This window comes from Antarctobacter heliothermus (assembly GCF_900188425.1).
Classification (GTDB): Bacteria; Pseudomonadota; Alphaproteobacteria; order Rhodobacterales; family Rhodobacteraceae; genus Antarctobacter; species Antarctobacter heliothermus.
On sequence record NZ_FZON01000028.1, the window covers coordinates 1 to 54161 of the forward strand.

A 54161-nucleotide genomic window follows, 5' to 3' on the forward strand; every position below is an offset into this window, starting at 1 on the left:
CAGACCGGCGGCCAGCTGCTGTTCCACCTCGTCAGTCGTCTCTACGAGCGCACGTCCATCATCGTGACGACCAACCTCGACTTCGGTGAATGGCCATCGGTCTTCGGAGACGCCAAGATGACGACAGCGCTACTTGATCGCCTTACCCACCACTGCGACATCGTCGAAACCGGCAACGAGAGCTGGCGCTTCAAGACCAGGGAGTAACCCAGGCCCCGCTGGCCCGACGCGGCTGCGCTGTGTGATGGCTACACCGCATCGGGCCAGCTACCCCTGCGCAAAATAAGGGGGTCATTTTTGGGCGCCGATAGGGGGTCAGGATTGCGTGCCGATTGACACCGAACCCTTATCGCCCAAACATGCTTGGGTTTCAGGGGCCGCTTCTGGCCCACGATGCGCCCCTTGTTCCAAGCAGGGCGAAGCGCGCGAATGGCAGGTAAGTTCGGTGTTGGCGTGACTGATCCTCCGATCCGCCACGCCCTCCACATCGACAACCCGACGTTGACGGATCATCATATCATGAAATTCTGCGGCGCATCCGAGGTCCGCAGCGAGCCCAAACCGACAGATGCCGCATCGAAAACAAATGGGTGCAATCCTCTGGTTAGCCGCCATTTGGATATGCGGACATGGATGGAGGCGTACTTCGAAAGAGTCGGATTGACTGCCGCGCAGGCATGCTAGAAATGCCCGGTCCGCCAAGGGCGCCACCCAAGATCAGCATCACGACCGGCCTTCAATTCGTCATGCCGAAAATCCGGTGAGTCCTTTGACGGAAGAATATCGAAGTGGTTCAAAAAGAACCACTATTCTGCATCTCCTCACACTAACGCCGACATCCACGACAGCGACGCATCCGTATCGCCTTGCGGCTTGTATTCCGCTCCCAGTGGAGCGCTCCAGCCGAAGCCTTCAATCTCCGAGAACACAGACCGATAGTCGATCTCGCCATGATCGGGTGTGCCACGGTCCGGCACCGAGGCGAACTGAATATGCCCGATAATCGGCAACAGTTCTTGCAGTCGGGTGATCACATCTCCCTCGGTTCGGCCCACATGGTAGCAGTCAAACATCAGTTTCAGATTGGGCGCGCCGATGGTTTCGATGATGTTCGCTGCCTGGCTTGTCGTCTGAAGAAAGTATCCCGGGGCGTCGTGCTGGTTCAGCGGCTCGATCAACATCGTCAGGTCGTGCTTTGCGCCTTTTCCGCAGGCGTAGTTGAGGTTGTCGACGAATGTCTGACGGGCGGAAGCGCCTTGACCGAATCCCGCCATGACGTGGATTTTCCCCGCGCCGATCTGGACCGCATACGCGATTGCCTCGTCAATTGCGGCTCGGGCCTCAGCCTCTCGTCCGGGTATTGCTGACAGACCGTTGTCGCCATTCTCGACGTTTCCGCGCCGGGTATTGAGACCCAGCATGTCCAGCCCGGTCTCGGCCAGGGCTGCCTTCACTTCCACAGCGGGCGTGTCATAGGGCCAATGGCACTCCACCGCGTGGAACCCGGCGGCCTTTGCCGCGCGGATTGCATCCGGCAGGGGGCGGTCTGCCCATAGAAAACCAAGATTGGCGGAAAATTGCATCATGCGTCCCACTCCACATCGAATTGCGTGACAACGGCGCGGACCTGTGTCTCGGTCAAGGCCTTTGCGCCCGTGCCGCCAAGCAGCATCGCCAACCTCGCGGTTTCTTCCAGTTCTTCGATCGCATTGCAGGCGGCTTCAATGTCTTTGCCTGCGACGACCGGGCCGTGGTTCGCCAGCATGACCGCGCTGCGTTTTCCCGCCAGCCCGCGAACCGCATCGCCCATTGCCGGGTCACCCGGCAGGAAAAACGGCAGCAGTTTCACTTTGCCCAATTTCATGATCGCGTAAGGAGTCAGCGGCGGCAGGAAATTATCCGCATTCGCATTCGGCATCATTGACCATGCGACCGAGTGGCAGGAGTGCAGATGCACGACTGCCCCGGCACTGCTGCGCGTGTCGTAGAACGCCGTATGCAGCGGCATCTCTTTAGTGGGCTTATCACCCGAGGTCAGAACGCCCGCTGAATCGAACCGGCTAAGTCGCGCCGGATCGAGTCGGCCAAAGCTGGTGCCGGTTGGCGAGACCAGCAGGCCGCCGTCTTCGGTTCGCGCAGAGATGTTACCGGTGCTTCCATGGGTCAGCCCCCGGTCGAACAATGACTTTGCCAGCAGGCAAATCTGCTCGCGCAGGTCGGTCTCGGTCATGTCTCACCTTTGAGCAGGCGGTCGGCTTTCTCGAAGAAGTCCTCGGCGCCGAAATTCCCGGACTTCAGGGCAACCACCAGATCGGGGCGCGCTCTGAGCGCAGGAACGCCGGGGTCGATTTCCGGGCCGATCTCAAGTGTCCCAAGATCGAGCCCCTCGATGACGGCGCCGGAGGTTTCGCCGCCTGCGGTAATCACGCGGGTCGCGCCGCCCGCAACGCCCAGCCTCGCGACATCGGCGAAGAAACCTTCCAGCGCCTCGGACGAGGCATCGCGGCCATATTTTTCCTGTATTCGCGCGACCTCTGCCGGATCGGCGGAACTGTAGGCCAAGGGCAGGCCTTCGGCCCCAAGAAGCCAGTCGGCGATTTCCTTCGGCGCAAGACGGCTTTCGATGACATCTGCGGCCACAATCTCGCGCACCGGATGCTTTGCGGCATGCCGGGCAACCTGCGCCCGGGTCGCGACAGAGCATGATCCCGACAGCGCAATCGACTTACCGGCCTGGCCCGCCCAGGGGACCTGAGAGGCAGAGCAACCGAAATTGGCGGGCAGCCCTAGTGCCACGCCGGAGCCGCCGGTGATCAGCGGCAAACCTTTCGCGGCCATGCCGATCTCGACCAGATCCTCGTCGCGGATCGCATCCACGACGATATGGCGGTGGCCGGAGCGATGCTGTTCCTCAAGCGATTCAGCGATCCTATTGGACCCTGCAAATACGTGCTCGGCGGGCACATGGCCGACCGAGTATCTTGTCTGCGGAGCCAGCCAACGCCGGATATCCGGGTCGGTCATGGGGGTCAGGGGATGGTTCTTCATGCCGGATTCGCTGAGCAACCGGTCCTTCACGAACAGATGTCCCTGATAGATCGAGCGCCCAGTTCCCGGATACGCCGGGCAGACGATTACCTGGTGAGCGCCGAGCGCCTCGGCCAGGGCATCCGCCACCGGCCCGATGTTTCCCTCGGGCCTGGAGTCGAAGGTAGAGCAATACTTGAAGAAGAACTGCTCACACCCCTGCCGCTTCAGCCAGTCGAGCGCTTCCAGAGACTGCCGAACCGCGTCAATGGGGGCGATGGACCGGGATTTCAAGGCCACAACCCCAGCCTGAACATCCTTACCAGCAGGGGTGTCGGGGATGCTGGAATATTGCACCGTCCGCATGCCGCCCTTGGCCAGGGTGTTGGCAAGGTCGCTCGACCCTGTGAAATCGTCGCCGATACATCCCAGCAGCATCACGCTTCTCCCGGCAAGGTGAGCCCCGCGTTGCGGGCATAGACCTTGGCCACTGCCGCGTCATCCTCGCGACCGAGGCCCATCCCGGCGGCGGCCAGGTACTGCTGCATGGCGGCCGCCGTGATCGGTGCACTGAAACTCGCCGATTTCGCGATATCGAGCACGATCCTCAGGTCCTTTGGCCAGATATTGACCTGGCTGTGTGGCGTGTAGTCCCCAGCCACGATGTGCGGCGCGCGGTTTTCCAGCATCCAGCTTGTGCCGGCACACTGGCTGATGACCTCGACGAATTTCTCCGGCGAAACGCCCTGGGTCATGCCGAATGTCAGCGCCTCGGCCATAGTGGCGATGTGAACCCCGGCCAACAGCTGGTTGACGGCCTTCATTGCGGAGCCAGCCCCCGCGGCGTCGCCTAGCTCGAAGACTGTCTCGGCGGCGGCTTCCAGCACGGGACGGGCGGCAGCGAAGGCTTCCGGCGAGCCAGAGCCCATGATCGAAAGCTGGCCCTTGGCCGCTTTCAGAGATCCCCCGGAAATCGGCGCGTCGAGGTAGTGGATGCCAAGCGCATTGCACCTGGCTTCCATGTCCTTGGCGAACGCTGGCGGAACTGTGGCACAGGCGAGAATGACAGAGCCTTTGCGCATCGCAGGCACCACGCCGTTGTCACCGAACATGACCTCTTCGGTCTGAGCCGCATTGAGGACCACGATGACGGCGGCATCCAGCGACCCGGCAATATCTGCTAGGGCCCCGGTTGCTCCGCCCTCGGACTGAAACCGTTCCATCTGCGAGGGGACAACATCGAACCCATGGGCGACATGACCGGCGCGTAGGCAGGACTTCGCGATCCCGTATCCCATGGACCCAAGACCGATGATTGCTGTTCGGAACGTATCAGACATTTCGCGAGCCTCTCTGGTGTGATTCTTGACAATTGCCTTCAATTTCGGTATCGGTACCGGTATCGATACCAGTTGTCAATTTCGGATGATGCCTTGGTCGGCCAATTGCCACGGGTGTAGTGAAGCGATAGGCCGTGCGACGGTGAATTTAATGGAAAGAGCAGGCGTTCCTTGGACGAAAAGAACCGCGTGACACTCGCAGACGTCGCCGCCACCGCGAGCGTCAGCAAGATGACCGCATCGCGCGCCCTGCGCGGCGCTGGCGACGTATCCAAAAGCAATGTCGAAAAGGTCCTGCAGGCCGCGAAGGACATCGGCTATGTCGGAAACCACCTGGCGTCTTCGCTGTCAGGAAAGCGATCGGACCTGATCGGTGTGGTCGTTCCCAGCCTGGCGAATATTGTTTTCGCCGAGGTCCTCGCTGGGATAGCCGAGGGTATGGAAGGCAGCGGCATGCAACCGGTGTTCGGCGTTTCCGACTACGACACAGACAAGGAATACCTCGCTGTTCGGAACATGCTGTCCTGGTCACCCGCTGGCCTGATCGTCACGGGACTTGACCAGGACGAAACAACTCGGCGGCTCTTGGAAAACGCGGGAGTCCCTGTGGTGCAGATCATGGACATGGACGGGACACCGGTGGATGCATGTGTCGGGCTGTCGCATTACGCCGCGGGCGGGGCCATGGCCGAGGCGTTGGTCGCCGCAGGACGCAAACGGTTCGGCTATATCGGATGCAACATGAACAGAGATACCCGCGCGAACAAAAGGCTGGAAGGTTTCATGCGAGTTCTGTCGACAAAGGGTCTGGAAATTGCGGCTATTGAAATCTGCGATGGACCTTCGACGACGAAGTCTGGGCGTGATCTCACTGCACGCCTGCTGGCAGATAGCCCCGATCTGGATTGCATCTACTATTCCAACGACGATCTCGCTGCTGGAGGCGCCTTTCATTGCATTGCGGCCGGAATAAGTGTTCCGGATCGCGTAGCGCTCGCGGGGTTCAATGGACTCGATATCGTCGAAAGTCTGCCGGTCTCGATCTCGACGTCCCGGACACCACGAAGAGAGATCGGAAAAACAGCAGCCGAGTATATTGTACGCGCAAAAAAGACCAACGCAGGGCGCGAAAAGCGCATGCATGAGTACACACCCAGCTTAGAAGTCGGAATCTGACAGCTTCTGACAACACCGATTGTAGCGCGCCTACCGTCTTATGGAATTGCGCAAAATGACTTGTGAGAGCGGAAGTTCGGCCCATCAATGTGAACGGCAGTTCTGTCCGCTTGACCGACGATCAAGCCGCCGAAATGCTGCACGATGCACGATGCACGATGCACGATGCACGATGCACGATGCACGATGCACGATGCACGATGCACGAACGGCTGGTCTGGTGAAGCTGCACTGCGGCAAAGGCTTCATTGCTGAACGGCAGGAGTGGGCCGGAACCGCCAAGGCCGAACGCGGCTATTCTCAGACCTCGGTTGGCAAACGCTAGTCACGGCCCAAAAGTTGAGGGGCGCCTAATGTTGCCTCGTAAAGCTCCGTTACCATTCCTGCCCCTCGCGGTACTTGAATTAGCTGCCTTCGGTTCCAGCGGTTCTACGGCGCGAGCGTGACAATTGTCGCAGCATCTCCGGTTACGACGTCTCGCACAGTTGACGGCTCGTCTGCCGGTGCAGACGATGCAGTGGAGAGCCGATTGCCGACCACAGATGAGGGCTGCACAGTTGAGCCGAACAATTGCTATGGGAGCCGCATTCTGGTGTCTCGTTTCGCCGCTCGAGGCAGTTGCGGACGTCACCCAGCTGGACGACAGGACGATCCGGATCACGGGTGAATTCGACGCAAGGTTGGTTGACGAGTTCCGTGCAGTTGTCGCGCGAACTCCAAACGTCGCGACGGTCGAGCTTCATTCGCTCGGCGGTCGGGTCTACAGCGGTCTCGAGATCGCCCGGATCATCAACGACCTGAGGCTGAACACGTGGATCACCGCCGGCAGTGAATGCCATTCGGCATGCTCGATCGCCTTCCTTGCGGGCGAGCTTCGACTGGCCGATGGGCTGCTCGGCGTTCACCAGGTGTCGGGTGTGAACGACGATTCACTAACGCAATCCGTAATCTCGGACGTCTTCGATGCCCTCCGTCAGTTCGGCACTCCGGATGCCCTGGTTTCACGGATGTTGCGGACACCGCCAGACGATATCTACGTTTTCTCCACTGACGAACTCGAAGATTTGGGCATCAACCGGCGGTCCGGAGATGTCTCGACCGAGGACCTGCACCATCTGCAGGTCCTGACCAGCACCCTCAACCGGGACTGGCTCACGGGAACTTTCCTCAACACGCACACCCTCAAGCCGTTCTTCTCGATGGAGAGCCGGTCGCTCGATCCGGTCTTCCGCATCGTCTACTATCCGCATTCCGGCGTCTCGTTTGGCGAGGTTATCTGGGAGAACCGGGAATTCCCGCCCGGCCAGACGGATTTGACGCTCGTATTCGAACGCCGCGGCGAGGAGCCGGTATGGGCCCGGATCAGGGCCGATGTGGAGCGGAATGGCTACGCCTTCGACCTGCCCGCGGACGGAGCGTCCGGCCTCGAGACGTTCTTCGCCGCCTTCGCCTACGCCCATGAATTTGGCGTCGAGGATTTTGCGGGCAGAACCATCGTCGATTACAGCCTGGCGGGGTCACTCCGGGCGACGGAGCAGTTCATGACCCTTTTGCGGCAGCGCTGACGATGCCGGGCGCACGGCGCCACTAGCTGACGAATTGCGGAACGCCTTCAATCTTCTGGTCGAAAAGACTCATGCCTGTTCCCGAACCCCTTATAAAATCGCTGCCAATACACTCTATGGCAGTCGCCTGCGCAATCTGTTTGGGCTATTCTCTATCGATAGCTTGGTGGCCTTTATGGGGCGGACGCGCCTATCGGGAAGATGCTGCGACCATCTGCCTGCAACAAGTTCCTGCGTACAGCTGTCTCATTTTTCAAGTCCGCGAACGACTATTCGTGGCACTCAAGTTGACCCCCGGGAATTTGGGCGACAGACGGCCTGACCCTTGTTTCATGGGCGCACGCCGGGCGAAATAGGGGCAGTGGTGGAGTTACGCAGGCGAGAGGGCCGATTTCAGCGTCGCACAGTGTGCTTGGCGTGTCTTGGCGAACTGCGCATGCCGTTCTCGACGCCCCTCCGTCGTTGTGCGGGCACCCTCACGCTTGAAGCTCGGTCGGCATTCTCGCGGATCGGGCATTTTCAAAGGCGGGCCGCCGTTCTGGCAGCGCCGCAAGATCAGGGGTTAGCGCCAAACTTCGTTCGGGTCAGGCTCTTGGTCCCGGTGCTGGCGAAATAGCTCGTGGACAGCTTCGGCGCCGTAGTGGGCCGTAAAGTAGCGGTCCCAATCCGCTTCGGTCATTTCCGCAGTTTCCGGCGCGCATTCCCTCGCAGGTTCCAGTATCGGCTCCGGCTGGGCGACTGCTCGGACCTGCCCGTTGCGGATTTCAAATTCGGGCGGGGCATTCAGCAAGCGAACTCGATGGTTTGCAGGGAGGGCGATCACGTTTGGCGTCGGACCCTCAACCGAGGGACTAAGTCGCTCGGACCGGGACTCGCTAAGAGATGTCGGCGGATGGTGCGGCTCCTTCTTCGCGCCATCTTCAGCCTCATCGCCCGCGTCACCGTTGAGCAAAGCCGCTGCCGTTAGTGTCCGCGCCTCTTCTCTGACCTCACCGATTGCGTCTCCGTTCGACAGGGCTTTTGACGCTGCCGGCTGGTCCCGATCTGTCTCAGTAATATCCCTGAACTGTCCGCTCGTCCCTACGCTTGTAAGCCGGACGGGACGGTGGCGGCTTGGCCCCTTGTGTTCCCTTTTGTTTGCGTCTGGTGCGCTAGACGATAGGGGTCCAGCCTGCCAGACCATAGCATCTGCATCTTCGATCACGCTATCGTCTGGCCGGCTAGACGATAGAAATGCCGCGCTATCGTCTGGTGCGCTAGACGATAGTTGCTCCTCCGCATCCCCGTCCAGAGGACCTTTCTCGTCTGGGTCGTCAAACGGTTGAGGACGTCCCTCCAATTCTGGAAAACGGTAGGCGTTTGATGAGTGGCCCCCGGTTTGCCAGTCGATAAATCCGAGTTCCTTTAGCTTTTTCAGGTGGCTGCAAACGCTAGCTCGGGACAGTCCGCATGCAATCACAATGCGCTGAAGGCTGGGATTGCATTGGCCAGTTTTCGAATTGTGGTGATCGGCCAGCACGAGGAAGACAACTCGCATTCCCGAGCTCACTTGACGGTCCTGACCAATTTTCCAGACCATGTCCAGTGCCGCCCGGCTCATTCTCTTGTCCCCGCTTTTGAGCCTGTAGCAGAGTGATTGATAGGCTTGGATTTGGGCGGGTTTTTGTATATCGTTTTGAGCATAGGATTTAGCCTCCTAACCGTTAAAGATCACGCCCCGTCCGCTTGTCCCAGCGGCGGGGCGACTTCGTTTCAGGCGGGGTGGATTTCGCGGACTCTCCTGCCAAGCTCGATCCGCCAACCGGAGTCGTCCTGCACAATCGGCAGGCCGAGGTTGCGCAAGCGCCGGGCTGTGGCGTCGTTCAAGGGAAAGCTGGAACCCGACGCACTTGCCGCAGCCAAGCGCCGGACATGCACTAAGTCCGGTGGCAAGAGGCGCACATACAGCGCCTCGCCACCTGCCTCGATTTCAAGGGTGGCTCTCATGTGGCCACCTCGGCGGTGCTGGCAACGGGCTCGCCTACGAGTGCTTCGGCCCACGTGTCGAGCGATTCACGGTCGTAGAGGACACTCCGACCAGCCTTTCGAAACTGGGGGCCGCCTCCAAGACAGCGGAGCTTGCGCAACGTTGCAGGCGTGCGAGCAATCCCGTGTTGGTTCCGGAGATAAAGGGCGGAGTCGGCGGTGTTTAAACGTCTCATTTGGGTTCCTTCGAATCATCGTGTTTCGGATGTTCCGACTGTCAACCCTGTGGCCTTCGTGGCCAATGCACGCGACCTTAAGTGGCCGTAAGTTACTGATATTGCGGAAACTGGACAATCTTGTCTGCGACCCGCTGTCGTCCGCCCATCGCTTCTGCCACAGCATCGCCAAGACGGTCGGCGGCAGATCGCAAAGCATGATCAACGACGTGGATGTAGCCCGCTGTTACACCGCTCGACGCATGACCGAGGATTGCGCCAATGGTGGGCACACTCAGACCCATGTCATGGCCGGTCGATGCAACCGCGTGCCGCAAATGGTGTGGCGTGGTTTTGGCGAGAGAATTCCGATCTTGTTCATCAAGTTCGGGAGACGCGGTGATCCGTGCCCACGCATTCGGAAGCGAAGCATAAGCCGCTCCATCGATCCGAGGTGCGGGAAACACGAAACCTTGACCCCAAGCGCCCGGCAAGTCGTCCAGCACGTCGATGGCTCCCCGTGACAGCGGACGAACGCTGCGACCAGTCTTGGAGCTTGCCAGATCGAGCTTGCCAGAGGAACGGTGGACTTCTGACCATCGGAGGTTGACAGCCTCACTGCGTCGCATCCCGGTCAGTGCGATGAGCCTGACCAGAGCAATCGCCCGCCAATCTTCCCCGCAATCTTCTGCGGCGTCCAGCGCCCGACCAAGCGCCGCATAAAGGCGCGTCACGTCACCAAGCGTCCGCTTCTTGTCCGAGGATCGCTTCACCCCATGTGCCACGTTGGTGGCGATGTAGCCTTGCTCAACCGCGAATGTCAGAATGCCCGAAAGCAGACCGGCAGTTCGACGTGCGGTCCCTGCGCCTCCCGTGACGACTGTACGTCCCCGAAGTTTGCCCGACGCTTCGCTGCGCGCGGTCTTTCCGATCTCCACGTTCCGGATGAATTGCGCGATGTCTTGCCGTGTGATTTCGTCCAGCCGCTTCTTGCCCAATAATGGTAGGATGTGCTGTCGGATGCGCCCCCGGTCGGTCTCCAATGTGCTTTGTGCCTTGGGCCGCCCTGATCGATTCAAGATACGCCCGGCTTCGGCCTCTGACAGGTATTCCGCGCAGAGGGTCGCAACGGTCATTGCGTCCCGCTTGGCTCGCGCGTCTCCGATTGGGTCTGCACCCAGTTGCACTTCGGCAAGGATCTTCTGCGCCGCCTGCCGCGCCTGTTGCAGAGTAGGGTGGCCGGACTTTCCAAATGTGCCAAGGGTCTTGCGGCGCGTGCGGCCATCTGTGGTTTTGTGCTGCACGAGGAAGGAGGCTGTCCCTTGGGGTTTCACACGAACACCGAACCCCGGCATGGTTTCGTCCCATATGAAAAACTCTCTACCAGTTGGCTTGAGGTTCCGCAGAAAGGGCAGGGTGATCTTTGCTCGCATGTCAGTTCCTCTATTGGGTCCTCTATTGGGGGAAGCGGCGGGGAAGCCGGAGGGAAGCCAAAAGTGGTATCTTCCCGAAACCATGGAGAACGTATATCACAGGATTGCTGATCGTAAAATCAGTAAGTTAGATGGACAATCAACTTTGGGGAGCCTTCGGAAACACGCTGATCGATGCCCTCCGAAGGCAGAGGCCAGAGGTTCGAATCCTCTTGGGTGCGCCACCTTTCCCGAACGACAGCAACTTTGTTTGTGCGACCGAGGTCCGGGGCAGGGCAGGGCGGTCAGTGATCCAGCGCGTGTTTGATGTCCCCGGTGTCCAGCACCGGCGAGGCGTCCAGATCGTCGGCATCCAGCATCGCCGCGACGCGTTCCAGACTGGACACCAGCATCGCCTGTTCCCAATCCTCCATCGCGGCAAACTTGCGCACAAAGCGTTGTTGCAGCGGGTCGGGGGCCTCTGCCAATGTCTGACGCCCGGCGGCGGTGATGTGGATATTGATCTGGCGGCGGTCGGTCTCTGACTTTTCGCGCAGCGCCAGGTTCTGCTTGACCAGTTTGTCCACCAGCGATGTCACCGTCGCCTGCGACACGCGCATCTGGACAGAGATTTCCTTGGCAGTGGCGTGACCGCGTTCGCCGATGATCTGAAGCACGCGAAACTGCACGGCGGTGACGCCGGCGGCCAGCTTCAACTCCCGACTGTACAGTTCTGTCGCGCGCAGAATGCGGCGGATGGCGATCAGGCAGGTGTCAACGCGGTCCATCGGCTGTCCAGTACAAGGGATTACTTATCCTACAAGGCGTTTGAACGCCCTACAAAGGGAATAATGATTTGTAAAACTAAGTGCAACTATGGCTCATATGGGTGTTTCGGGGCCGGAAGTGGCCAGATTTGCACAAAAACTGCTTTGCACGTTGAAATACATGCTGCGTTGTCCTAAGTAACACTCAAAGCAATCAAGGAGACTTCGTCCGATGCAACACCCGCGTGATATCACCCGTTCGTCCTTCCCCACCCTTCGTTGCCCCACGGCAGAGGATGGCGCGGCGATCTGGGAGCTGGTGCGCTCGTGCAAGCCGCTCGACGAAAATTCGATGTATTGTAACCTGCTCCAGTGTGATCATTTCGCAGACACCTGTGTCGTGGCCGAACTTGACGGTGAGGTCGTGGGCTGGGTGTCCGCGTATATTCCGCCCAACGACACGGACACGCTGTTCGTGTGGCAGGTCGCCGTGTCCGAAAAGGCGCGCGGTCTGGGGCTGGGCGGCCTGATGCTGCAGTCGATCCTCGACCGTGAGGTTTGTGAGGATGTGGAGCGGATGCAGACCACCATCACCGGCGACAACGAGGCGTCCTGGGCGCTGTTCCGCAAGTTTGGCCGGTCGCAGGGCCGGGGGCTGGATGTCCAGCCGTACTACACCCAGTCGCTGCACTTTCAAAAACGGCACAAGACCGAGAATCTAGTCACGATCAAGCTGGACGAAGAGATGGCGCAGGCGGCCTAGGCCCCGCGCCCCTCGTCCTTCCCTGAACAGAATGAGAGAGACACACATGTCATCGCAGACCTTCAAACCGACCATTTTCAAACGACGTGAATCCGAAGCCCGCAGCTATTGCCGCGGGTTCGACACTGTCTTTACCACCGCGCTGGGATCGGAAATGACCGATGCGGCGGGCCGCACCTATATCGACTTTCTGGCGGGCTGTTCCTCGCTCAACTACGGGCACAATGACCCGGACATGAAGGCCGCCCTGATGGCGCATCTGTCCGAAAACGGCATTGCGCACGGGTTGGACATGCACACTGGCGTCAAGGCGCGCTTTCTCGAGACGTTCGAGGATGTGATCCTCAAGCCGCGCGGCATGAACCACAAGGTCATGTTCACCGGTCCGACCGGCGCCAACGCCGTCGAGGCGGCGATCAAGCTGGCCCGCAAGGTCACCGGACGCCACAACATCATCGCCTTCACCAATGGCTTTCATGGCATGACCATGGGCGCGCTGTCCTGCACCGGCAACGCGGGCAAGCGCGCCGGCGCCGGCGCGCCGCTGGGTGGCACAACCCATATGCCGTTCGAGGGCGCCTTTGGCGAGAACGTCGACAGCCTTGAGATCATCGAACAGATGCTGAGCAACCCGTCTTCGGGTGTCGATGCTCCGGCCGCGTTCATCATCGAGCCGGTTCAGGGCGAGGGTGGTCTGAACGCCGCATCGCCCGAGTTCATGCAGGGCATCGCGCGTCTTGCCAAGGAACACGGCGCGCTGTTGATCGTGGACGACATTCAGGCAGGCTGTGGCCGCACCGGCCCGTTCTTCTCCTTTGAGGAGATGGGGATTGAGCCGGACCTGATCCCGATGGCCAAATCCTTCAGCGGGATGGGCCTGCCGTTTGCGGCGCTGCTGATCAAGCCGGAACTGGACATCTGGAAGCCCGCTGAACACAACGGCACCTTCCGTGGCAACAACCACGCCTTTGTGACCGCCCGCGTGGCGATCGAAAAATTCTGGAGCGATGACACCCTGCAAAAGGATGTCGCGCGCCGGGCGACGATGATCGAACACACGCTGGAAACCATCGCGACGATGGTTCCGGGGGCCAAGCTGAAAGGCCGCGGTATGATGCGCGGCGTCGATGTCGGCTCTGGTGAACTGGCCAGCGCGATCTGCGCCGAGGCGTTCGAGAACGGTCTGATCATCGAGACGTCGGGTGCCGGGGATGAGGTGGTCAAGATCCTGGCCCCGCTGACCACGCCGGACGAGGTGCTGAAAGACGGATTGAACATCCTGACAGAGGCGGCGCGGTCCGTTCTGACGACCCAGAAAATGGCGGCGGAGTAACCGATATGATTGTTAGGGACTTCGAACAGATCAGCAAGAACCAGCCCGACCGCGTCGTGTCGGATGCCCAGTGGACCAGCGTGCGGATGCTGCTGGCCGACGACGGCATGGGGTTTTCGTTTCACATCACCTTCCTCGAGGCGGGCTCGGAGCATGTCTTCGAGTACAAGAACCACTTTGAGAGCGTGTATTGCATGCAGGGCAAGGGATCGATCACCGATCTGGCCACCGGCGAGGTGCACCACATCAAGCCGGGCGTGATGTACGCGCTGGACAAGCACGACCGTCATCGCCTGAAAGCGGACGAAGAACTGGTCATGGCCTGCTGCTTCAACCCGCCGGTGACCGGTAATGAGGTCCACCGCGAAGATGGTTCCTATGCAGCCCCCGAAGAGGTGGAGGCCTGAATTCATGACCCATACGGTTGAAAAGGTTGGCGGGACAAGCATGTCCCGCCTCGCAGAATTGCGTGACACGTTGTTCCTGACAGAGGGCAAGGCCGCCTATGGCCGTGTTTTTGTGGTCTCCGCCTTTGGCGGTATCACCGACCTGCTGCTGGAACACAAAAAGACCGGAGAGGCGGGCGTGTTCGCGCGTTTCGCCAATGCCGAGGACGATCACGGCTGGCACGAGGCGCTCAGCCGCACCAGCGAGGCGATGATTGCCGCGCATGAGGATGTGCTGGATCATCCCGGTGACATCGAACAGGCCACCGCCTTTGTGCAGGAACGCATCGAGGGCGCCCGCAACTGCCTGATCGACCTGCAACGCCTGTGTTCCTACGGCCATTTCCGGCTCAACGCGCACCTGCTGCACATCCGCGAACTGCTGTCGGGCCTGGGTGAGGCGCATTCCGCGCTGGTCGCCACGCTGCTGCTGCAACGCTCTGGCGTGAACGCCCGGCTTGTCGACCTGACCGGCTGGCGCGATGAGGACGAGGTGACGCTTCAGGAACGGCTGGACCGGGGCATGGCGGGCATCGACACCGCCACCGAAATGCCCATTGTGACCGGCTATGCGCAGTGCCAAGAGGGCCTGATGCGCGAGTTTGATCGCGGCTATTCAGAGGTGACGTTTTCGCGTCTTGCCGCCCGGACAGGCGCGCACGAGGCGATCATTCACAAGGAATTTCACCTGTCCTCCGCCGATCCGCGCATCGTGGGGGCCGACAAGGTCCGCAAACTGGGCCGCACCAACTACGACGTGGCCGACCAGATGGCCAACCTGGGGATGGAGGCGATCCACCCCTCGGCGGCCAAGACGTTGCGTCAGGCCGGTGTGCCGTTGCGCGTCACCAATGCTTTTGACCCGGGCGATCCCGGCACGTTGATCGACGACCAGCCGGCCGATGCGCCGGGCGTCGAGATTGTCACCGGGCTGGACGTGATCGCGCTCGAGGTGTTCGAACAGGACATGGTGGGCGTCAAGGGCTACGACGCCTCCATCCTCGACGCGCTGACCCGCCACAAGGTGCGGATCGTGTCCAAGGTGTCCAACGCAAACACCGTCACCCACTACGTCGATGCCTCGCTGAAGGCGCTGCGCCGGGTCGAGGCCGATCTGTCGGAGAAATACCCGCAGGCCGAACTCAGCACGCGCAAGCTGGCGCTGGTGTCGGTCGTGGGCCGCGATCTTGGCGGGCTGGCGACGTTGCAACGCGGGCTTCAGGCCTTTGACGATGCGGGGATCTATTCCGTTGGCGCCAGCCAGGGACCGCGCAATGTGGACACCCAGTTCATCCTCGAACGGGCAGATATGGAAAAGGCCATCCAGAGCCTTCACAGCGCCTATTTCGATGATGAAGACAAAAAGGTCGCGCTGGTCGCCTGAGGCGATCCGCGACCGTCAAGAACAGGCCGCGCAAAGTGGCGAGAGCAGACTTGGGCCGATCCCTTTGGGGTCGGCCCTTTTTTTGTGGCGGAACAGCGAGTGTGCCCGGCGGGCCTCGTCTGTGATCAGACACCCAAGGTCATGTTTATTCGGACACGGGATAGAGCAGATCGTACACCCAGTTGAATACAAAGGCATAGACCAGGAAAAACACGACAAAAGCGATGTCCATGATCAGCGCCTGCCAAAGACTGATCCCAAGGAAAAGGGCAAAGAGCGGCAAGGTGACGACCAGCAGCCCGGCTTCGAACAGGAGGGCGTGCAGGACACGTTCGGCACCCGTCTTTTGAACGCGGCCCTTGAGACGCTTCAAGGCGTGATCAAACATCAGGGTGTAGAGATAGTTCCACAGCGTTGCGAGGACAGACCCGATGATCGCGACGACGCCGATATCCTTGGCGTGCATTCCGAACCCCACGGCACCAGGCGGAACAATCAACAGAATGCCGACAATTTCAAAGCTGATTGCGTGACGAATTCGGTCCTGTGGTGTTCGCATGGTGATCCCCATCTACTGCCCGGGTCGTCCCGGAAATCTGCCCCGATGGGGGAGGTCGTCCTTGGCTCTGAACATATGAATCGCAGTGCCAATTTCCACACCGGACCGGGGCTCAATCGGGAAAATTCCTGTAGGGCGAGACTGGCCGGTGGTGGCAGCGAAGGAAACCGGGACATCCGCGTTGTCTGGACACCCACAGGCGTGGCGGGGAACGCAGACCGACGTTATGCCGGAAAACGGCGCAATAGGTCGCCGATCGGCCCCCCTGAGTATGTCCCCGCAATGGCAAAGAAACATCTGCACGCGCCGTGCTTTGGCTGCATCCTATTCCTACGGATATGTTGCCCGCCTCTAGTACGTCATGTTCTCTGAACAAACCTGTGGCAGGAACACTTCAGGGCTCAGAGGTTTGAAACATTATGAAATCCGCATTGTTCGCAGCGGCCTGCGCCGCCTTGTTTACCCTCACGCCGGCGGCTGCTCAGGAACTGCCCGAACCGCAGGGCAAGGTCGTCCTGACCGTCACCGGCAACATAGCCCGCACCAATGGCGGACGCGCCGCGCGTTTCGACCTCGACATGCTGCGGGCCATTGGTGAGACCCGGGTGGTGACCGACACGATCTGGACCACCGGCGATTTGGTCTTTGCCGGGGTCGAACTGGTCGATCTGCTGGACTACCTCGATGCCGCGGGGGACGATCTTGGCGCGCGGGCGATCAATGATTACGCGGTCACCGTGCCGATAGCGGACGCTGTCGAGGGCGGCCCGATCATCGCCTATGAAATGGATGGCAAGACCATGTCGCGCCGCGAAAAGGGGCCGCTGTGGCTGATCTATCCCTATGCGTCGTCCAGCGACTACCGGACAGAGGTGATCTATGCCCGCAGCATCTGGCAGCTTGACCGTTTGATCGTGGGCGAATGAACCGGGGCACCGGCGGTTTATCTGCGTTCTGATGGCTCGACGCGGGCGCCGTTTCGGCGCATGTCGGACCACATGACACAACAAGCCTTACCACTGGAACAAGGGAACGCGGAATGAACATTGCGTGCTGGTCCGGCCCCCGCAACCTGTCGACCGCCCTCATGTATGCCTTTGGCGCGCGGCCTGATTGCGCGGTCTGGGATGAACCGTTCTATGCCGCCTATCTGGATCGCACCGGGATACACCACCCCATGCGCGATGAGATCATTGCGGCGGGCACAACCGACCGGGCAGAGGTGGCCCGACGCTGCGCTGCTCCTGATCCGGGCGGCGCGGCGCATGTCTATCTCAAGCTGATGACGCATCATGTGCTGGACGGCGACAGCCTCGACTGGGCCGCGCGCGCGGCGCATGTGTTCCTGATCCGCCACCCGGCGCGGGTGTTGGCCAGCTATGCGGTCAAACGCGAAAACCCCGATCTGACGGACATCGGCTTTGCCCAGCAAAGCGCGATTTTCCAGACGGTGCGCGCGCGCGGCTGGCGCTACGCGGTGATCGACAGCACCGACATTCGCCGTGCGCCCGAAACCGCGCTGCGCGCGCTGTGCGGGGCCATCGGACTGGCATTTGATCCGGCCATGTTGTCATGGCCTGCGGGTGGACATGCGGACGATGGTGTCTGGGCGGCGCACTGGTATGACGCCGTCCACCGCTCGACCGGGTTTGCCGGGGCAGAGGGGCCGATGCCTGCGGTCGATCCGGCCCTGAGTGCGGTTCATGACGCCGCATTGCCCCATTATCAGCAAATGCGGGCGGAAACGCTGCGGATTCCGGTCTGAAAGCGGCTTGCACCGGGCCGCCTCGGGCAATAGAAGGTGCCAAATTCGACGACCATTCGCGCCCCGGTTTCCGGGGCGCTTGACCATTCCGAGGGAAAACAAGATGCAGGTCACCGAGACGCTGAAAGAGGGCCTCAAGCGCGGCTACGCCATCACCGTGACGGCGGCCGAGCTGGATGAGAAAGTCACCGTCAAGCTGAAAGAAGCGCAGCCCGACATCGAGATGAAGGGGTTCCGCAAGGGCAAGGTTCCGCTGCCGCTGCTGAAAAAGCAGTTTGGCCAGCGCGTGCTGGGCGAGACCATGCAAGAGGTCATCGACGGTGCCATGAACCAGCACTTTGAGGACAGCGGCGACCGCCCGGCGCTGCAACCCGAAGTCAAGATGACCAACGAGGACTGGACCGAAGGCGACGACATCCATGTCGAAATGTCCTACGAGGCGCTCCCTGAGGTGCCCGAGGTCGACGCGTCGGGAATCGAGCTGGAACGTCTGGTCGTCAAGGCCGAGGACGAGGCCGTCGACGAGGCGCTGAAATCGCTCGCCGAAACCGCGCAGGACTTTGAGGACAAGGACGGCGCGTCGGAAGACGGCGATCAGGTTGTCATCGACTTCGTCGGCAAGGTCGACGGTGAACCGTTCGAGGGCGGCGCCGCCGAGGATTACCCGCTGACGCTGGGCTCGGGCTCGTTCATTCCCGGCTTCGAAGAGCAGCTGGTTGGCGTGTCCACCGGCGACGAAAAGGCCGTCGAGGTCAATTTCCCCGAGGAATACGGCGCAGAGCATCTGGCCGGCAAGGCCGCGATCTTTGACGTGACCGTAAAGGGCGTCAAAGCCCCCAAGGCCGCCGAGATCGACGACGAGATGGCCAAGAAGTTCGGTGCCGAGGATCTCGACAGCCTCAAGACCCAGATCCGTGAGCGCCTCGAGGCAGAATACGCCGGTGCCGCCCGTCAGGTGATGAAGCGCGCCCTGCTGGACAGCCTTGACGGTCTGGTCAGCTTTGAACTGCCGCCGACCCTGGTCGACGCCGAGGCCAAGCAGATCGCGCATCAGCTGTGGCACGAGGACAACCCGGACGTGCAGGGCCACGATCACCCCGAGATCGAGACCACCGAAGAGCACACCAAGCTGGCAGAGCGCCGCGTGCGCCTTGGCCTGCTGCTGGCCGACCTTGGTCAGAAGGCAGAGGTCGAGGTTTCCGAGGCAGAGATGACCCAGGCGATCATGAACCAGGCGCGTCAGTATCCGGGCCAGGAGCGTGAGTTCTTTGAATATGTGCGCCAGAACCCGCAGATGCAGCAGCAGATGCGCGCGCCGATCTTCGAAGACAAGGTGATCGACCATATCGTCGAAAAAGCCAAGGTGTCGGAAAAAGAAGTCTCGAAAGAGGATCTTCAGAAAGCGGTCGAGGAACTGGACGAGGCATAAGCCTTACCAGTTTGGACTTGACGCAAAGCCGCCCCAAGGGGCGGCTTTTTGCGTTTGTGCAGCGGGCAGGGCCAGCGATGGGGGGGGCACGCCACCCCAAATGCGCCAGACACTGTAGCACCGCGCTGAACACCGACCAGACACAACGAAAAAGCCCCCGCGCATCGTTGCGCGGGGGCCAATCTGTGCGCAAGAGCGCGCTATCAGTCGTCGTCGCCGTCTGCGGCGGCGGCATCGGTACGCACCGGAGCGTCGCCATCGTCGTCGTCTGCGGCTGCACCGATCTCATCGAACAGCTGCGACACTTCGAAATCGGCTTGTGCCTCTTCCTCTGCCGCCAGTTCGCGGATCGACTTGCCGCTTTCCTGCAACTCGGCCTCTTCGGGCGAGCGCGCGACGTTCAGCGTGACCACACACATGACTTCGGGGTGCAGGTGCACCTCGACGTCGTGCAGGCCCAGCTCCTTGATCGGCGTGCGGATCAGAACCTGCTTGCGGTCGATCGAGAAACCTTCCTCGGTGGACACATCGGACACGTCACGGGTGGTGACGGACCCGTACAGGTTCCCGCCGTCCGACGCCTGACGAATCACGACGAACTGCTGTCCGTCGAGACGCGATGCCAGTGCTTCGGCTTCGGTCTTGGTTTCGAGGTTACGCGCTTCCAGCTGTGCTTTTTGCACTTCGAACTGCGCGATGTTCTCTTTCGACGCGGTCAGCGCCTTGCCCTGCAACAGCAGGAAGTTGCGTGCGAAACCCGGCTTGACGTCGACGACGTCGCCCATCTGGCCCAGCTTGGCAACACGTTCGAGAAGGATAACTTGCATGTCAGGTTCTCCTTACTTCACGGCGTAGGGCAGCAGGGCGAGAAAGCGGGCGCGCTTGATGGCGCGGGCCAGTTCACGCTGCTTTTTCGCCGAAACGGCGGTGATACGCGACGGCACGATCTTGCCGCGTTCGCTGACATAGCGTTGCAGCAGGCGCGTGTCTTTGTAGTCGATCTTGGGTGCATTGTCGCCCGAGAAGGGGCAGACCTTGCGGCGGCGGAAAAACGGTTTTGCGGCCATGGGTTAGCTCTCCTTCTTCAGATCAGTCGCGGGGACGGCGTTCGCGGCGGTCGCCACGGTCACCGCGCTCGTCGCGCTTTTGCATCTGGACCGAGGGGCCCTCGACATGGGCATCGACCTTGATGGTCAGGATGCGCATCACGTCATCATGCAGCCGCATCAGGCGTTCCATTTCCTGCACGGCAGACGCGGGCGCGTCGGTGCGCAGGAAAGAGTAATGACCCTTGCGGTTCTTGTTGATCTTGTAGGCCATCGTCTTGACGCCCCAGTACTCGCTTTCAACGACTTTGCCGCCGTTGTCAGTGAGAACCGTGGAGAAGTGTTCGACAAGCCCTTCGGCCTGCGCGTTGGACAAGTCCTGACGCGCGATAAAGACATGCTCGTACAGCGGCATGTGCACTCCATTTCTATCGAGGCGCATTTCATAGGGCAGGGGTCTGATCCTTCCACACCCTGCCCACGAGAGACTGCGCGGGAAAACGTCCTTGCGGAAGGAACGCCCCATATACACGCATCGCCGCGATCCGCAAGGGCCGTCCGGCGTGTCAACGGATTGCCCCGGTCGTGCCCAATTCACGGCTCAATCTCAGGTTTAACCTAGCGATAACCAAAAAACCGAGAGGACGAGAGTACCATGGCACTGACAGAGATCGCACAGACCGGCTACGCCAAATCCGCGGACAAGGCACCCGCCGACCGGCTGCCGGTGAACATCGACGGCATGGCCCGCCGGCTAGTGGGGGCGGCGATGACCATCGCGGCCTTCCTGTTGTGGCTGGTGCCAGAGGGGATCACCCTGCCGTCCGTCCTGCTGATCAAGCTGGGCGTGTCGATCGTCTTTCTGGGTGTCGGCCTTACCCTGATGACGGTGCCTAAGAAGCCGGCAGAGTGATCTGTTCGGGGTCGCACGGACCCTGTTGATTTTGCGGGAATTGAGCGGTGCACAGCATCGCGCCATCTGTTCCGGCACATGAACCGAACAGAAAGTGCAGTCCCGATGAAACAGTTCTTCCTTGCCACGGCGTTCGCCGCGCTCCCCTTTGCCGCGCTGGCCAGCGACGCCGCTGAAACCTATGTGCTGGACCCCAGCCACAGTCAGGTCGTCTTCACCTATAGCCACCTTGGCTATTCGACGACCTACGGCATGTTCTCTGGCTTTGACGGCCAGATTGCATGGGACAAGACCGCGCCTGAGAACTCGACCGTCACGGTATCCTTCCCGGTGCGCAGCATGTTGACCGGCTGGGAAGCGCGGTTCGAACATTTCATGACCGCCGATTTCTTTGGCGCGGATGCGGATGAGATGGTGACATTCACCTCAACCGGCATCGAAGTGACCGGTGAGACCACCGCCATCATCACCGGCGGCCTGACGCTGAACGGTGTGACCAAATCGGTCGCACTGGATGCCAATTTGAACCAGTCGGGTGATCACCCGATGGAAGGCAAGCCTTGGGCCGGTTTCGACGCCACCACCACGCTTGTCCGGTCTGACTATGATCTGGGCATGTTCGCGCCCTACGTCAGCGACGAGGTTCAGGTGATGATCTCGGTCGAGGCGATGAAGGCCGAATAAGCCTTTCGCAGCGAGACAAAAAAGAACCCCCTGCGCCGCTCGGCACAGGGGGTTTTTCTTTGGCTGATGGAATTACTCAGCGCGTTCGGCGGTCAGGGTCACGTCGATCCGCACCATGTGATCCAGTTGCGCGGGGTCCGTCATGTTGTCGCCGATCCCGAAATCGCGCCGATCCAGCGTCGTGGACCCGGTCATCTGCGCCACATTGCCGTCGATGGTCAGGGCAAAGGGCAGGGTGATCGGCACTTGCCGCCCTTTCAGGTCCAGCGTGCCATTGGCCACCAGCCCGTTGTCGCCGCGCAAAATCTGGGCGGTGAATATCGCTGTCGGGAATTGCGTCGCATCAAAGAAATCCGGCCCCATCGCCTGCGCCGTCACTGACCCCAGCGTCAGCGAGCCGATAGCCACCTCAACAGTCACGTCGCCCTTTGGTCCCAGTCCATCGCTTTCGTCATAGGTGATCTCTGCTGTCCATTCACCAAAAGATCCCTCAACTTCCTGCCCGAATTGCCGCACGCCAAGGGCAAGCGTGCCTTCGGTGACTTGCCAGTCGCTTTCGACCTTTTGCAGCGTGGCGACCTCAGCCGTTTCCCCGCCGTGCCCATAGGCACCGACAAAGCCGCCCAGCACCAGCGCCACGGCCCAAGCCGCCAAAGCCGTTGCCGCAGCGCCCAGCCCATGCGACCGGGTCTTGGGACCACTGGCCTGCGTTCTGCAGGGCAGCATCCGCCGCAGCGTTGCATCGCGGTCGATCACATGGTGCTTCACCGCGCCCGCGATATGCAGCCCCAGTGACAGCACCAGCACCCAGACAAAGACCCAATGCAGGCCAGAAGCTATGCCGGACAGTGTCTCGCTTTCCGGCACCAAAGGTAGCGACTGACCAAACGGCCACCAGATCGGCGCAAACCCTGCGGTTGCCGCGTGATGCACCCAACCCGACAGCGGCACCGCCACCAGCGAGCCGTACAGCAGCCAATGCACCGTCTCGGCGGCAAACGTCTCGGCCCGGCGCTCAGGGTGCAGCGGCGTAGGCTTGGTCTGGGTCAGCGCCCAGAGGATGCGCGACAGCGCGATGAAAAACAGCGCCACGCCCACGGTCTTGTGCAGGGAAAACAGCCACGCCTTGTTGGCCAGTTGTTCGGCGGTGTCATAAGGCAATTCATTGGCGATCAGGCCCAGCGGGATCATCCCAAGGATGCCAAAGGCGGTCAGCCAGTGCAGGGTTTTGGTAATCGCGCCATAGCTTTGCGATGTGTTGGTCAGTGCCATCTGTGGTCCTCGACGTAACGGTCTCTTTGCGGCTACAGCTAACGCAGGGGCCGCAGGGCACAATTCCGCGCGCTCGCACAGGGGGCCAGCGCCGTTGCAGAGCAGCCCCAAGTGATTGCGGAACGCGGCGCGGACGGGTAAGCCCTGCGGAACGGAATTTTTCTGCTGAGGAGACGGGCATGAGCCGCGCATTCATCTTTCCCGGGCAGGGGGCGCAGACCATTGGCATGGGCCGCGATCTGGCCGAGGCGTATCCGGCGGCGCGCGCCGTCTTTGACGAGGTCGACGAGGCGCTGGGGCAAAAGCTGTCATCGCTGATCTGGGAGGGCGAGATCGAGACGCTCACCCTGACGGAAAACGCGCAACCGGCGCTGATGGCCACCTCCATGGCCGCCATGCGCGCGCTGGAGGCAGAAGGCATCGCTATCGACGCCGCCGCCTTTGTCGCCGGGCATTCCTTGGGCGAATACTCTGCACTGACCGCTGCGGGCGCGCTGACCCTCGCCGATGCCGCGCGCCTGCTGCGCAAGCGCGGGCGGGCCATGCAGGCCGCTGTGCCGGTGGGCGTCGGCGCCATGGCGGCCCTGCTGGGTCTGGATCTGGACGCCGTGCGCAAGGTCGCCGCCGAGGCCGCGCAGGGCGATGTGGTCGCCGCCGCCAATGACAACGATCCCGGTCAGGTGGTGATCTCCGGCCACAAGGCGGGCGTCGAACGCGCCGTCGATCTGGCCAAGGCGGCAGGCGCCAAGCGCGCCGTCATGCTGCCGGTCTCCGCGCCCTTCCACTGCGCCCTGATGCAACCCGCCGCCGAGGCGATGGCACAGGCGCTGGCCGACGTGCAGATCAAGACCCCCGCCGTCCCCCTCATCTCCAACGTCGAGGCCGCCCCCGTCAGCGACCCGGACCAGATCCGCGCCCTGCTGGAGGCGCAGATCTGCGGCGCGGTGCGCTGGCGCGAATCCGTGCAGGCCATGGTGGACGCGGGCGTCGAGGAGTTCTGGGAAATCGGCGCGGGCAAGGCCCTGTCCGGCATGGTCCGCCGCATCCACCGCCCGGCCACGGTCCGCAACATCGGCGCGGCGGCAGACATCACCGCCGCGGTCGAGTCCACCAAGGGCTGAGGCTCAAAGCCGCGCACTGAACAAAGAGGAAAAAGCATGTTCGACCTGACCGGAAAATCCGCGCTGATCACCGGGGCCTCTGGCGGCATCGGCGGCGCCATCGCCAAGGCGCTGCACGGTGCGGGCGCCAACGTCGGCCTGTCCGGCACCCGCGTGGACCCGCTGAATGAGCTGGCCGCAGAGCTGGGCGACCGCGCCTTTGTGCTGCCCTGCGACCTTGGCGACGCCGAGGCCGTGACCGCGCTGCCCAAACAGGCGGCAGAGGCGATGGGCAGCGTCGACATCCTGGTGAACAACGCCGGCATCACCCGTGACAACCTGTTCATGCGCATGTCCGACGACGAATGGCAAAGCGTCATCGACGTCAACCTCACCTCCACCTTTCGCCTGTGCAAGGGCGTGCTGCGGGGCATGATGAAGGCGCGCTGGGGCCGCATCGTGAACATCTCATCCGTTGTGGGCGCCACCGGCAACCCCGGTCAGGGCAACTATGCCGCCGCCAAGGCGGGCATGGTCGGCATGTCCAAATCGCTGGCCTATGAGGTCGCCAGCCGCGGCATCACCGTCAACGCGCTCGCCCCCGGCTTCATCGAAACCGCGATGACCGACAAGCTGACCGATGACCAGAAAACCGCCATCCTGACCCAGATCCCCACGGGCCGCATGGGTGCCCCGGCGGAGATTGCGGCAGGTGTGCTCTATCTTTCCAGCCCCGAAGCAGCGTATGTGACGGGGACGACGTTGCACATCAATGGCGGCATGGCCATGTTGTAAAACGTCCGGCGGGCTGTTGCACTGCGGCGTGGGAAAGCGTTTGCCATCCCCGCCGCCTGTGCTATAGGCCGCGCAGATTTGCCGCCGGTGGCCCGCCTTTGCGCGCCACCGGCACCCGGCTTTCCGGGAGATCGAGCCGCCCGCAAGGGCATAAGACGCCACGCCACGGGCAGGGCAGAATGGGCCACAGCGCCCGACAGACTTGTGAGGAACAGACATGAGCGACATCGCAGTTCGCGTGAAGAAGATTGTGGTCGAGCACCTGAGCGTCGAAGAAGAAAAGGTGACTGAATCTGCCTCGTTCATCGACGACCTCGGCGCAGACAGCCTGGATACCGTGGAACTGGTCATGGCCTTCGAAGAAGAGTTCGGGATCGAGATTCCGGACGACGCGGCCGAGACCATCCAGACGTTCGGCGACGCGGTGAAGTTCATCACCGAAGCTCAATAAACGTTTCGCCACCGGCGACATTCAGACGGCGCTCCCTTGCGGGGGCGCCGTTTTTCTTTTGGGGTGTCTGTCTTGCTGGGGGCCAAAGTGGAGTTGGTCAGGCATGTGACGGCTGTGCGGACCTTACGGACCTTCGCTGCAAGTGCGCCAAAGTCCGGTTCGGCGAGCCGTTCAACAAACGGTCCTTTTGGCAAGCCGCGGGTGTCTGGGGTCCGCTGCGGTAGGAGCCAGCGTTCCCGTATCAGTTCAAGATTGGATATGCTGTATATACCATCAGTTTCTGACGCCTTCGGTCTTTCTAATCCGAATATCCACGCCATCGCCCAACAGTGTTGGGCCGGATGTCACCCCCTGCACCCGTTCGACGTCTTTGACAGCGCTTGAGGCCTTGGTGCTTTCACGCGCATTATAAATGTCCTCAAGTTCCCCCTGGTCAGGTAATTCAAGGCATTCCCAATCAGGATCCGTTTCGCAGGGCTGATCAGCAGCAAAGCTTGGTGTTAGACCATTTGCGGTCAATATGGTGGCAAGAAATGCAGTGACGAGAAGCTTGCGTGTTGTGAACATCTGAATTCTCCTCAGAAAATTAATTTAGAAAGATTGTTTCAAAATAATACCGGATGTCAGAATGTTATTCAATAACAACCGACATTCCCCAAGTAGCCTGCCGTTTGGGGCCAAAACCCTCCTTATTGGAATGACGGGAAACGGATCGTCTTTGCGCCACCAAAAATCCCGTTCAAAACCTAAGCAGTTGTTGACGGTTTTTGGCCGACACATGGTAGCAGACGTTAGCTGCATTGCAGAAAATCGGTAAAGAGGGCTCAAAGCGGTCCTCGAGTGTGCCGACCTCAGCACACCAAGCGCCGCTAGACAACCGCACAAGCCGCAACGTCACATTAGCTGTCTCCGCCAGAGCCACGATTCACCATGGCCCCTCCGTCTAAAACAATGCCACGCCCCCCCCATCCCACACTGGCCTTTCCCCAAGAGGCGGCGCTAAGTAGCGTCCAACCTCACCTAGCCCACCGGGAATCCAACGCGTGCTTCTCCTCACGATCTGGCCGCTTTTTGCACTGATCTGCCTTGGTCATGTTCTGGCCAGAACCGGCTTTCCCGATCCCGGCTTTTGGCCGGCGGCAGAGCGGATCAACTATTTCATCCTCTTCCCGGCGCTGTTGGTGTCCAGTCTGGTCGATGCGCCCATCGGCGATCCGCAGATCCTGCGGCTGGGGGCGGCGGCCCTCACGACGATCTGTCTGGCCGCCCTTGGCATGGCTGTCGCGCGCCGGGTCTTTCCCACGCCCTCGGCCCGCTTTGGCCCGGCCTTGCAGGGTGTCGTGCGGTTCAACACCTATCTCGGCCTTGCGGTCACGGCCAGTTTGGCGGGGGCAGAGGGGATGGAGCGCGCGGCGGTCTACCTTGCGGTCTGCGTGCCGGTCGTCAACGTGCTGTCGATCATCGCGCTGAGCGAGCGTGACGTTCTGCGCCGTCCCGGCGCGCTGCTGCGCACGATGCTGCGCAATCCGTTGATCCTAGCCTGCCTTGTCGGGATTGCGCTGGCGCTCTTGGGGTTTGGCCTGCCCGGTGGCATGGGCACTTTTCTGGAGCTTTTGGCGCGCGGCAGCCTGCCGCTGGGCCTGCTCTGCGTCGGGGCGGCGCTGCAACCCGCGGCCCTGCGGCTGGATGTCGGCCCTGTGGCGGGCAACGTGGCGCTGCGTCTGCTGGCGATGCCCTTGCTGGCGGCGCTGATCGGCTTTGCCTACGGCCTCGACGGGGCAGAGGCGCTGGTGCTGGTGGTCTTCTCGGCCATCCCCACCGCGCCCACAGCCTATGTGCTGACGCGGCAGTTGAACGGCGACGGCACCTTCATGGCCGGTCTTGTGACCGCGCAGACCATGGCGGCGGTGGTGACGATCCCGCTGGTACTGCTGGTGCTCGGACTGGGCTAGGCGGTTGCGGCAAACCTCAATGAAAGGTAAATCCGTCTCTGCAAGCCGTTGAAGACGCTACGTCACCTTTCCCGCCACGCGTGGACACCCTCACCGAGCGCCCTCAGCCCCCCGATTTTTTCGCCGCCTTCTCCACCGCCTTGGCCGCATCCCAAAGCGCATCCATTTCTTCCAGATCGCTATCCTCGGGTCGCCGCCCCTCCTTGGCCAAGGCCGCCTCGATGGACCCGAACCGGCGGGTAAATTTCCCATTGGCCGCCCGCAGCGCCGCCTCGGGATCGATCCCCATATGCCGCCCCAGATTGGCCATCACAAAGAGCAGATCGCCAAATTCCTCAAAGCGGTGGTCGGCATCCTCCGCCTCGCGCAGCTCATCCATTTCCTCGCGCAGCTTGTCCATGACCTCATCGGTGGTGGGCCAGTCAAACCCCACCCGCGCCGCTCTCTTTTGCAGCTTCACCGCCCGCAACAAGGCCGGCAACCCCAAGGCCACCCCGTCCAGCACGCCAGTCTCCGCCTTCTCAGCCCGCTCGGCGGCCTTGATCGTCTCCCAATCGCGGGTCTGCTGGTCGGCCGATTTATCGCGGCTTTCATCGCCAAAGACATGCGGATGCCGCGCCACCATCTTGTCCGACATCCCGTCAGCCACCTCATCAAAGGTGAACAGCCCGGCCTCCTCGGCCATCTGCGCGTGAAAGACTGACTGGAACAGTAGGTCGCCCAACTCTCCCTTCAGTTCATCCCATTGCTTGCGCTCGATCGCATCGGCGACCTCATAGGCCTCTTCAATGGTATAGGGCGCGATACTCGCAAAACTCTGTTCCAGATCCCAGGGACAGCCGCCATCCGGATCGCGCAACCGCCGCATGATTTCGCGCAGGCGCGGCATCCCGCCCTTCGGATTGTGGATCAGATCGTCGCTCATTGCATCCGTCCCCGCTTTGGCCTCATGGTCCTCGACATGTCGGATCGGGCACGGGGAGTCCAGCCATGGCGGTGATCAATCGGATTGCGGGGTTTGCAGAGGAAATGGCTGGCTGGCGGCACCACCTGCACCGGCATCCCGAACTGTGCCTGGAGTGCCATGAGACAGCTGCCTTTGTCGTGGACCGCCTGCGCACCTTTGGCATCACCGAAATCCATCCCGGCATAGCAACCAGCGGCGTCGTTGCCGTGATCGAGGGGCAGGGCGACGGGCCGGTGACGGGCCTGCGCGCCGATATGGACGCCCTGCCGATGCAGGAGGAAACCGGCGCCGACTGGGCCAGCACGGTGCCGGGCCGGATGCACGCCTGCGGCCACGACGGCCATATCTCGATGCTGCTGGGGGCGGCGAAGTACCTGGCTGAAACGCGCCGCTTCAAAGGCCGCGTGGTGCTGATCTTTCAACCGGCCGAGGAAACCATCGGCGGCGGACGGATCATGGTCGAAGAAGGGATCATGGAACGTTTCGGCATCCAAGAGGTCTATGCCCTGCACACCGATCCGTTTGGCGCATTGGGAGAGTTCCGCACCACGCCGGGCCCGATCATGGCGGCGGCGGATGAATTCCGCCTGACCGTCAAGGGGCAGGGCGGCCACGCTGCCTATCCGCAAACCTGCCGCGACCCGATGCCCGCCGCCTTTGCCATCGGGCAGGCGCTGCAAACCGTGGTGTCGCGCAACACCGATCCGCTGGCCGCTCTGGTCGTCTCTTTGACAATGATCCACGGCGGCAGCGCGTCCAACATCATCCCCGAAGCGGTGACGATGGGCGGCACCGTCCGCAGCCTGACGCCAGAGGTGCGCGACATGGCGCAGACCCGCATCACAGACATCGTGACCAGCGTCGCAGCAGGCTATGGCGTCGAGGGCATCCTTGAGTATGAACGCAACTACCCGCCCACCATCAACCACGCCGAACAAACCCGCTTTGCCGCCGACATCGCGCGTGAGGTCTCGCCGCTGGTTATCGACGACCTGCCGCCGGAAATGGGGGCAGAGGATTTCTCCTACATGTTGCAGGCTCGCCCCGGCGCGTTCCTGTTCCTCGGGCAGGGGCACGGGCCGTCGGTGCACCACCCGGCGTTCGATTTCAACGATGCGGCGGCCCCCATCGGGGCCAGCTTTTTTGCCCGCCTGATCGAGCAGCGCCACGCTCTTTGACCGACCGAAACGCCCGGGTTTCTTCTCTGTCAAAATACCCAAATCTACGCCGATTACGGGCGGTCCGGCTTGGGCCTTTTCAACACCGGCGCAAACAGGCACTCTGCGCCCGAAGGAGACCCAGCCATGCCCATCGTGAATTCCATCGCCGCTGCTGAACCCCAGATGACCGAATGGCGCCGCTATCTGCATCAGCATCCGGAACTGGGACTGGACTGCTTCAAGACAGCGGACTTTGTGGTGGAGCGGCTGAAGGACTTTGGCATCACCGATATCCACACCGGCATCGCGCGGACAGGTGTTGTTGCCATCATCGAAGGTCGCGGGCCCGGTCGCACAATCGGGTTGCGCGCCGATATGGACGCCCTGCCAATGGAGGATCTTTCGGGCACCGATTACGCCTCCAAGGTGCCGGGCATGGCCCACACCTGCGGTCATGACGGGCACACGACCATGCTGCTGGGGGCGGCGAAATATCTGGCTGAGACGCGGAACTTTGCCGGCAAGGTCGCGCTGATCTTTCAACCAGCCGAGGAAAATGAGGGCGGCGGGCGTATCATGGTCGAAGAAGGCATGATGGACCGTTTTGGCATCGACGAGGTCTACGGCATCCACAACATGCCCGGTGGTCCGGTCGGCCATCTGCACACCAATCGCGGCGCGCTGTTGGCCGGTGTGGATGAATTCACGATCGAGATCACCGGCGTTGGCGGGCATGGCGCGATGCCGTTCCAGACCCGCGATCCGGTGGTGACGGCGGCCTCCATGGTGCAGGCGTTGCAGACGATCGTGTCGCGCAATGTCGACGCGTTGGACCGGCTGGTGGTCAGCGTCACGCAGATCCACACCGGGTCAGCAATGAACATCGTGCCGGAAAAGGCGGTGTTGAACGGCACCGTGCGCTATTTCGACAAGGCGGTGCAGGCGGTCGTCAAGGAACGCATGGCCGAGATCGTCGAGCATCAGGCCAGGAGTTTCGGCATGAGTGCCACGCTGGAGTACATCGAGGGCTATCCGCCGACGGTCAATCATCCCGAACAGGCGGAATTTGCCGCCGAGGTCGCGCGTGAGGTGGTGGGCGCGGATGCGGTGGACATCGACTCTCCGCCGATCATGCCGGGAGAGGATTTTTCCTACATGCTGGAGGCGCGACCGGGGGCTTATCTGTTCCTCGGGCAGGGCGACACGCCGGGATGCCACCATCCCAAGTATGATTTCAACGACACCATCGCGCCCGTCGGCGCGAGCTTTTTCGCGCGGCTGGTCGAAAAGGCTCTGCCGCTCTGACACGCCTCGGGCGGCCCTTTGCGGCGTCGCCCACCCACCCACCCCGACACCGCAAAGGGCCGCCCGCCATGAGCCTCGAAAACGCCAAGAGCCAGATCGACCACGCCTTTACCCGCGACGACCTCAAGGGGCCGTCGTTCGAGAATGTCTTTGCGGGTGCGCCGTCCTTTTTGCGCCGGAAGTACACCAAGGATCTGACCGGGGTGGATGTGGCCGTCACCGGGCTGCCGTTTGATCAGGCGGTGACCAACCGGCCCGGCACGCGACTGGGGCCGCGCGCGATCCGCGAGGCGTCCTTGTTGCAGACGATGGATGAGCCTTATGGCTGGGGCTATGACGTGCTGTCGGAGTTCGCCATCGCGGACTATGGCGACATGGCGTTCGACTATGCCATGCCGTCCGAGGTGCCCGCGCGGATCGCCGAACATGTGGGCGGTATTCTGGATGCGGGGGCTGCGTGCATGGTGCTGGGTGGCGACCATTCGGTGACCCACGGCTGCCTGCGCGCCCATGCCGCGAAACACGGTCCGTTGAGCGTGATCCAGTTCGACGCCCATACAGACACTTGGGCGGATGATGACATGGGGCGCGTCGATCACGGCACCTTTATGTACAAGGCGGTCAAGGAGGGGCTGATCGTGCCCGAACGCTCTGTCCAGATCGGTATCCGCACCGACAACCCCGATACGCTGGGCTTTCACATCCTTGACGCGCGGCAGGTCCATGCAGAGGGGCCGGAACGCATTGCAGAGCGGGTGCATGAGATCGTCGGCCAGCATCCCTGTTACCTGACCTTTGACATCGACGCGCTGGACCCGGCCTATGCGCCAGGCACCGGCACGCCGGTCTGGGGCGGGTTGACCAGCCATCAGGCAGCGGTGATCCTGCGCCGGTTGGCCGGGATCGACCTGAAAGGCGGCGATGTGGTCGAGGTGTCGCCCCCCTTTGACACCACCGGGGCCACGGCGGTGGCGGCGGCGCATGTGGGCATGGAATTGCTGTGCCTCTGGGGCTGGACACGGCGCGCACCTGCATGATCTGTGCGGCAGCGCGCAGCGCGGTCGCAAAACCTTGGCTTTCAGAATCGCCCCTTGGCATGTCATGCCGGGGGCCAGTTCGAACACCGTGAAAGAGACCCGTCTTGCGCATGGCATTTTTCCTGATCCTGTTGATCGTTCTTGGCGGCATGGCCTGGATTCGGTTTGCGCCGTCTGATCCCGGCGACTGGCATGTCGATCCGCAGGTGACGGCGGATCAGGATCTGGCCGCTGGTGTCCGGCGGCGCATTCCGGCAGGCGCAAACGGGTTTGACCGTCTTCACGCCATCATCCTTGAAACGCCGCGCACCGAAATTCTGGCCGGTACACAGGACGACGGGCAGGTGACCTATGTCACCCGGTCCAAGTGGATGGGCTTTCCCGACTATACCACGGTGCGGGAAAACGAAGAGGTGCTGGAACTGTGGGCGCGGTCGCGCTTTGGCCAATCGGATCTTGGGGTGAACCGCGCGCGGGTCGAAGGCTGGCTGCAACGGCTGGATGCCGACGAGGGCTGAGGCCCCGGTGTCGGGGATGGCTTGACGGCCCCTGCGCTTTGGGCAATGCATCCCCATGATCCCGACAGACAGACTTCATCAGATCAAGGAACGGCTCGAATTTGTCGAGGCGCGCATGTCCTCTGGCGGTGGCGACATCGCGGCGCTGGGGCGTGAATACGCCGAGCTGAAGCCCGTGGTGAGCCAGATCGCCGAATGGGAGCAACTCTGCGCCGAGATCGCAGAGGCCGAGGCGATGCTGGACGACGCGGAAATGCGCGCCCTGGCCGAAGAAGAGCTGCCGCAACTGCGCGCCCGTCTGCCAGAGGCAGAGCGCGCGGTGCAACTGTCGCTGTTGCCCCGCGACGCCGCCGATGCGCGGCCCGCGATGCTGGAAATCCGTCCCGGCACCGGCGGCGATGAGGCGGCGCTGTTCGCGGGGGATCTGGCCCGCATGTACCAGCGCTATGCCGAGGCCAAGGGCTGGCGCTGGGAAGTGATCGAGGAACAACTGTCCGAACTGGGCGGCGTGCGCGAACTGGTGGTGCGGATCGCCGGGGACAACGTCTTTGCCCGGCTGAAATACGAAAGCGGCGTACACCGGGTTCAGCGGGTGCCAGAAACCGAATCCGGCGGGCGCATCCACACCTCGGCGGCCACCGTGGCCGTCCTGCCAGAGGCCGAAGAGGTCGACATCCGCATCGACCCGAACGACATCCGCATCGACACCATGCGCTCGTCCGGGGCAGGCGGGCAGCACGTCAACACCACCGACTCTGCCGTCAGGATCACCCACTTGCCCACCGGCCTCGTTGTCACCAGTTCGGAAAAATCGCAGCACCGCAACCGTGAGATCGCCATGCAGGTACTGCGCGCGCGTCTGTTCGATCAGCAACGCCAGCAGGCCGATGCGTCACGCTCTGCCGACCGCAAGGCGCAGGTCGGATCGGGCGACCGGTCCGAGCGCATCCGCACCTACAACTTTCCGCAAGGCCGGCTGACCGACCACCGCATCGGGCTGACGCTGTACCGGCTGGAGCAGATCATGGCCGGGGATCTGGATGAGATCATTGATGGGCTGACGGCAGAGCATCAGGCCTCGCAACTGGCAGAGATGGGGGCATAGCCGCATGACGCGGGGATCGGATCTGTTGTCGCGCGCCACGGCACGCCTTGCCGCCGCCGATGTCCCCGACCCGGGGCGCGATGCGCGGCGGCTGATGGCGCATGTGCTCAAGGTGCCCGCCGGACGCCTGACGCTGTTTCTGCCTGAACCTGTCGATCCCGATCTGGAGGTGGTCTATCTGACCATTGTGGAGCGGCGTGCGGAACGTGTTCCCGTCAGCCACCTGATCGGGCGCCGCGCCTTTTACGGGCGCGATTTCCTTGTCACGCCAGAGGTGCTTGACCCGCGACCCGAGACAGAAACCCTGATCGAGGTGGTTCTGACCGAACCCTTTGCCACGGTGCTGGACCTGGGAACCGGATCCGGTTGCATCCTGCTGACGCTGTTGGCGGAACGCGAGGGCGCGGTGGGGGTCGGCACGGATGTCAGCGCCGCCGCCCTGAACGTCGCCTACTGGAACCGCAACGCGCTGGACCTGCAACACCGGGCCGATCTGCGCGAGGGCAGCTGGTACGCGGCGCTGGAGGCGGATGAGGACCAGTTCGACCTGATCGTGTCCAACCCGCCCTATATCGCGGTGAACGAAATGCCGTTTCTCTCGCCCGAGGTCCGCGAACATGAACCGCGATTGGCCCTGACCGATGAGGCCGACGGGCTGACCGCCTACCGGGCGATTCTCTCTGGTCTGACCGCGCATCTGACACCGGGCGGACGGCTGGTGGTCGAGATCGGCGCCAGTCAGGGCATGGCGGTTTCAAAGCTGTTCGCCGAGGCCGGATTGCGCGGTGTGCGGGTAATCCCCGACCTTGCCGGGCGCGACCGTGTGGTTCTGGGCACGCGAAACCGCATTTAGCGGCATTTTCGTGCTGAAATCGCGGATTTTGTGGTATTTTGACTTGTCACAATTCGGTTCATGTGCATATTCACTGTCAGCTGCTCAGTCGAATGGCGCTCGTGCCGATCCTGAGCAACGACAAGCCAACATAAGGGTGACCCTAACGGATTGGCGCAGGATGCGCCCTTGCCCCGTCACCAAGCCGTCTAGATAAGGCTGGAAATCAGACAATATGCGTTCTTCCAAATCCCGCTCGCGGAACAAGAGCAACCGTAACCGCAACAACAACAGCAACACCCTGGGCAATGTCGTCAACCGTGTGTTCGACAGCAGTGGCCCAGAGGGTAAGGTGCGCGGAACTCCGCAGCAGATTATCGACAAATACAATCAGCTGGCCCGTGATGCGTCACTCAGCAATGACCGCGTCGCGGCTGAGAATTTTCAGCAACACGCCGAACATTACATGCGGTTGTTGAGCGAGGCGCAGCGCGAACAGGACACGCGTCGCGAACAGCAGGAACGCGAAAACCGCGAACGGCAGGCGCAGCGTGACCGGGAACGGTCGCAGCGCGATGGCGCGTCCGATCAACCGGAGCGGTCTGAAAAGACGGCCGACAGACCCGAACGGTCTGATCGGCAGGACAGGCAAGACCGACAGGACCGGCCCGCACGCCAGTCACATACGCCCAAATCGGATGAACAGGGCGCGTCGATGTCCGGCGATGTGCTGGATCTCGGGGCAGAGGACGATGGCCCCGGTCTGGTTGATACACCGGAATCCCGGGCTGAAACGGCCCCTGCGGCGACCCCTCCGGCAGAGCCCAAACCGGCCTCACCCAGAACCCGGACACCCAGATCCCAAGCGCCCAAGGCTCCGGCACCCGATCCTGCGGGCCCCGGTGCTGATACGCCGCAATCCGCAGATGACGCGGCAGCACCAGCCGCGCCAGAAGACAAGCCCAAGAAACCGCGCGCGCCGCGCAAGCCCCGCAAGAAGCCCGAGCCAAAGCCGGAAACGGGAGAGGCGGACACGCCCCCCGCTGCGGCAGAGCCGGGCAATACTCCGCCGCCGGACGCGGCCGAGTAACACTGTATCTCTGAAATTCGGGCCGCGCGTCAGGCGCTGGCAAGGCTGCGCGCCAGCGCGCAGAATTGCTCCAGCGGAACACGCTCGGCCCGTTCTGTCGGGGCAATCCCGGCCTCGGCCAGGTGATCCTGAATCTGCGGTGACAGGCTTTTCAACGCGGCGCGCAGCATCTTGCGCCGCTGGTTGAAGGCCGCCGCCACCACCCGCTCCAACACCTTTGGATCCGCCTCGAACCGGGGCGCAGGCAGTGCGGTCAGATGCACCACGGCAGAGCTGACCTTGGGCGGCGGGGTAAAGGCCCCCGGCGGCAGGGTCAGAGCAATGCGTGCGTCGCACCGCCACTGCGCCAGCAACGCCAGCCGACCATAGGCTTTGGACCCCGGCTCCGCCACGATCCGCTCGGCCACTTCCTTCTGGAACATCAATGTAAGTGACTGCCACGCGGGCGGCCATTCCGGCGGCGTCAACCACCGCACCAGCAACTCTGTACCGACGTTGTAGGGCAGGTTGGCACAGATCGCATAGGGCGGCGTCAGATGCGCGGCTGAATCAACCTCCAGCGCATCGCCCTCGATCACCTCCAACCGCCCCGGATAAGCCTCTGAAATCTCGGCCAGCGCGGGCAAGCAGCGCGCATCCTTCTCCACCGCCAACACCCTGCGCGCGCCTTCGGCCAGCAATCCGCGGGTCAGCCCGCCGGGACCGGGGCCCACCTCCAGCACATCGGTTTGCGACAGGTCGCCCGCCACCCGCGCAATACGCGCCGTCAGGTTCAGGTCGAGCAGAAAGTTCTGGCCCAAAGATTTGCGCGCGGACAGTTGATGACGCTTGATGACCTCGCTCAGCGGGGGAAGGGTATCGATCGCGCTCATGTCTTCTTCTGTCCAAAAATATCCTGGGGGGGAATTGGCCCTTGGCCAAGGGGGGGCAAAGCCCCCCGCCTGCGGTGCGGCGAAACCCGAGGGCCGATCCAAATCATGTCTGGGTCATGCGCCAGCCAACCGTGCAGCCATGCGTAGCGCGGCCAGCGTGGAACTGGGGTTGGCAACACCTTTGCCCGCGATGTCATAGGCGGTGCCATGATCGGGCGATGTGCGGATGAACGGCAGGCCAAGGGTGACATTCACACCCTCATCGAAATCCAGCGTCTTGATCGGGATCAGCGCCTGATCGTGATACATGCAGATCGCGGCGTCATATCCAGCGCGGGCGCGCTCGTGGAACATCGTGTCGGCGGGCAGGGGGCCGCGCAGGTCCATGCCTTCGGCTCTCAATCGCTCCAACACCGGGGTGATCAGCGCGGCGTCCTCATGGCCCATCCGCCCGCCTTCGCCTGCGTGCGGGTTCAGACCGGCCACTGCAAGACGGGGCGCGGCAATGCCGAACTGCGTCACCAAAGCCGCGTGGGTGATGCGGATGCGCCGTTCCAGCAGGGCGGGCGTCAGCGTGCCGGGCACATCTGCCAGCGCGATATGAATGGTCACCGGCACCACGCGCAGCCGGTCAGAGGCCAGCATCATCACCACCTCGTCCACACCCGCCAGATGGGCGAGGAACTCTGTGTGGCCGGGAAAGCCGAACCCGGCCCCCTCTGCCAGCGCCTGTTTGCTGATCGGCAAGGTACACAAGGCCGAGGCCGTGCCGGACTGCACCAGTCGCACACCCTCTTCGATGGCGGCGATCACGCCGGGTGCATGGTGGGCCTGCGGAATACCGGGCACACGGGGGCCGGGCATGTCCAACCGCCAGACCGGCAGACCCTCACTGATCCGCGCGGTTGCCTGCGCGGGATTGTCCAGAACCACATGCGGCACGCGCCCCGGCAGATGCGCCGGGTCGCCGATCCAGAAGAACGGCAGGTCTTGGCCCAGATGGTCCCACGCGGCCTCGGCCAGTTCCGGCCCGATCCCGGCGGGTTCCCCGCAGCTGAGAGCGACGGGTGTGGTATCGGTCATCGGTTGACGATACGGGCGTCGGCGCGCAACTGCGCAAGATAGCCATCGGCCAGCGTTGCCAGGCGCCGGTTGCGCAGGCCGATGGTGATCTCGCCCCGGTCCACATCCTCGGTGATCGTCGAGGAGCGTCCGCAGAGCATCAGAAACACCAGCGTCTGACCGCCCGACCGGGTCAGGGCCGTCGAGACTTCACCCGGGTCAAGCTTGGTCAGTTCCAGCGCGATGTCCGTGGGCAGGTCGCCCACCGGCAGCGTGCCGCGTTCCAGCACTTCTGCGGGTTGGCCCTTGGCCACGCCATACAGATCGTCGCACCGGTCTACCTGACCGGCCAGAACACGCGCTTGGGCCAGCGTTTCGGGGCTGCGACCTCCGGCCATGTAGTAGGCGGCGTATTCCACTGCACTGACCTCTGGCGGGCTGAATCCGGTTTCCTCGATGTCGCGCAGCTGGAACAGGGCAACAGCGCCGTCCAGGGGAATGGGCGCGGTCACTTCGCCCGGAGCAAGGCCCAGCAGCAGCGGGCGTAGCTGCGGCGGCAGATCGCTCAGGTTCTGCCAGGGCAGGCGGCCGCCGGAGTCACGGCTGGCCGTTGCGGAATACTGCCGCGCCTCGGCCGAAAACGCGCCAAAGCTGTCGATCTGCGCGATGCGCTCTGCGCGGGCGCGCACGGCGTCCTCTTCGCCCGGCGGCATCGGCATGATGATCTCGGATACCAGAACACGCACCGTGCTGGTGCCCGATTGCAGCGACAGGGCGCGGTCGATCTCATCCTCGGACACAGTGGCGCGTCCACCGAACCGTGCCTGGACCAGCTGGCGCCAGCTCAGACCGGCGGCGACGAAATCGCGAAAGGTCTGTTCGGCCACGCCCTCTGCCCCGATGGCGGCGACAAACTGGTCGCGGTCCAGATTGGCGCGCCCGGCAAATTCGCCCATGCCGTCCAGTACTTCTTGTTCTGTCGGGCGGATGCCGTTGTCACGTGCCGCCTGAATGCGCAGGCGGTCGTCGATCAACTGCTCGCGCGAGAGTGTGTCCAGATTGCCGGGGGCGTTCAGCACCTGCAACATGCGCTTGCGCTGCGCGATCTCGTAGTTGGTGATGACGCTGTCGTTGACCTGAATGGCGGGGGCAAAAAGGTTTTGCGCGGCCAGCGGCGCAGGGCTCAGGGCGATCGACAGGACCGCAAGGGCCGGTGCAAGCAGGCGGGTCAGAATGAACATGTGCGGCGATACTCCTTGCCACTGGCGCCGGCGCCAAAGCCTCTTAGCGCGACGGTCAGATCGAAATCGGTAGACGGCTCCAGGTTGGTCGAGGATGCGTAGTTCCGCGTTGCCTGAAGATCCACCTGAATACATTCGTTTCGGTATTGCAGGCCCAGACCGACACGGTCAAGCCGGTCATCGGCAAGGTCATAGCGTGCCTCCCCCGAGGTGGCCCAATTCCGGGTCAGTTGATAGCGGCCATCAAAGGTCCATTCGGACTGCCGTTGGGTTCGGTCCTCATCGGCATCCGTGACCAGCAGCAGGTAGGACGCGCCAAGGTCCATCCGCGTGTTGGACCATCCGGCGCGCGCCTCTGCCTTGGAAAACAGGCCGTCTTCGTCCAGCAGGCCGCGCGCCGACAGCGTTATCCCCAGCGGGTTGGCAAAGCGTCCGGCAATCAGCAAGTCAGAGTCGGTGCCAGAAAGGCCGGAGGAGAGCGAGTAATCGGCCTCGGCGGTTTCGCGCCAGACCTTGCCCAGCGTCAGCGCCGCAGACCAGCCACCCGGCGCCCGGTGCAGCCAGCGTAATCCGGCGGCAAGGGTGGTGCCGTGCTCGCGGCGGTCGGCGGCCGGAAAGCGCGACAGCGACAACAGGTTGGCCTCGTCAAATTCGACCCGCGTGCTTTCGTCGTTGGGGTTTTTCAGTCGTTCGCCCCCGACCCAGCCCAGTTGGACAACCGGTTCCAGCAGCGTGCGCCCGCCACCGGGCCCCTGGCGTTGCATGGGATAGCGGAAATCCACCGCAACACCGGGTATGGCGCGGCTGACTTCGGCATCCGATGTGATGTCGTCCTCGGTGATGTAGTGGTCGGCCCACAGATGCGTCGAAAGCCCGACGCGCAGGCCACCGGCCACGGTCCAGCGGTTGCGCCAGCTGAATTCGGCATTGAGCCGGGTGACGTCGCGGCCGTCGACATCCGTATCCGCATCGGCGCTGTCAGTGTCACGTTTGGATTGGCGCAAATGGCCGTGGACATCGGTGCCCAACCGGAACTCTCCGCCGAATGAGGGGAAAAAGCGTTGTTCCCGGCGATAGTCGGCGATGAAGCGCGGCTGGGTTGCGTTGTCTTCATAGTCGCGCAGAGTCTGATAGTTCAGGATTCTGGTTTCCATGAATCTGTCAGCCGTCACCCGGGCCAGCGACAGGTTGCTGGCCAGACGGTCCGCATTGCTTAGATTGTAGTCATAGAGGTAGGCGTCGTCCGAGACACCCTTGAGGTTGAACGACAGCTTGTAGTCGTTCGCAACCCGAAATTCTCCCACGGCAAAGAGATAACCGCGCGCGTCGTCCATCAACGTGTCAGAGGACAACGCGCCCGTGACCGTCAACTTGCCGCTGCGAAAGGCGCGCCGATAGCGGAACCCCATCGTGCGGGTTTCCTGTGACAAGAAGGGCGTCAGTGTCAGGTCCTGATGCCGTCCGATCGGGAAGAAATATGGTGTTTTGACGCCGAACCCCAGCAGCGAGCTGCTGGTGAATGTCGGAAACAGGAACCCGCGTGCGCGTTCCAGCGTGGGATCGGGCAGGCGCAGATGCGGAAAATAGAAGATCGGCACGTCCAGAACGCGGAACTGCGCGTTGTCGAAATATAGCTGGCGTTCTTCCTGATCATGCACGACGCGCGACGCCCGGATCTGCCAGAGCGGGACCTTGCGTTCGCCGCAAACAAGGCAAGAGGTGACAGCGACCTTGCTGAACTGTGTATAGCGGCCATTTACGCGCCGCGCCTCGACCGAGGCGACCTGCAATTGCTGGTCAAGAACCATGCGCGCCCCGGACAGCAGACCATTTTGAAGCCCCTGATCCAGTTCGGCGTAGGTGGCGACCAGAACATTGCCGGCCTCGTCGATGATGCGGATTGGCCCGTCGATGATCAACTGATCCGTTGTGCCGTCATAGACGATACGCCCGGCAGTCATGCGCACGCCATCGTGGAACGCCTCGACGTTGCCGCTGGCAATTAGCCGCTCGCCGTCTTCGACAAAGACGGTGTCGGCCACAAGCATGGCCGGCATGGCATCGGGATCAGGTGCATCCTGCGCCAGCGCCGATCCGCAAAGGGCACACAGCACCCCAAGAAGCCGGAAAAGACGGTAAAACATGCGGGTCATCCGTCCTCCATATGCAGCACCAACCCCATGGCAAGAAGTACCGAGGCGACCGGCGGCACCCAAGCCGCGAAGAGCGGTGGCAACTCGCCGTTTTCCCCCATGATCTGGGCAAAGTTTCGCACATAGTAGAGGCCAAAGCCAAGCAGGACAGCAGACAAGATCGCGATTCCGGTGCGACCAAGGCGCGTGGGCCGCATGGTAAAGGCCGCACCGATCAGCGTCATCGCTATCAGAAACAGCGGGCGGGACAATTCCATGTGCAACCAGACAACGTAACGACGGGCCGAAAACCCGGATGTTTCAAGGCCTTCGATGAAGGCGGGCAAGTCCCAGATCGCCACGGCCGAGGGTTTGCCGAAACGATCACGGATGCTGTCCTGGGTCAGATTTGACGGCAAACGCAGGGTGTCGTGTTCTTTTGCCCCCGACTCCGGGTTCAGCCCCGGGGTCAGTGGCCAGGCCTTGGCCGCGTTCAGCACCCAGAAGCCATCGTCAAGCCGGGCGCTGCTGGCGAGGATGCGAGTCGCCGGGCCGCCACCCGGCGCGTAAGCGACGATGGAGACATCGAACAGCTCTGTCGCCTCGTCATTGGCGCGGGCGGCGTGGATCACCGCCTGACCCAGATCGCCGCCTTGCCGTAGCCACAGTCCTTCGGGGCCAATGGACAGAGCGGAGGCGCTGCCGCTTTCATAGGTTTCGCGCAATTCGTTGTAGCGTTTGGATGTGGTGGAAACGATGGGGTTCATCAGCCCGACCACCAGTCCTCCGATCACCAGCGCCACCATGACCGGCGCCATCAGCGTGGCCACGCCAGAACGCCCCGCCGCCCGTGCGGCCACCAGCTCGGACGATCGCGCCAGCCCCAGAAACAGCCCGACCGTCGCCAGGATCATCACCAGCGGAATGATCTCATAGATGGCGCCGGGCAGCTTCATCAGCGTGACCCGCACCACCTGCCCAAAGGTCACAGTGTCGTCAAAGCGGCGCATTTCCTCGATCAGATCCAGCAGGCCCTGAAACAGCGCAAAGACGCCGAAGACGCTGAGAAAGATCCACAAGAAGCGGCGGGCAAAGTAGAAATGCAGGGTCACGCCGTGGCCTCCTGCTGGTGCGCCCGTGCGCGTCTGGGCCGGAACGGCCGAGCGGTCACCCAAAGCAACGCGGTAGCCAGTGTCAGGCCGACCATGCTGGGCAGATAGACCAGCGGCCAAAGCCGGTCGTTGGCGCGCACAGGATCGGTCACACCGCTTTCCAGCACTTTGACAAACACCAGCAGGCTGATGGCAAAGACAATCTGGCGGGTCACCCCGAACCGCGAAAACCCGCCCACCATCAATGCCGAATAGCCGATCAGGGAAAAGGTCAGCGCCAGCAAGGGCAGCTGGAATCGCAGGTGCCCTTCCTCGATCGCTTCGCCCGGAGAGTCCTTTGCCTCGGCCGCCGAGGCGGCGGGTTGGGTGATCAATTCCCATGTGGACATGTAGTTCAGGCGGCGCTTGGTCGGCGCGGTGGATGTCACTAGCCCGGACACATCATAGATCAGGTCGCTGAAATTCGTTGTCGACAGGCGGCGCGTCTCAAGATCCAGAGTCTGCGCCATTCCGGTCAACATCACCAGCTTGGGCCCTTCGTCGTCGCGCAACAGATAAGCCTGTTCAGACGTATAGATCACGTCACGCCCCGGCGAGCGCCTGTCGGACAACACAACGTCGCGCAATTCGCCCTCGGCGGTGATGTCACGGATGTAGAAGGTCACGCCGTCGATGGGATGCAGAAAGGCCCCGTCGCGCAGCAGTCGCGCGCTGAGCGACCCGGACAGGGCCTTTTCGCGGACGCGTAGCTGTTCCAGTGATTTCGGCACCAGCAGATGGGTCAGCATCGACATCATCAGCGCTACCACACATCCGAACAGGAACACCGGACGGGCCAGCCGCCAGGGCGAATAGCCGGTGGCCTGCACCACGGTCAGTTCGCTGTCGCTGCTCATCCGGTTGGTGACATAGACGGCAGAGGCAAAGGCCGACAGCGGCAACACAAAGGTGATCACCGCCGGCAGCGACAGGGCGGTAAACTCCATCACCACCCCCACCGAATGGCCGTCCGAAATCAGCTGGTCAAACAGGGCAACAGCCTTGTTCACCCAATAGACCGACACAAGGACTAGGGCGAAAAAGCCGAACGCTACCATCAGTTGCGACAGGACATATCTGTCGAATCTTTGCAATCGCGTGGTCCCCCCAGACCAGTGTAGGTGGCGGCACCCTAATCCATCGTTTGGAAATGGGAAAGGTGGCACTGGTCAACCGCGCCGGGGGGCGTTACCTCTTTTGGCGAAACTCAGCTCAGGAGACGAGGACACATGACCGATCTGCGCGCGATCAGCTTTGCCGAGGTGGCTCTGGACGGGATTGACGAAACTGGCGGACGTCTGGCCGTCGTTGTGTCACCCGAAGGCACGCTCAGCCCCGGCGCGCGGCGTCTGAACCGCCTGACCAAAGGCGCGTTGGGCCGCGCGGTCGAAAGCGAGGCGTTCACCAAGCTGGACGCCGGAGACGCGATGACGCTGGCCTGGCCCTCTGGGCTGGTTGTCGAGGCGCTGGATATCGTCAAACTTGCCCGCCGCCCCGCAACGGTCGAAGCCCGCAAGGCAGGTGGAACGCTGGCGCGGCTGGCGGGCAAGGTGGCGCTGACCGTTCTGGTCGAGGCGACGCGTCTGCCCGAGGAGATCGCCTTGGGCGTGGCCCTGCGCAGCTATGCCTTTACCGCGCGCAAGTCCAAGCCGGATGAGGCCCCGGCCGCCGCCGTGATGATGGTCAAGGCCCCGGATGAGGCAGAGGCCGCGTTTGCCTCTGCCCGCGCGGTGGCCGAGGGCGTCGCCTTTACCCGCGATCTGGTGTCCGAGCCGGCCAACGTGCTGTCGACCACAGAATTTGCCGCCCGGCTGGAGGCACTGCGCGACACCGGGCTGGAGGTTGAGGTTCTCGAAGAGGACAAGCTGACCGAATTGGGAATGGGCGCGCTGCTGGGCGTGGGCATGGGATCGGCCATGCCCTCCAAGGTGGTTGTGATGCGTTGGAAAGGAGCCGAAGGCGCGCCGCTGGCGCTGATCGGCAAGGGCGTTGTGTTTGACACCGGCGGTATCAGCCTCAAACCCGCCGCTGGCATGGAAGACATGACCATGGACATGGGCGGCGCGGGGACCGTCGCGGGCGTGATGAAGGCACTGGCCCTGCGCAAGGCGCAGGCGCATGTTGTCGGGCTGGTCGGTTTGGTCGAAAACATGCCGTCGCACATGGCGCAGCGTCCGGGCGACATCGTGACATCCATGAAGGGCGACACCATCGAGGTCATCAACACCGATGCCGAAGGGCGGTTGGTGCTGGCGGACGTGATGTGGCACGCGCAGGAAAGCGAACACCCCTCTGCCATGATCGACCTGGCCACGCTGACCGGCGCCTGCATCATTGCACTGGGACATGACAATGCGGCGGTTTTCTCCAACGACGACGCGCTCGCGGGGGATTTCCTCAAGGCGGCAGGCGCGGAAGGCGAAGGCGCGTGGCGTTTGCCGCTGGGCAAGTCCTATGACGAATTGATCAAGAGCCAGAAGGCCGACATGAAGAACGTTGGCGGCCGCCCCGCAGGCGCGATCACGGCAGCACAGTTCCTGCAACGTTTCGTCAAGGACGGTATGCCGTGGATGCACCTGGACATTGCGGGTGTGGCGCAGGTGACCAAGGACACCGATCTGGCGCCCAAGGGTGCGACAGGTTGGGGCGTGATGGCGCTGGACCGTCTGGTGCGCGACCGGTTCGAAAGAGGCTGAACCAGATCAGGGCGCAGGGGTGGTGTCCCCTGCGCCACCACCCGGCACGCAGGCACGATGGGACGGAGGAGCCGATGGGAGACGTCTATTTCTATCACCTGACCCGGCGGCCGTTGGACGTAATGTTGCCGGACCTGCTGGCCAAGTCGCTGGACCGCGGGTGGCGGGTGGCGGTGCGGGGGACTGACCCGGATCGCATGGACTGGCTTGACCGGAAGCTCTGGCAGGGCCCCGAAGAGGGCTTTCTGCCGCACGGACTGGCAGGCGGGCCGCATGACGCGGATCAGCCGGTGTTGCTGACCACCGACGCGCAGGCGGCCAATGATCCCGGTTGCCTGATGGCCATCGACGGGGCCGAAGTGTCCGCCGGTGAGGTGGCCGCACTGGACCGGGTCTGCGTGTTGTTTGACGGCGACGATGGCGCGGCGACGCAGCGCGCCCGCGACCAGTGGCGCGTGCTGACGGGCGCGGGTTGCAAGGCGCAATACTGGTCAGAGGAATCGGGGCGCTGGGAAAAGAAGGCCGAAAGCTGAAGGCGAGGCGAATTTTCGGCGAAAATTCGGATCTGGATCAGCGTTGCAGCACCATCTTGCCGCCGGAAATCTGAAGGCTGGAATAGCGGTCGAGATAGGTCATGCCCAGCAGAGAATTCTGCATCTCGCTTGCGTTCACATAGGCCGCGACCCGCTGATCCGCAAAGGGGCCGAGTTCAACCGTGTCCAGCGTGACCGGGGCGGTCTGGACCTTGCCGTTGGCGGTCATGGCCTCGGACAGGAAGTGCAGGCTGGCGACGTCGATCCCCGCGCGCTCCGCCGCGCTGCGTGTCAGCACAACCGATGTCGCGCCGGTGTCCACGACAAACCGGGTGGGGGTGCCGTTGATCTGCAAGGTGACATAGTAGTGGCCATCCGGTGCGCGTGGCAGTTCGATGCGGCCTTCGCCGCCAAAAACCATCTGCTGCGGCAGGACAGTGCCGCGAATGTCGCTCCACAATCCGTAGACCGCGATCACACCGACAAAGATCAGCCCCCAGGCCGCCATCTGCTGCATGGTCTTGCCAAGGCTGGCCCGGCCCTGAACAAAGAACCAACTGACCAGCACGCCGCCCAGCAGCACAAGGTAGATGAGATTTCCGATCTGGTCTCCGGACATGGCATGGTCCCCCGCTTTGGCCACTTCTCAAGATAGGGGTTTCTACGCCGGGGAAACAGGGTCAGGCGGGAGCGAGGCCGAAATTGCGCAGTCCGTCGAGCACAAATTGCACTGACAGCGCCGCCAGCAGCATCCCCAGAATGCGTGTGACGACATTGATGCCGACGCGCCCCAACAGATGTTCGATTGGTCCCGCGATCAGGAACAAGGCCAGCGCAACCAACAACACCGCCACCATCACCGCAAGGATGGACAGAACCTCGACCGTGTCGCCGGTCTGACCCACCAACAGGATGATCGAGGCGATGGCCCCCGGTCCGGCGATCAGCGGAATGGCCAGCGGAAAGACCGAAGGGTCGGGAAACTCTTCTTCGTCGGCCTTGTCTTCGCGCCGTTTGGTGCGGCGTTCAAACAGCATGTCCAACGCGGTGATGAACAGCAGAATGCCGCCCGCGATGCGAAAAGCGGACATGGAAATGCCGATAAAGCCCAACACCGCCTCACCAAAGAAGGCGAACAGCGTCAGGATGCCAAAGGCGACGCCACAGGCGCGGTAGCCCACCATGCGGCGGTGGCGCGCATCGGTGTCCTGGGTGAGCGCGATAAAGATCGGCGTCAGCCCGATGGGATCAATCACCACGAACAGGGTGACAAAGGCACTGATGAGGAAAGCGGTATCCATAGGGAGTGGGTAATGGCGATTGGCAATTCTGTCCAGATCGCACAATGCGCCCGCGTCAGATCAAAAAAGTCCTTTGCAACCGGCGATCCGTCGGAAATTGCCACCGATGCAGAGACGCAAAAAAGAAACGCCCCGGTCAGGCGTTCTCTGCCGCGTCCAGCTTTTCCGCCGCCGTTTCCCACATCACTTCGGCGCGGTGCAGCGCGTCCATGACCTCGGCGTATTTCTTGTTCCAGACCTCAAGCTCGCCGACCTTTTCATTTTCGTACAGCGCCGGATCGGCCAGCTTTTTGGCCAGCTTCTCACGCATTTGTTCGATCTTGGCGATGCGGTCCTCACACTTGCGGACGTCAGAGCGCAGTTCTTGCATCCGGTCACGCGACGGGCGTTTGGGTTTGTCGGGCGCGGTTTTGGAGGATTTCGAGGGTTTCGCCGGGGTGTCCCGCGTCAGCAACATGGCGCGGTAGGCGTCAAGGTCGTCCTCATAGGGTTTCACCGTGCCATCGCCCACTAGCCACAGCCGGTCTGCCACCATCGACAACAGGTGCATGTCGTGGCTGACAAGGATCACAGCCCCGGAATAGGCGGTCAGCGCCTCAACCAGCGCCTCGCGCGATTCGATATCAAGGTGGTTGGTCGGCTCATCCAAAATCAGCAGGTGCGGCGCGTCCAGTGTTGCCAGCAAAAGCGACAGACGCGCCTTTTGCCCACCCGACAGGCGCCCAACCTCTGTTTCCGCCTGTGCCGCCATCAGGCCAAAGCCAGCCAGCAGGGCGCGCAATTTGGGGGGCAGCGTGCCCGGGCGTTCGCGTTGGACGTGCTGCAAAGGCGTTTCGTCCAGATGCAGTTCGTCCACCTGATGCTGGGCAAAATAACCGATGCGCAGCTTGGACGATCGGTTCATGTGCCCGTCCATTAACGGCAGCCGGTCTGACAACAGTTTGGACAGGGTGGATTTGCCCTGACCGTTCTTGCCCAACAGCGCGATGCGGTCGTCCTGATCAATGCGCAGGTTCAGACGGCGCAGAACCACGGTGTCGCCGTACCCTGTTGACCCACCTTCGATATTGATGATCGGCGGCGACAGCTCATCGGGTTGCGGGAAGGAAAACACCCGCTTGGCCGCCTCTTCGGGCGGTGTGACCATGTCCATCCGTTCAATCATCTTGAGACGGGCCTGCGCCTGTTTGGCCTTGGACGCCTTGGCGCGGAAGCGGTCGACGAAGCCTTGCAGATGGGCGCGGCGGTCCTGTTGTTTCTTGGCGGTGGCGCTGAGTTGCGCACGCTTTTCGGCGCGCAGCTTGACGAAACCGTCATAGGGCGTGCCGTAGTAGGTCAGCTTGCGGTCCTCGACATGCAGGATCGTGTTCACCGCCCGGTTCAGCAACCCGCGGTCGTGGCTGATGACAATCACCGTATGCGGGTATTTCATCAGGTAGCTTTCCAGCCACAGCGCGCCTTCGAGATCCAGATAGTTGGTCGGTTCGTCGAGCAGCAGCAGATCGGGCTGGGCAAAGAGCACACCGGCCAGCGCGACACGCATCCGCCAGCCACCCGAAAAGGCAGAGCAGGGCTGTTTCTGCTGGTCGTCGTCAAAGCCGAGACCCTTGAGTATGGTGGCGGCGCGGGCCTCGGCGCTCCAGGCGTCGATATCGGCAAGGCGGGTCTGGACCTCGGCGATGCGGACGCCGGTCGCGGTTTCTGCCTCGGCCATCAGGGCGGCGCGTTCGGTGTCGGCCTGCAACACCGTGTCGATCAGCGAGGTCTCTGACGCAGACACTTCCTGACTGACGCCACCGATGCGGGCGCGTTGCGGCAAGGAGATGTCGCCGCCGTCCAGCGTCAGCTCGCCCTTGATCAGGCGAAACAGCGTCGTCTTGCCCGCGCCATTGGGCCCGACAAGGCCAACCTTGTGACCGTCCGGGATTGTGGCGCTGGCTCCGTCGAACAGCGGGCGGCCGTCCACGGAAAAGGAAATGTTTTCGATCTTCAACATGAGATGGCGCGTGCCAGAGGCGCGCGGGGGTGTCAATGCACGGCGTTGCGTTGGCGGCCAGAGACGAATTTTCGACCAAAATTCGATTGCGTCAAAAGTCGCGTCACATTGGCGGGCTTTCCAATCGCCGCGCCCCATGCTACCGCCCCGCGCATCATTCATGACCCGGACACAACGTTCGGGGATAACCCGATGGAGCATCCCATGGCCCTTGAGCGCACTTTCTCGATCATCAAGCCCGACGCCACCCGCCGCAACCTGACCGGCAAGATCAACGCCAAGTTCGAAGAAGCAGGCCTGCGCATCGTCGCCCAAAAGCGCATTCACCTGTCCAAGGCTCAGGCCGGCCAGTTCTACGCCGTCCACGCCGAACGTCCTTTCTATGACGAGCTTTGCGAGTTCATGGCCTCCGAGCCGGTTGTTGTGCAGGTTCTCGAAGGCGAAGGCGCCATCCTGAAGAACCGCGAAGTCATGGGCGCAACCAACCCCGCCGACGCGGCCGCCGGCACCATCCGGGCAGAGTTCGCCGAATCGGTTGGCGAGAACTCGGTCCACGGGTCTGACGCGCCGGACACCGCAAAAGAAGAAATCGCCTTCTTCTTTTCGGGTCTTGAACTGGTCGGCTGAGACGATCCTGTTCTCTGCTCTTTCGAAAGGCCGACCCTTGGGGCGGCCTTTTTCATTGCGGTCAAGGCGACATGGCGCGGTGTGCTATCGTTGCGGCTGTCTTGGCTGTGGTCGTCCGGCGCGGTGCACTTCGGCAAGGATTGGCAGATGATCCGACGGGTGGCGACTGTTTTCCTTGCGCGGCAGTGCCAGCACCCGGATGTCCAGCGCCGCGCAATGGGCGACCCGGTCCAATGCCCCCAGCGGCAAGGTCGACGGATACGTTCGCCCCGGCGTGACGATCCTGTAGCGCTGTGCCAGCCGGCCAAGGCCCACCTTGCGCGACCATTCATTGAAGTCCCCCAGAATGACCGTGGGCAGGGGTGGCAGCGCATCCAGCGCGTCTCGGATACAGTCCAGTTGCCGACGGCGGGAGTGACGCAATAGCCCCAGATGGACGCCGACGACCCGCAATCCCGGCAGATCCACGGCGACGGCACCGCGTGGTTCCAGTCCGGGCAGGGGATAGCGGTTGATCTGGTGGGCGGTCAGGTCGGGTCGGGCCAGCACGGCGATGCCGTGCCAACCAAGGCTGACGGTGTTCCGGGCGACGGGCAGGGGCCGCAGGCCGGTTTCGGATTCGATCCTGTCGCGCGGCAGGGCCGAAGGGCGCGGGCCAAGACGGAAATCCGCCTCTTGAAGAACCACCACATCCGCCTCCAGCGCAGAAATTGCCGAGAGCACCCGCAACGGATCGCGGCGCAGGTCAGAGCCAAGGCCAGCGCGAATGTTGTAGCTGGCAAGACGAAGGGGTGAAGAATCCGACATGAACTTTATATTGGGGCGCAGACCCGACAAAAGAAGCCCGAATGTTCCACACCAAGAGTTCACCAGTTGTCCTGCTCATCCAGGCGGTTCTTGTGATCGAGGCCGTGACGGGGGCGGTGACCCAGACGTGGTCGGCGGTCTTTGTCGCCGTGTCGACACTGGTTCTGACGTTTCTTCCGCAGCGATTTGCCGGTTATCTGGGCATCGAACTTCCTAAGCCGTTTTTGACGGGCATTGTGCTGTTTATCTTTGCGACCTTGTTTCTGGGCGAAGTCGCGGATTTCTACGAGCGCTTTTGGTGGTGGGATGTCGTGTTGCATTTCATGTCTGCGCTCAGCTTTGGCCTGATGGGATTTCTGTTGATTTTCATGCTGTTCGAGGGGGATAGATACGCTGCCCCGCCCTGGGCACTGGCGGTGCTGGCGTTTTGCGTCGGGCTGTCGATCGGTGCCTTGTGGGAAATATTCGAGTTCAGCATGGATCAGCTTTTCGGCATGAACATGCAGAAATCCGGGCTGGTGGACACGATGACGGACCTGATCATCGACACCGCAGGCGCGGCGATCGGGGCCTTGGCGGGGTTTTTGTTCCTCAAGGGGCGTCAGTTTGGCGGATTGGACAAGGTGCTGGATCAGTTTGTTCAGGCGAACGGGCGGTTCTACGGCAAGCTGCGCAAGAAGAAGTAGGACACGGATTCAGGCGGTTGCGTTGGTGTGACACAAGAGGCGATAATCTTGCAGTCTTTTGGGCCGATCAGCGTGGACCGGGTTTCGCAATCACACCGATCTCATTGAGGATCTTGTCCATCGCGCTTTGCGGGGTGGCCTTGGTATCGGCCTTGAGCGCGTCAAACTGCGCCCGAAGGGCGTCCTTTTCTTCGCCTTTGCAGTCATTCCACGGGCGACCTTGCAGCGCCATGTGCAGGACGTAGTAGCCAATGAAATGCGGGCGTTGTCCGGCCTCTAGCAACTTGCGATAGGCCTCATGCGCGCCGAGGGCGCGCAGGGTTTCGGCGTCGGGGATACCCGCGTCTGTGCAGGCCGTTTCGAACGCGGGGCCGAGGTTGCGGATGGCGCTGACCGGCGTGCCGCTCATTTCAACATGGGGTCCAATACGTCGAAGGGCAGGGCGTCTGACAGCGTGTCAAAGCGGCTATTGGTGCCGAACATGTCCTTTCCGGCGGTGTGGATCGTGCGGTAGGTGGCCCGCGCCAAAGCCGAGCCAAGCGACAGGCGCGCGACGCCAAGTGCGGCAAACTCGGCGCGGCTGTGTTTGGCGAACGGGCCGGAAACGAGGGCGTTGAAGGGCAGGTTGGTGGCCTGGACCAAACGTCCGAGCGCCTCCATCGAGGGCGGGGCCGGGACATAGACCGCGTCGGTGCCTGCGGCCTCGAATGCGCGAATGCGGGTGATGGCCTCGTCGGTGTTGTAGTGGCCGGTCAGGATGCCGTCGGCTTGCGCGACAAGAAAGAAATCCCGCGGCAGAGCGCGCGCGGCGCTGGCAGCGGCGCGGATGCGTTCGGTCGAGAGGCTGGCATCATAGGGAGTGTCGCCCGGCAGGGCGGTGTCCTCGATGCAGATACCTGCAAGTCCCACTTCGGCGGCAAGGCGGACGGTTTCGGCGCAGGTTTCAGGTGCCTCGCCAAAGCCGTTTTCGAAATCGCCCGAGACAGGCACATTGACGGCAGAAACAAGGGACTGGGCGTGCGCCAGCGCCTCATCCCGGGTGATTGTGCCAGTGTCTGGCCGGCCCAGCGTAAAGGCGTGGGCGGCAGAGGAGGTGCCAATGGCCTTGGCCCCGAGCGCGACCAGCATTCTGGCCGACCCGGCATCCCATGCGTTGGCGAGGATGAACGGGCTGCCGGGGCGGTGCATGTCCCGAAAGCTGTCAGGCATTGGCGCGCGCCTTGCTGTCGGCAAAGGCGCAGAGGGTTTTCAGCGCCCCGACAAGGCGGTCGTCCGCGACGGTCAAGGCCACTCGAATGTGACCGGCGGCGGATTTGCCAAAACTTTCACCCGGCATGACGGCAATCAGATGCTCGTCCAGCAACGCCTCGGCAAAGTCGCGGCCAGAGAGACCCGTCGCCCGGATGTCGAGCATCAGGTACATGGCCCCTTGGGCAGGAATGGCGGTGACGGTGTTCTGTTCGGCGATCACCCTGAGCGCAAGGTCACGGCGGCGGCGGAACGGGGTGGATATCTTGTCTTCAAGGTCCGGCCCCTGATCGAGGGCAAACAGCGCGCCGTCCTGGATATATCCGGGCACGCCATAGGTGGTCGACGTGGCCAGATCAATGAGACGGTCGATGGCGTCTGTCGGGCCGACCAGCCAACCGGCGCGCGAGCCGGTCATGGCGTGGCTTTTGGACATGGACCCGACGACAAGCGTGCGGTCGGCCATGCCGGGCAGGCTGCGCGGGCTGATGTGGACGCCTTGCCAGACCTGCGTGTCATAGACCTCATCCGAGATCAGCCAGAGATCATGGTCGATGCAGGAAGATGATATTTCCTTAAGTATTTCAATCGGGTAGACCGTGCCAGTGGGGTTGTTCGGCGTGTTGACCAGCAGGCTTTTCGCGCCGCTCGTCTTGGCGGCTGCGCGGATCGCGGCCCCCTGAGGCAGGAAGGCGCGGTCCGCCTCTGTCGGGACGGGCACGGCGCGCCCGGAGGCAGCGCGGATCGTGCCGGGGTAGGTGGCGTAATACGGGTCGATGTAGAGCGCCGCATCGCCCGGAGACAGGACCGCGACGTGGGCGGCGAACAGGGCGGCCTGCCCGCCGGGGGTGATCAGCACGTTCTCGGGTCCGGTGGGCACGCCGGTGCGCGCGGTGATGCGGTCAGCCACCGCCTGACGCAGTGCCGCGACGCCCGGAACCATTGCGTATCCGGTGTGCCCGCCACTGGCCGATGCGTGGATGGCCTGAAGGATCGAGGCATCGGTGCCGATGTCATGTTCGCCAATGGTCAGTTCGGTCACCGGCTGGCCCGCAGCCGCCATGGCGCGGGCGCGGTAGAACACCTCCCACCCGTCGGAGCCGCCTTCGTTGAGCGTGGTAATGCGGGTGGAGAGTTGGGGCATGATGCGGACCTTTCGTTGAAATGGGTGTGCCAGAGGCGCGGGCGCGCGGCAAGCAAGTTTGCCTTTCGTTAAGGACTGGTTCGGAAGTGTGAATGAAATCAGTTTGTTGCGCGCGGAGGTGGGATTGACCCAACGCGCGGCTGACCGTATGTTTTCCCCATGCTGGACGAGGTACGGCAAGCGGCACCTGGGGAGACATTCAGGGCTGTTTTCCGATCCTGCCACCCCGCGGAGGGGCAAGAACCTACAGGCAAGTAAGGTGTCGAGCATGAGCAGAGCAGAGCAACAAGAAGCAGTACAGCGCATCGTCATCACCGCCAATGAGCGGTGCGAGCGTTTGCGCAAACAACGCGACCGGGCAACCGCCACGATTGAGGATCTCATCGACCAGATCGGTGAGCTTCAGGACAAGGCCCGCAAAGGAGAGTTGGCGAAAAAGTCCGAGGCAAGTGGCGCCTTGAACGAGTTGAAATACTGGCTGCGCGCAGCCCGGGAAACGGAGTTGGAACTTGAAGCAATCATCCGAAAGGAAGAGGGAATCGGGGATGCCTACGGGCTTGACCTCGAATGCGCCCGATCTGCGATCCGGTGCCGTCTGGATAGCCTCCGCACCTGCTGTGGTGAAGGATAGGTTTCTGGCCGAAATGACCGACGGGGAGCGCCTTGCGCTCCCCTATCTGTTCGACTTCTGGGCACATCCGCATCAGTTGCCGCCCGAGGGCGATTGGCGGACATGGGTGATCCTGGGCGGGCGTGGCGCGGGCAAGACCCGCGCCGGAGCGGAATGGGTGCGCGCACAGGTCGAAGGCTCCAAGCCGCTGGACAAGGGGCGCTGTCGGCGGATTGCCTTGATCGGTGAGACATATGACCAGGCGCGTGAGGTGATGGTCTATGGCCAGAGCGGTATCCTGGCCTGCACGCCGTTTGACCGAAAACCGAAGTATAACGCCACGCGCCGGACGCTGATCTGGCCAAACGGCGCGGAGGCGGTGCTGTTTTCGGCGCAAGATCCCGAGGCGCTGCGCGGGCCGCAGTTTGACGGCGCCTGGGCCGATGAGATGGCGAAGTGGAAGAAGGCGCGGGATGTCTGGGACATGTTGCAGTTCGGTCTGCGTCTGGGGGATGCGCCGCGCGTTTGCGTGACGACAACGCCGCGCAATATCGAGGTGCTCAAGGAGTTGCTGGAGACGCCATCAACCGTGTCGACCCATGCCCGAACCGAGGCGAACCGGGCGCATCTGGCGGCCTCGTTCCTGGAGGAAGTGCGGGCGCGCTATGAGGGGCAATCGCTG

The 54161-nt window shown here is 62.5% G+C and carries 57 protein-coding genes and 2 pseudogenes (1 of these 59 running past the window's edge); 30 read left to right on the forward strand and 29 right to left on the reverse strand.

Annotation, left to right across the window (positions count from 1 at the left end):
* Nucleotides 1-207 (forward strand): annotated as a pseudogene (gene istB / locus CHB90_RS14400) (IS21-like element ISPkr1 family helper ATPase IstB); the annotation flags it as partial.
* A 614-nt stretch (nucleotides 208-821) separates the two neighbouring features.
* Here istB and CHB90_RS14410 read toward each other — a convergent pair.
* From CHB90_RS14410 to ltnD, 4 genes are read right to left on the reverse strand one after another with little or no spacing between them, the layout of a single operon-like run.
* Nucleotides 822-1583, reverse strand: coding sequence for a hydroxypyruvate isomerase family protein (locus tag CHB90_RS14410; RefSeq protein ID WP_089278576.1), 762 nt, complete (start codon nucleotides 1581-1583; stop codon nucleotides 822-824).
* Nucleotides 1583-2230, reverse strand: coding sequence for a 3-oxo-tetronate 4-phosphate decarboxylase (otnC, locus tag CHB90_RS14415; protein WP_089278577.1), 648 nt, complete (start codon nucleotides 2228-2230; stop codon nucleotides 1583-1585). Before otnC ends, CHB90_RS14410 begins: the two co-directional genes overlap by 1 nt.
* The gene (gene otnK / locus CHB90_RS14420; RefSeq protein ID WP_089278578.1) at nucleotides 2227-3465 is read right to left on the reverse strand and encodes a 3-oxo-tetronate kinase; all 1239 of its coding nucleotides are present in this window, start codon (nucleotides 3463-3465) and stop codon (nucleotides 2227-2229) included. The genes otnC and otnK overlap by 4 nt, the downstream gene beginning before the upstream one ends.
* On the reverse strand, nucleotides 3465-4367 hold the full coding sequence (ltnD, locus tag CHB90_RS14425; protein ID WP_089278579.1) for an L-threonate dehydrogenase: 903 nt from the start codon (nucleotides 4365-4367) through the stop codon (nucleotides 3465-3467). The genes otnK and ltnD overlap by 1 nt, the downstream gene beginning before the upstream one ends.
* 171 nt (nucleotides 4368-4538) lie before the next feature.
* Here ltnD and CHB90_RS14430 point away from each other — a divergent pair, with 171 nt between their 5' ends.
* The 3 genes from CHB90_RS14430 (at nucleotide 4539) to CHB90_RS14435 (ending at nucleotide 7108) form a co-directional block, all read left to right on the forward strand.
* Nucleotides 4539-5543, forward strand: coding sequence for a LacI family DNA-binding transcriptional regulator (locus tag CHB90_RS14430; RefSeq protein ID WP_245823255.1), 1005 nt, complete (start codon nucleotides 4539-4541; stop codon nucleotides 5541-5543).
* Nucleotides 5544-5736: 193 nt separating this feature from the next.
* The gene (locus CHB90_RS27335; protein ID WP_281256108.1) at nucleotides 5737-5868 is read left to right on the forward strand and encodes a hypothetical protein; all 132 of its coding nucleotides are present in this window, start codon (nucleotides 5737-5739) and stop codon (nucleotides 5866-5868) included.
* A 250-nt stretch (nucleotides 5869-6118) separates the two neighbouring features.
* Entirely contained in the window at nucleotides 6119-7108 is a 990-nt protein-coding gene (locus CHB90_RS14435) for a COG3904 family protein (RefSeq protein ID WP_089278580.1), read from the forward strand.
* Nucleotides 7109-7670: 562 nt separating this feature from the next.
* On the opposite strand, the gene CHB90_RS27550 is transcribed toward CHB90_RS14435, so the two are convergent.
* The 5 genes and pseudogenes from CHB90_RS27550 to CHB90_RS14460 form a co-directional block, all read right to left on the reverse strand.
* Nucleotides 7671-8708, reverse strand: a complete 1038-nt coding sequence (locus CHB90_RS27550) for a helix-turn-helix domain-containing protein (protein ID WP_089278581.1) — start codon at nucleotides 8706-8708, stop codon at nucleotides 7671-7673.
* 152 nt (nucleotides 8709-8860) lie between these two features.
* Nucleotides 8861-9094, reverse strand: a complete 234-nt coding sequence (locus CHB90_RS14445) for a hypothetical protein (protein ID WP_089278582.1) — start codon at nucleotides 9092-9094, stop codon at nucleotides 8861-8863.
* Nucleotides 9095-9401: 307 nt separating this feature from the next.
* Nucleotides 9402-10424, reverse strand: a complete 1023-nt coding sequence (locus CHB90_RS14455) for a tyrosine-type recombinase/integrase (protein WP_245823256.1) — start codon at nucleotides 10422-10424, stop codon at nucleotides 9402-9404.
* Nucleotides 10425-10448: 24 nt separating this feature from the next.
* Nucleotides 10449-10805: pseudogene (locus tag CHB90_RS27555) on the reverse strand (Arm DNA-binding domain-containing protein); the annotation flags it as partial.
* A gap of 200 nt (nucleotides 10806-11005) precedes the next feature.
* Nucleotides 11006-11488 (reverse strand): MarR family winged helix-turn-helix transcriptional regulator, encoded by a 483-nt coding sequence (locus CHB90_RS14460; protein WP_089278585.1) that lies wholly within the window; start codon nucleotides 11486-11488, stop codon nucleotides 11006-11008.
* A gap of 211 nt (nucleotides 11489-11699) precedes the next feature.
* On the opposite strand from CHB90_RS14460, the gene ectA reads away from it, so the two are divergent.
* The 4 genes from ectA to CHB90_RS14480 are packed head-to-tail and all read left to right on the forward strand — an operon-like array spanning nucleotide 11700 to nucleotide 15393.
* Nucleotides 11700-12230 carry a diaminobutyrate acetyltransferase gene (ectA, locus tag CHB90_RS14465; protein WP_089278586.1) on the forward strand — a complete coding sequence of 177 codons (531 nt, stop codon included), beginning with the start codon at nucleotides 11700-11702 and terminating at the stop codon, nucleotides 12228-12230.
* Nucleotides 12231-12276: 46 nt separating this feature from the next.
* Nucleotides 12277-13563 carry a diaminobutyrate--2-oxoglutarate transaminase gene (gene ectB / locus CHB90_RS14470; RefSeq protein WP_089278587.1) on the forward strand — a complete coding sequence of 429 codons (1287 nt, stop codon included), beginning with the start codon at nucleotides 12277-12279 and terminating at the stop codon, nucleotides 13561-13563.
* 5 nt (nucleotides 13564-13568) lie between these two features.
* Entirely contained in the window at nucleotides 13569-13970 is a 402-nt protein-coding gene (locus CHB90_RS14475; protein WP_089278588.1) for an ectoine synthase, read from the forward strand.
* Between the two features lie 4 nt (nucleotides 13971-13974).
* Nucleotides 13975-15393: an aspartate kinase gene (locus CHB90_RS14480; RefSeq protein ID WP_089278589.1), complete on the forward strand. Its 1419-nt coding sequence runs from the start codon at nucleotides 13975-13977 to the stop codon at nucleotides 15391-15393.
* Between the two features lie 145 nt (nucleotides 15394-15538).
* Here the strand turns inward: CHB90_RS14480 and CHB90_RS14485 are convergent, their stop codons facing one another.
* Nucleotides 15539-15952 carry a PACE efflux transporter gene (locus CHB90_RS14485; protein WP_089278629.1) on the reverse strand — a complete coding sequence of 138 codons (414 nt, stop codon included), beginning with the start codon at nucleotides 15950-15952 and terminating at the stop codon, nucleotides 15539-15541.
* A 419-nt stretch (nucleotides 15953-16371) separates the two neighbouring features.
* On the opposite strand from CHB90_RS14485, the gene CHB90_RS14490 reads away from it, so the two are divergent.
* The 3 genes from CHB90_RS14490 (at nucleotide 16372) to tig (ending at nucleotide 19146) form a co-directional block, all read left to right on the forward strand.
* Nucleotides 16372-16878: a putative pterin-binding protein gene (locus CHB90_RS14490; RefSeq protein ID WP_089278590.1), complete on the forward strand. Its 507-nt coding sequence runs from the start codon at nucleotides 16372-16374 to the stop codon at nucleotides 16876-16878.
* Nucleotides 16879-16991: 113 nt separating this feature from the next.
* On the forward strand, nucleotides 16992-17717 hold the full coding sequence (locus CHB90_RS14495; RefSeq protein ID WP_089278591.1) for a sulfotransferase-like domain-containing protein: 726 nt from the start codon (nucleotides 16992-16994) through the stop codon (nucleotides 17715-17717).
* Nucleotides 17718-17820: 103 nt separating this feature from the next.
* A complete protein-coding gene (gene tig, locus CHB90_RS14500) occupies nucleotides 17821-19146 on the forward strand; it encodes a trigger factor (protein WP_089278592.1) in 1326 nt (441 codons plus the stop codon).
* A gap of 203 nt (nucleotides 19147-19349) precedes the next feature.
* Here tig and rplI read toward each other — a convergent pair whose 3' ends face one another.
* Genes rplI through rpsF form a run of 3 tightly spaced genes read right to left on the reverse strand, consistent with a single transcriptional unit; the run spans nucleotide 19350 to nucleotide 20607 of the window.
* A complete protein-coding gene (gene rplI, locus CHB90_RS14505; protein WP_089278593.1) occupies nucleotides 19350-19973 on the reverse strand; it encodes a 50S ribosomal protein L9 in 624 nt (207 codons plus the stop codon).
* Nucleotides 19974-19985: 12 nt separating this feature from the next.
* Nucleotides 19986-20213 carry a 30S ribosomal protein S18 gene (gene rpsR / locus CHB90_RS14510; protein WP_058310770.1) on the reverse strand — a complete coding sequence of 76 codons (228 nt, stop codon included), beginning with the start codon at nucleotides 20211-20213 and terminating at the stop codon, nucleotides 19986-19988.
* A gap of 22 nt (nucleotides 20214-20235) precedes the next feature.
* Nucleotides 20236-20607, reverse strand: coding sequence for a 30S ribosomal protein S6 (gene rpsF / locus CHB90_RS14515; protein ID WP_089278594.1), 372 nt, complete (start codon nucleotides 20605-20607; stop codon nucleotides 20236-20238).
* A gap of 240 nt (nucleotides 20608-20847) precedes the next feature.
* On the opposite strand from rpsF, the gene CHB90_RS14520 reads away from it, so the two are divergent.
* Together CHB90_RS14520 and CHB90_RS14525 are read left to right on the forward strand one after the other, a co-directional pair.
* Entirely contained in the window at nucleotides 20848-21105 is a 258-nt protein-coding gene (locus CHB90_RS14520) for a hypothetical protein (protein ID WP_089278595.1), read from the forward strand.
* Between the two features lie 105 nt (nucleotides 21106-21210).
* Complete coding sequence (locus CHB90_RS14525) at nucleotides 21211-21789, forward strand: YceI family protein (RefSeq protein ID WP_089278596.1); 579 nt, start codon at nucleotides 21211-21213, stop codon at nucleotides 21787-21789.
* Between the two features lie 72 nt (nucleotides 21790-21861).
* On the opposite strand, the gene CHB90_RS14530 is transcribed toward CHB90_RS14525, so the two are convergent.
* A complete protein-coding gene (locus CHB90_RS14530; protein WP_089278597.1) occupies nucleotides 21862-23061 on the reverse strand; it encodes a cytochrome b/b6 domain-containing protein in 1200 nt (399 codons plus the stop codon).
* A gap of 179 nt (nucleotides 23062-23240) precedes the next feature.
* On the opposite strand from CHB90_RS14530, the gene fabD reads away from it, so the two are divergent.
* From fabD to CHB90_RS14545, 3 genes are all read left to right on the forward strand, one after another.
* Complete coding sequence (gene fabD / locus CHB90_RS14535) at nucleotides 23241-24182, forward strand: ACP S-malonyltransferase (protein WP_089278598.1); 942 nt, start codon at nucleotides 23241-23243, stop codon at nucleotides 24180-24182.
* A 36-nt stretch (nucleotides 24183-24218) separates the two neighbouring features.
* Nucleotides 24219-24956, forward strand: coding sequence for a 3-oxoacyl-ACP reductase FabG (fabG, locus tag CHB90_RS14540; RefSeq protein WP_089278599.1), 738 nt, complete (start codon nucleotides 24219-24221; stop codon nucleotides 24954-24956).
* Nucleotides 24957-25173: 217 nt separating this feature from the next.
* A complete protein-coding gene (locus tag CHB90_RS14545) occupies nucleotides 25174-25407 on the forward strand; it encodes an acyl carrier protein (RefSeq protein WP_089278600.1) in 234 nt (77 codons plus the stop codon).
* A 273-nt stretch (nucleotides 25408-25680) separates the two neighbouring features.
* Here CHB90_RS14545 and CHB90_RS14550 read toward each other — a convergent pair whose 3' ends face one another.
* Nucleotides 25681-25974, reverse strand: a complete 294-nt coding sequence (locus CHB90_RS14550; RefSeq protein WP_089278601.1) for a hypothetical protein — start codon at nucleotides 25972-25974, stop codon at nucleotides 25681-25683.
* A 476-nt stretch (nucleotides 25975-26450) separates the two neighbouring features.
* Between CHB90_RS14550 and CHB90_RS14555 the strand changes: the two genes are divergently transcribed.
* Nucleotides 26451-27359: an AEC family transporter gene (locus CHB90_RS14555; RefSeq protein WP_089278602.1), complete on the forward strand. Its 909-nt coding sequence runs from the start codon at nucleotides 26451-26453 to the stop codon at nucleotides 27357-27359.
* Between the two features lie 103 nt (nucleotides 27360-27462).
* Here the strand turns inward: CHB90_RS14555 and mazG are convergent, their stop codons facing one another.
* A complete protein-coding gene (gene mazG / locus CHB90_RS14560) occupies nucleotides 27463-28284 on the reverse strand; it encodes a nucleoside triphosphate pyrophosphohydrolase (protein WP_089278603.1) in 822 nt (273 codons plus the stop codon).
* A 65-nt stretch (nucleotides 28285-28349) separates the two neighbouring features.
* On the opposite strand from mazG, the gene CHB90_RS14565 reads away from it, so the two are divergent.
* The 7 genes from CHB90_RS14565 (at nucleotide 28350) to CHB90_RS14595 (ending at nucleotide 35373) form a co-directional block, all read left to right on the forward strand.
* Nucleotides 28350-29504 (forward strand): M20 aminoacylase family protein, encoded by a 1155-nt coding sequence (locus tag CHB90_RS14565; RefSeq protein WP_089278604.1) that lies wholly within the window; start codon nucleotides 28350-28352, stop codon nucleotides 29502-29504.
* A 126-nt stretch (nucleotides 29505-29630) separates the two neighbouring features.
* Nucleotides 29631-30791 carry a M20 aminoacylase family protein gene (locus tag CHB90_RS14570; RefSeq protein WP_089278605.1) on the forward strand — a complete coding sequence of 387 codons (1161 nt, stop codon included), beginning with the start codon at nucleotides 29631-29633 and terminating at the stop codon, nucleotides 30789-30791.
* A 68-nt stretch (nucleotides 30792-30859) separates the two neighbouring features.
* On the forward strand, nucleotides 30860-31828 hold the full coding sequence (gene speB / locus CHB90_RS14575) for an agmatinase (protein ID WP_089278606.1): 969 nt from the start codon (nucleotides 30860-30862) through the stop codon (nucleotides 31826-31828).
* A gap of 110 nt (nucleotides 31829-31938) precedes the next feature.
* Nucleotides 31939-32346 (forward strand): DUF1499 domain-containing protein, encoded by a 408-nt coding sequence (locus CHB90_RS14580; RefSeq protein WP_089278607.1) that lies wholly within the window; start codon nucleotides 31939-31941, stop codon nucleotides 32344-32346.
* 55 nt (nucleotides 32347-32401) lie between these two features.
* Nucleotides 32402-33451 carry a peptide chain release factor 1 gene (gene prfA, locus CHB90_RS14585; RefSeq protein WP_089278608.1) on the forward strand — a complete coding sequence of 350 codons (1050 nt, stop codon included), beginning with the start codon at nucleotides 32402-32404 and terminating at the stop codon, nucleotides 33449-33451.
* 4 nt (nucleotides 33452-33455) lie between these two features.
* A complete protein-coding gene (gene prmC, locus CHB90_RS14590; RefSeq protein ID WP_089278609.1) occupies nucleotides 33456-34304 on the forward strand; it encodes a peptide chain release factor N(5)-glutamine methyltransferase in 849 nt (282 codons plus the stop codon).
* A gap of 214 nt (nucleotides 34305-34518) precedes the next feature.
* Entirely contained in the window at nucleotides 34519-35373 is an 855-nt protein-coding gene (locus tag CHB90_RS14595; RefSeq protein WP_089278610.1) for a DUF4167 domain-containing protein, read from the forward strand.
* A 29-nt stretch (nucleotides 35374-35402) separates the two neighbouring features.
* Here CHB90_RS14595 and rsmA read toward each other — a convergent pair whose 3' ends face one another.
* The 6 genes from rsmA to lptF all read right to left on the reverse strand — a co-directional run bounded on the left by rsmA (nucleotide 35403) and on the right by lptF (nucleotide 42925).
* A complete protein-coding gene (gene rsmA, locus CHB90_RS14600; RefSeq protein ID WP_089278611.1) occupies nucleotides 35403-36245 on the reverse strand; it encodes a 16S rRNA (adenine(1518)-N(6)/adenine(1519)-N(6))-dimethyltransferase RsmA in 843 nt (280 codons plus the stop codon).
* A 114-nt stretch (nucleotides 36246-36359) separates the two neighbouring features.
* A complete protein-coding gene (gene pdxA, locus CHB90_RS14605) occupies nucleotides 36360-37328 on the reverse strand; it encodes a 4-hydroxythreonine-4-phosphate dehydrogenase PdxA (RefSeq protein WP_089278612.1) in 969 nt (322 codons plus the stop codon).
* Nucleotides 37325-38548 carry a peptidylprolyl isomerase gene (locus tag CHB90_RS14610; RefSeq protein WP_089278613.1) on the reverse strand — a complete coding sequence of 408 codons (1224 nt, stop codon included), beginning with the start codon at nucleotides 38546-38548 and terminating at the stop codon, nucleotides 37325-37327. Before CHB90_RS14610 ends, pdxA begins: the two co-directional genes overlap by 4 nt.
* Nucleotides 38536-40701 carry an LPS-assembly protein LptD gene (locus tag CHB90_RS14615; protein WP_342744960.1) on the reverse strand — a complete coding sequence of 722 codons (2166 nt, stop codon included), beginning with the start codon at nucleotides 40699-40701 and terminating at the stop codon, nucleotides 38536-38538. Before CHB90_RS14615 ends, CHB90_RS14610 begins: the two co-directional genes overlap by 13 nt.
* Nucleotides 40698-41792, reverse strand: a complete 1095-nt coding sequence (gene lptG, locus CHB90_RS14620) for an LPS export ABC transporter permease LptG (protein WP_089278614.1) — start codon at nucleotides 41790-41792, stop codon at nucleotides 40698-40700. The genes CHB90_RS14615 and lptG overlap by 4 nt, the downstream gene beginning before the upstream one ends.
* Nucleotides 41789-42925, reverse strand: coding sequence for an LPS export ABC transporter permease LptF (lptF, locus tag CHB90_RS14625; protein ID WP_089278615.1), 1137 nt, complete (start codon nucleotides 42923-42925; stop codon nucleotides 41789-41791). The genes lptG and lptF overlap by 4 nt, the downstream gene beginning before the upstream one ends.
* A 135-nt stretch (nucleotides 42926-43060) precedes the next feature.
* Here lptF and CHB90_RS14630 point away from each other — a divergent pair, with 135 nt between their 5' ends.
* A complete protein-coding gene (locus CHB90_RS14630) occupies nucleotides 43061-44527 on the forward strand; it encodes a leucyl aminopeptidase (protein WP_089278616.1) in 1467 nt (488 codons plus the stop codon).
* Between the two features lie 74 nt (nucleotides 44528-44601).
* Nucleotides 44602-45060: a DNA polymerase III subunit chi gene (locus CHB90_RS14635; RefSeq protein WP_089278617.1), complete on the forward strand. Its 459-nt coding sequence runs from the start codon at nucleotides 44602-44604 to the stop codon at nucleotides 45058-45060.
* Between the two features lie 37 nt (nucleotides 45061-45097).
* On the opposite strand, the gene CHB90_RS14640 is transcribed toward CHB90_RS14635, so the two are convergent.
* The 3 genes from CHB90_RS14640 to CHB90_RS14650 form a co-directional block, all read right to left on the reverse strand.
* Complete coding sequence (locus CHB90_RS14640; RefSeq protein ID WP_089278618.1) at nucleotides 45098-45679, reverse strand: retropepsin-like aspartic protease family protein; 582 nt, start codon at nucleotides 45677-45679, stop codon at nucleotides 45098-45100.
* A gap of 61 nt (nucleotides 45680-45740) precedes the next feature.
* Nucleotides 45741-46361 (reverse strand): MarC family protein, encoded by a 621-nt coding sequence (locus CHB90_RS14645; RefSeq protein ID WP_089278619.1) that lies wholly within the window; start codon nucleotides 46359-46361, stop codon nucleotides 45741-45743.
* 136 nt (nucleotides 46362-46497) lie between these two features.
* Nucleotides 46498-48357: an ABC-F family ATP-binding cassette domain-containing protein gene (locus CHB90_RS14650; protein WP_089278631.1), complete on the reverse strand. Its 1860-nt coding sequence runs from the start codon at nucleotides 48355-48357 to the stop codon at nucleotides 46498-46500.
* A 204-nt stretch (nucleotides 48358-48561) separates the two neighbouring features.
* On the opposite strand from CHB90_RS14650, the gene ndk reads away from it, so the two are divergent.
* Nucleotides 48562-48984, forward strand: coding sequence for a nucleoside-diphosphate kinase (gene ndk, locus CHB90_RS14655; protein WP_089278632.1), 423 nt, complete (start codon nucleotides 48562-48564; stop codon nucleotides 48982-48984).
* 84 nt (nucleotides 48985-49068) lie between these two features.
* Here ndk and CHB90_RS14660 read toward each other — a convergent pair whose 3' ends face one another.
* Nucleotides 49069-49791: an endonuclease/exonuclease/phosphatase family protein gene (locus CHB90_RS14660; RefSeq protein WP_089278633.1), complete on the reverse strand. Its 723-nt coding sequence runs from the start codon at nucleotides 49789-49791 to the stop codon at nucleotides 49069-49071.
* A gap of 41 nt (nucleotides 49792-49832) precedes the next feature.
* Between CHB90_RS14660 and CHB90_RS14665 the strand changes: the two genes are divergently transcribed.
* Nucleotides 49833-50477, forward strand: a complete 645-nt coding sequence (locus tag CHB90_RS14665; RefSeq protein WP_089278620.1) for a DUF2238 domain-containing protein — start codon at nucleotides 49833-49835, stop codon at nucleotides 50475-50477.
* Nucleotides 50478-50544: 67 nt separating this feature from the next.
* On the opposite strand, the gene CHB90_RS14670 is transcribed toward CHB90_RS14665, so the two are convergent.
* From CHB90_RS14670 to CHB90_RS14680, 3 genes are read right to left on the reverse strand one after another with little or no spacing between them, the layout of a single operon-like run.
* A complete protein-coding gene (locus CHB90_RS14670) occupies nucleotides 50545-50886 on the reverse strand; it encodes a TfoX/Sxy family protein (RefSeq protein WP_089278621.1) in 342 nt (113 codons plus the stop codon).
* Nucleotides 50883-51686, reverse strand: a complete 804-nt coding sequence (locus CHB90_RS14675; RefSeq protein WP_089278622.1) for an isocitrate lyase/PEP mutase family protein — start codon at nucleotides 51684-51686, stop codon at nucleotides 50883-50885. Before CHB90_RS14675 ends, CHB90_RS14670 begins: the two co-directional genes overlap by 4 nt.
* Entirely contained in the window at nucleotides 51679-52869 is a 1191-nt protein-coding gene (locus CHB90_RS14680; protein ID WP_089278623.1) for a pyridoxal phosphate-dependent aminotransferase, read from the reverse strand. Before CHB90_RS14680 ends, CHB90_RS14675 begins: the two co-directional genes overlap by 8 nt.
* A gap of 268 nt (nucleotides 52870-53137) precedes the next feature.
* On the opposite strand from CHB90_RS14680, the gene CHB90_RS26195 reads away from it, so the two are divergent.
* Nucleotides 53138-53500: a hypothetical protein gene (locus CHB90_RS26195; protein WP_141135887.1), complete on the forward strand. Its 363-nt coding sequence runs from the start codon at nucleotides 53138-53140 to the stop codon at nucleotides 53498-53500.
* 13 nt (nucleotides 53501-53513) lie between these two features.
* On the forward strand, nucleotides 53514-54161 hold the 5' portion of the coding sequence (locus CHB90_RS14685; RefSeq protein ID WP_245823257.1) for a DNA-packaging protein. The gene runs 630 nt beyond the window's last position; only the first 648 of its 1278 coding nucleotides appear in the window; its start codon is at nucleotides 53514-53516; its stop codon lies off the right edge, out of view.

Excerpts from the sequence above, each read along its gene's own strand:
- CHB90_RS14410 (WP_089278576.1), bottom strand. The coding sequence starts at position 1,583 with ATGCAATTTTCCGCCAATCTTGGTTTTCTATGGGCAGACCGCCCCCTG.
- otnC (WP_089278577.1), bottom strand. The coding sequence starts at position 2,230 with ATGACCGAGACCGACCTGCGCGAGCAGATTTGCCTGCTGGCAAAGTCA.
- otnK (WP_089278578.1), bottom strand. The coding sequence starts at position 3,465 with ATGCTGCTGGGATGTATCGGCGACGATTTCACAGGGTCGAGCGACCTT.
- ltnD (WP_089278579.1), bottom strand. The coding sequence starts at position 4,367 with ATGTCTGATACGTTCCGAACAGCAATCATCGGTCTTGGGTCCATGGGA.
- CHB90_RS27335 (WP_281256108.1), top strand. The coding sequence starts at position 5,737 with ATGCACGATGCACGAACGGCTGGTCTGGTGAAGCTGCACTGCGGCAAA.
- CHB90_RS14435 (WP_089278580.1), top strand. The coding sequence starts at position 6,119 with ATGGGAGCCGCATTCTGGTGTCTCGTTTCGCCGCTCGAGGCAGTTGCG.
- CHB90_RS27550 (WP_089278581.1), bottom strand. The coding sequence starts at position 8,708 with ATGAGCCGGGCGGCACTGGACATGGTCTGGAAAATTGGTCAGGACCGT.
- CHB90_RS14445 (WP_089278582.1), bottom strand. The coding sequence starts at position 9,094 with ATGAGAGCCACCCTTGAAATCGAGGCAGGTGGCGAGGCGCTGTATGTG.
- CHB90_RS14455 (WP_245823256.1), bottom strand. The coding sequence starts at position 10,424 with ATGACCGTTGCGACCCTCTGCGCGGAATACCTGTCAGAGGCCGAAGCC.
- CHB90_RS14460 (WP_089278585.1), bottom strand. The coding sequence starts at position 11,488 with ATGGACCGCGTTGACACCTGCCTGATCGCCATCCGCCGCATTCTGCGC.
- ectA (WP_089278586.1), top strand. The coding sequence starts at position 11,700 with ATGCAACACCCGCGTGATATCACCCGTTCGTCCTTCCCCACCCTTCGT.
- ectB (WP_089278587.1), top strand. The coding sequence starts at position 12,277 with ATGTCATCGCAGACCTTCAAACCGACCATTTTCAAACGACGTGAATCC.
- CHB90_RS14475 (WP_089278588.1), top strand. The coding sequence starts at position 13,569 with ATGATTGTTAGGGACTTCGAACAGATCAGCAAGAACCAGCCCGACCGC.
- CHB90_RS14480 (WP_089278589.1), top strand. The coding sequence starts at position 13,975 with ATGACCCATACGGTTGAAAAGGTTGGCGGGACAAGCATGTCCCGCCTC.
- CHB90_RS14485 (WP_089278629.1), bottom strand. The coding sequence starts at position 15,952 with ATGCGAACACCACAGGACCGAATTCGTCACGCAATCAGCTTTGAAATT.
- CHB90_RS14490 (WP_089278590.1), top strand. The coding sequence starts at position 16,372 with ATGAAATCCGCATTGTTCGCAGCGGCCTGCGCCGCCTTGTTTACCCTC.
- CHB90_RS14495 (WP_089278591.1), top strand. The coding sequence starts at position 16,992 with ATGAACATTGCGTGCTGGTCCGGCCCCCGCAACCTGTCGACCGCCCTC.
- tig (WP_089278592.1), top strand. The coding sequence starts at position 17,821 with ATGCAGGTCACCGAGACGCTGAAAGAGGGCCTCAAGCGCGGCTACGCC.
- rplI (WP_089278593.1), bottom strand. The coding sequence starts at position 19,973 with ATGCAAGTTATCCTTCTCGAACGTGTTGCCAAGCTGGGCCAGATGGGC.
- rpsR (WP_058310770.1), bottom strand. The coding sequence starts at position 20,213 with ATGGCCGCAAAACCGTTTTTCCGCCGCCGCAAGGTCTGCCCCTTCTCG.
- rpsF (WP_089278594.1), bottom strand. The coding sequence starts at position 20,607 with ATGCCGCTGTACGAGCATGTCTTTATCGCGCGTCAGGACTTGTCCAAC.
- CHB90_RS14520 (WP_089278595.1), top strand. The coding sequence starts at position 20,848 with ATGGCACTGACAGAGATCGCACAGACCGGCTACGCCAAATCCGCGGAC.
- CHB90_RS14525 (WP_089278596.1), top strand. The coding sequence starts at position 21,211 with ATGAAACAGTTCTTCCTTGCCACGGCGTTCGCCGCGCTCCCCTTTGCC.
- CHB90_RS14530 (WP_089278597.1), bottom strand. The coding sequence starts at position 23,061 with ATGGCACTGACCAACACATCGCAAAGCTATGGCGCGATTACCAAAACC.
- fabD (WP_089278598.1), top strand. The coding sequence starts at position 23,241 with ATGAGCCGCGCATTCATCTTTCCCGGGCAGGGGGCGCAGACCATTGGC.
- fabG (WP_089278599.1), top strand. The coding sequence starts at position 24,219 with ATGTTCGACCTGACCGGAAAATCCGCGCTGATCACCGGGGCCTCTGGC.
- CHB90_RS14545 (WP_089278600.1), top strand. The coding sequence starts at position 25,174 with ATGAGCGACATCGCAGTTCGCGTGAAGAAGATTGTGGTCGAGCACCTG.
- CHB90_RS14550 (WP_089278601.1), bottom strand. The coding sequence starts at position 25,974 with ATGTTCACAACACGCAAGCTTCTCGTCACTGCATTTCTTGCCACCATA.
- mazG (WP_089278603.1), bottom strand. The coding sequence starts at position 28,284 with ATGAGCGACGATCTGATCCACAATCCGAAGGGCGGGATGCCGCGCCTG.
- CHB90_RS14565 (WP_089278604.1), top strand. The coding sequence starts at position 28,350 with ATGGCGGTGATCAATCGGATTGCGGGGTTTGCAGAGGAAATGGCTGGC.
- CHB90_RS14570 (WP_089278605.1), top strand. The coding sequence starts at position 29,631 with ATGCCCATCGTGAATTCCATCGCCGCTGCTGAACCCCAGATGACCGAA.
- speB (WP_089278606.1), top strand. The coding sequence starts at position 30,860 with ATGAGCCTCGAAAACGCCAAGAGCCAGATCGACCACGCCTTTACCCGC.
- CHB90_RS14580 (WP_089278607.1), top strand. The coding sequence starts at position 31,939 with ATGGCATTTTTCCTGATCCTGTTGATCGTTCTTGGCGGCATGGCCTGG.
- prfA (WP_089278608.1), top strand. The coding sequence starts at position 32,402 with ATGATCCCGACAGACAGACTTCATCAGATCAAGGAACGGCTCGAATTT.
- prmC (WP_089278609.1), top strand. The coding sequence starts at position 33,456 with ATGACGCGGGGATCGGATCTGTTGTCGCGCGCCACGGCACGCCTTGCC.
- CHB90_RS14595 (WP_089278610.1), top strand. The coding sequence starts at position 34,519 with ATGCGTTCTTCCAAATCCCGCTCGCGGAACAAGAGCAACCGTAACCGC.
- rsmA (WP_089278611.1), bottom strand. The coding sequence starts at position 36,245 with ATGAGCGCGATCGATACCCTTCCCCCGCTGAGCGAGGTCATCAAGCGT.
- pdxA (WP_089278612.1), bottom strand. The coding sequence starts at position 37,328 with ATGACCGATACCACACCCGTCGCTCTCAGCTGCGGGGAACCCGCCGGG.
- CHB90_RS14610 (WP_089278613.1), bottom strand. The coding sequence starts at position 38,548 with ATGTTCATTCTGACCCGCCTGCTTGCACCGGCCCTTGCGGTCCTGTCG.
- CHB90_RS14615 (WP_342744960.1), bottom strand. The coding sequence starts at position 40,701 with ATGACCCGCATGTTTTACCGTCTTTTCCGGCTTCTTGGGGTGCTGTGT.
- CHB90_RS14630 (WP_089278616.1), top strand. The coding sequence starts at position 43,061 with ATGACCGATCTGCGCGCGATCAGCTTTGCCGAGGTGGCTCTGGACGGG.
- CHB90_RS14635 (WP_089278617.1), top strand. The coding sequence starts at position 44,602 with ATGGGAGACGTCTATTTCTATCACCTGACCCGGCGGCCGTTGGACGTA.
- CHB90_RS14640 (WP_089278618.1), bottom strand. The coding sequence starts at position 45,679 with ATGTCCGGAGACCAGATCGGAAATCTCATCTACCTTGTGCTGCTGGGC.
- CHB90_RS14645 (WP_089278619.1), bottom strand. The coding sequence starts at position 46,361 with ATGGATACCGCTTTCCTCATCAGTGCCTTTGTCACCCTGTTCGTGGTG.
- CHB90_RS14650 (WP_089278631.1), bottom strand. The coding sequence starts at position 48,357 with ATGTTGAAGATCGAAAACATTTCCTTTTCCGTGGACGGCCGCCCGCTG.
- ndk (WP_089278632.1), top strand. The coding sequence starts at position 48,562 with ATGGCCCTTGAGCGCACTTTCTCGATCATCAAGCCCGACGCCACCCGC.
- CHB90_RS14660 (WP_089278633.1), bottom strand. The coding sequence starts at position 49,791 with ATGTCGGATTCTTCACCCCTTCGTCTTGCCAGCTACAACATTCGCGCT.
- CHB90_RS14665 (WP_089278620.1), top strand. The coding sequence starts at position 49,833 with ATGTTCCACACCAAGAGTTCACCAGTTGTCCTGCTCATCCAGGCGGTT.
- CHB90_RS14670 (WP_089278621.1), bottom strand. The coding sequence starts at position 50,886 with ATGAGCGGCACGCCGGTCAGCGCCATCCGCAACCTCGGCCCCGCGTTC.
- CHB90_RS14675 (WP_089278622.1), bottom strand. The coding sequence starts at position 51,686 with ATGCCTGACAGCTTTCGGGACATGCACCGCCCCGGCAGCCCGTTCATC.
- CHB90_RS14680 (WP_089278623.1), bottom strand. The coding sequence starts at position 52,869 with ATGCCCCAACTCTCCACCCGCATTACCACGCTCAACGAAGGCGGCTCC.
- CHB90_RS26195 (WP_141135887.1), top strand. The coding sequence starts at position 53,138 with ATGAGCAGAGCAGAGCAACAAGAAGCAGTACAGCGCATCGTCATCACC.